Source organism: Propionivibrio sp. (assembly GCF_041441355.1).
Classification (GTDB): domain Bacteria; phylum Pseudomonadota; class Gammaproteobacteria; order Burkholderiales; family Rhodocyclaceae; genus Propionivibrio.
Map to the genome: position 1 here is coordinate 6614 of NZ_JASDTF010000014.1, position 57671 is coordinate 64284.

Consider the following 57671-nt stretch of genomic DNA (forward strand, 5'->3'; position numbering starts at 1 on the left):
GGCCGCGACTTCAACCGTGATTCCGGGCGTGAGGCCGACCGCGGCTTCAAGCGCGAGCAGGACGGTGAACGCCGCCCCTGGCGCGGTGCCGACGAGGCGCCGCGTGCCCGGGGCGAACGTCCGGCGCGGCCCGAGTTCGGTGGCGAGCGTCGCCCGCGCGAAGGTTTCGGTGAACGCAGCGGCGGCCGCGACTTCAACCGCGATTCCGGGCGTGAGGCCGACCGCGGCTTCAAGCGCGCGCAGGACGGCGAACGCCGGCCCTGGCGCGGTGCCGACGAGGCGCCGCGTGCCCGGGGCGAACGTCCGGCACGGCCCGAGTTCGGCGGCGAGCGCCGGCCGCGCGAAGGTTTTGGCGATCGCAGCGAGGGCCGGGACTTCAACCGGAATTCCGAGCGTGACGGTGGCCGGAGCTTCAACCGCGAACGCGACGGCTACGCTGCGCCGCGTCCGGCACCGACGCAGCCCAAGCCGTTCAAGGCCCCGCCCACGGGCGGCGAACGTCCGGCGCGGATGCCGCGCGAGAAGGTCGTTCCCGTGCGCCAGGCCCCGCTGGATGCCGGTGTGCGCGTCGCCAAGTTGATGGCCGAGCGCGGCCTGTGCTCGCGGCGCGAGGCCGACGTGTACATCGAGCGCGGCTGGGTCTTCGTCGACGGGCAACGGGTGACCGAGCTCGGGACGCGCGTCCAGCCGTCGGCCAACATCAGCCTGGACAAGCAGGCGCGCGCCTCACAGGCGCGGCAGATGACGGTGCTGCTGCACAAGCCGGTCGGTTTCGTCTCCGGTCAGCCCGAGCCCGGTTTCCGCCCGGCGGTCAGCCTGATCGTGCCGGAGAACCAGTGCTGCACGCCCGACACGCCGCTTTTCCATCCCGCCTGTCTCAAGGGCTTGGCGCCGGCCGGTCGGCTCGACATCGATTCGACCGGCCTGCTGGTCCTGACCCAGGACGGCCGCGTCGCACGCCAGCTGATCGGCGACGATTCGGACGTGGAGAAGGAATACCTGGTGCGCGTTGCCGGTAACCTGATCGAGAACGGCCTGGCGCTGCTCAACCACGGGCTGACGCTCGACGGTGTCGAACTGCGTCCGGCGCAGGTCGAGTGGCTCAACGACGATCAGTTGCGCTTCGTCCTCAAGGAAGGGCGCAAGCGCCAGATCCGCCGCATGTGCGAGCTGGTCGGGTTGCGCGTCGTGGGCTTGAAGCGCGTGCGCATCGGTCAGATCCGTCTGGCCGACTTGCCGCCGGGGCAGTGGCGCTACCTGGGCGAGGACGAAGGCTTCTAGCCGAGAAGCATCGCCCTGGGAGGTCCATTCCATGCGCCCTGCAGCCCTGCTGCAGGGCGCATTTCTATTGGCTTGCGGAAAGCGGTGTTGGGCTTCCGGCGAGGTGCACCACGCGCTGCGGGTAGGGAATCTCGATGCCGTCGGCGCGGAAGGCGGCGAGCACGGCCTGGTGGATCTCGCTCGTCGCGGCTTCGTAGTCAGGCACTTTGACCCAGGGCGCGATGGTGATGCTGATGGCGCTGTCGCCGAGCTGACCGACGCCGACCACGGGCGCCGGCGTTTCGAGCACGCGCGGGTTGGCGCTGAGCAAGGCGTTGATTCGCGCCAAAACGGCGGGCAGGTCGCTGCCGTAGGCGACGCCGACGGAGAGCGAGAGGCGGCGGATCTGGCCGCAGTTGTGCAGGATCTCGCCGACGATCTTGCGGTTGGGGATGATCACCTTGGAACGGTCGGTGTGGCCGAGGGTGGTCGAAAAGAGGTTGATGTCGAGCACCTCGCCTTCTTCCTTGGCGATCGAGATGTAATCGCCGACATGGAAGGGCCGGGTGAAGATGATGGTGAGGCCGGCGGCGACGTTGCCGAGCACGCCTTGCAGGGCCAGCGCGATGCCGGCGCCGGCGACGCCGAGCCCGGCGACCAGCGGCAGCAGTTCGACGCCGAGGTTCTGCATGGCCATGATGGCGAAGAGCCCGAAGACCAGGATCTGGACGACGCGGGTGAGCAGGGCGCGGATCGGCGCTTCGAGGTGCAGGCGCACCAGCAGGCGTTCGACCAGGCCGCCGACCCAGCGCGCCGCGAGGTAGCCGGCAAAGGCGATGAGCAGCGCGACGAAGAGCTTGGGGCCAAAGCGCAGCCCCATGTCGATGGCGGAAGCGCGAATGTGATCGAGGGTCTGCAGCGAGTCTCCCACGGCGGTCTCCTTGGCGGTCGATGTCCGCAGTCTAGCGCATTCGCATGCGTCGGCGCGGCGTTCGCGCAGGCTCAGGGGGGCGGCGCAAGGAAGAGCTCCGGATCGACCATCGCCCCGTTGAGGATCACGCTCCAGTGCAGATGCGGCCCGCTCGCCCGACCGCTGGCGCCCGAGCGCCCGAGCGCCTGGGCGCGGGCGAGGCGTTCGCCGGGGCGGACGTCGATGCGGTCGAGGTGGCAGTACATGCTCAGCAGGCCTTGCCCGTGATCGACGAAAACCGTCTTGCCGTTGAAGAAATAATCGCCCGTGGCCAGCACCGTTCCGGCCGCGGCGCTTTTGACCGGCGTGCCGCGGCCGACGGCGATGTCGAGCCCCACGTGCGGCGCGCGCGGCTCGCCGTTGAACACCCGGCGCAGGCCGAAGCGGCCGCTCAGCCGACCGTCGGCGGGGCGCACGAAATCCAGGTCGGGCGCTTGCCCAGGCACCGCCTGCCAATGCCGCTTGAGCGCCCGGATCTCTTCGATCTCGCGTTCGGCACGCGCCGCGTTGTCGGGCGCGAGCGTCACCATGCCCTGGTTCTTGAGGGTGATGCGTTGCTCGGGGTAGCGCTTGTCGCGCACAGTGAACGCGACCGCCTGCGTTCCCGCAGGCGTAAGCACCTCAAGCCTGTGCTCGCCCGCGGGCAGATCGAGCGGCAGGCCGACGAGCGCCTGCCAGGCGCCGTTGCGGCGGGTGACCAGCACCGATGCGCCGGCAAAGCGCGCTTGCGGTGCCGGGGCGGCGTTGGCCGGGGCGAGCGTGACGTAGGCCACGCCGCCGGGCACCCGCGCTTCGCGCGGTGCCGCCGTTGCTCCGAGGGAAATGCACAACAGCAGGAGGGTGCTGAGGCACATCCGCGTTCCCCGGGCAAGAAAAGCGCGTGGCATCGGCGCGACTCGGCGCGGGCGGGTGGTGGGCGCGCTCATGGCGTTTCCTTCGGCGAGGGGGGCGCCGCTTCGGAAGACTCGGCAGGGGCGGCGCCCGGGTTGGCCGCATCGGTTTTTTTCGCAGCCCGTTGCTGCTTTTGTTCGAGGCGGGCGTTCTTGCCCGGATCGAAGAAGACGAAGCGGCCGTAAAGCTCGCAGCCCTTCATGCCCGGATCGCATGGGCGGTGGGCCAGTTTGCCGCACACCCCGTCGATCTCGTGCGGACATCCCCATCCGCCTGCGCTCATCTTGACCCCTGGCCGCTCACGTAAAAACCGCTATTGTTAACGCCGTAGGGCGTCGGCGACAAGCGTCGACGCCCGTTGCCGTCACTGCCAAAGAATATGTATGGTAGTATTCAAGTGTCGCCGCACGCAGTTTCGCGTGGGGTGATGCCGCCCCGGTTCGTTTCCCCCTGACGACCCCGGGGCGGATTCCTGAACGAGGTATGAGGTCTACGATGCCCGCTGCTTCCGCCCTCCACCTGCACGCCGATGACGACGTGCTGATCGCGCTGCGTCAGCTTCTGCCCGGCGAAACCGTCGCTGCCGGGATTTCCGTCCGCGACCCGATTCCGCCCGGACACAAGCTCGCCGCGCGCCTGATCCGCAAAGGCTCGCCGCTGCGCCGCTACGGCCAGATCATCGGTGTCGCGCTGGCCGACATCGAAGCCGGCCGTCATGTGCACGCGCACAACCTCGGGATGGGCGAATTTGCCCGCGAAGCCGGCGCCTGGACTCCACCCGCAGCCATTGCGCCCGATCCCGCCGCGCCGCGCGCGACCTTTCTCGGTTATCGCCGCGCCAACGGCAAGGTCGGCACGCGCAACTACCTGGCGGTGATCCCGACCGTCAATTGCTCGGCCACCGTGGCGCGCGCCATTGCCGACCATTTCAGCCCCGAGCGGCTGGCGGCCTGGCCGGGCGTCGACGGCGTTCTGGCCTTGCCGCATGCGCTTGGCTGCGGTCTCGACACCGCCGGCGAGGGAATGCAGCTCCTGCGCCGCACGCTGGTTGGTTATGCGCGCCATCCCAATTTCATCGGCGTGCTTTTCGTTGGTCTCGGCTGCGAGCAGAATCAGGTCGCGCCGCTCGTCGAACTGGTCGGCGCGCATGCGCCCGGCATGTTGCGCCACCTGACGATGCAAGGCGAGGGCGGCACCCGCGCGGCGATCGCGCGCGGCATCGCCGAGGTGCGCGAGATGCTGGCCGCGGCCGGGCCTTGCAAGCGCGAGCCGGTCTCGGTCGAGCACCTCATCGTTGGCCTCAACTGCGGCGGTTCCGACGGCTATTCGGGCATCACCGCCAACCCGGCGCTGGGCTTCGCCTCCGACCTGCTGGTCGCGCAGGGCGCGACCACCGTGCTATCCGAAACGCCGGAGATCTACGGCGCCGAACACCTGTTGACGCGCCGCGCGGCAGCGCCCGAAGTCGCCGCCAAGCTCTTGGAACGCATCGAGTGGTGGCGCGAGTACACGCGCAAGAACGGTGGCGAGATGGACAACAACCCCTCGGTCGGCAACAAGGCCGGTGGGCTGACGACGATCCTCGAAAAGTCGCTCGGGGCCGTGGCCAAGGGCGGGACCAGCCCGCTGGCGGCGGTCTACCGGTATGCCGAGGCGATCGAGGCGCGCGGCTTCGTGTTCATGGACACGCCGGGCTACGACCCGGTGTCGGTCACCGGGCAGGCCGCCGGCGGGGCGCAGATCGTGTGCTTCACCACCGGGCGCGGCTCGGCCTTCGGCTGCGCCGGCGTGCCGACGCTCAAGCTGGCGAGCAACAGCGCGCTCTTCGAACGCATGCGCGACGACATGGACGTGAACTGCGGCGACGTACTCGACGGCACCCCGCTGCCCGATGTCGGCCGGCGCATCTTCGACGCCATCGTTCGCCATGCCTCGGGCGAACCGGTGCGCAGCGAGGCGCTCGGTTACGGCCAGCATGAATTCCTCCCCTGGCAGGTCGGCGCGGTGATGTAAATCGGCCCCGAACGGGTGCTGAAAGCAGAACGAAAGCCGAGTAACAGCCAAACGAAAGCCTGCGCCCGTGCGCACGCTTTCGGCTGCGCCGCGCCGAGCGGCGGAGGGAGTAGTATCCGACGGTAGCCATTCGTTCAACATCGCGCCTTGCGGCGAGCGTTTCCGGCCGGCGGGTGCGCCATCGAGGGGGATCGTCATGAATGCACGCAGGGGAATGCCGTACCGCAGGTCGTCCATCGCGCTGAGTCTCGGTTTCGGGCTGGCGTTGGCAGCGGGAAGTGCCGCCGCGCAAGGGAGCCTGACCGTTTATTGCAGTTACCAGATCGACTGGTGTACGGCGATGGTCAATGCCTTCGCCAAGGACACCGGGATCAAGGTGGCGATGACGCAGAAGCCGGCGGGCGAGACGTTCGCCCAGATCAAGGCCGAAGCGGCCAATCCCAAGGGCGACATCTGGTGGACCGGCAGCGGCGACGCGCACGTCCAGGCCGCCGGCGAGAACCTGACCCAGGCCTACCAGTCGCCGCGCCTCGCCGACCTGCACGACTGGGCGCGCAAGCAGGCCGAACAGACCGGCTACAAGACGGTCGGCATCTACGCCGGCCCGCTCGGCTACGGCTACAACGCCGACATGCTGGCGAAGAAGAACGTGCCGCCGCCCAAGTGCTGGAGCGACCTCGTCAAGCCCGAGTACAAGGGCGAGGTGCAGATCGCCAACCCCAACTCCTCGGGCACGGCCTACGTCGCGGTCGCCACCCTGGTCCAGCTGATGGGCGAGGACGAGGCCTTCAAGTACCTCAAGAAGATGCATGCCAACGTCAATCAGTACACCAAGTCCGGCGCCGGCCCGGTGAAGGCCGTCGGCCGCGGCGAGACGGCGGTGGGCGTGGCTTTCCTGCACGACGCGGTGGCGGAAAAGGCGGCCGGCTTCCCGGTGACGCCGGGCACCCCGTGCGAGGGGACCGGCTACGAGATCGGCTCGATGAGCATCATCAAGGGCGCGCGCAACCTCGACAATGCCAAGAAGTTCTACGACTGGGCGCTGACCCCGGCGGCGCAGGAGATCGGCGCGGCGAACAAGGCCTTCCCGATCCCGTCGAACAAGAACGCCAAGATGTCGCCGCTGATGCCCAAACTGTCTGAGGTCAAGCTGATCGACTACGACTTCGCCAAGTACGGTTCGGCCAGCGAGCGCCGCCGCCTGCTCGAGAAGTGGGAGCAGGAGGTTAACGCGCTGCCGCGCTGAGCGTTCGGCGATCCGCCTCGCTGCGAAAACTGCATCCAGCACCGCGGATACGAAGCCCACGAAGAAAGCGGGAAGCCTTGCGTTTTGAGGCTTCCTCTTCGTTCTCCTCTCGTGTCCTTCGTGTTTGACGGTCGTTCCCGAGCCCCTCGTTTCTTCCGAAAGTCCGTTCGTCATGCGCGACCCCGTCGTCAAACCGAGCCTCTGCTGGATCGCCCTCGGCCTCTTCGCTTACGCCCTGTTGCCCTGGTACGCCTTGCAGGACGGGCTGCTCGCCGGTGCATGGCTGCAGGGGCTCGTCAGTGGCCCGGCCGCGGCCTCGGCCTTGTTCCAGACGGGGCTGCACGGCAAGCCCTGGCTGGGCGTGCCCGGCGTCCTGCTCGTCGGCATCGGCCTCGGGCTGCTGCTCTTGCGCGAGCGCCGGCAACTCGCCGGACTGCTGCTCGTCGGCGGTTCGGCTGGGCTGCTGTGGCTGGCGGCGCAGGGCTTGGCGATCGGCATTGGCGGCTGGCAGTTTGAATGGCTCAAAGCGCTCGCCGGAACCGACGGGCCGGTGCAGTACGGCATCGGCCTGGGCGCGGTGCCGGTGCTCGCCGCCTTCCTCTTCCTGTTCACCAACGGCATCGCCGCGCGCGGCCTGCTCAAGGGCGACCGTTTCGTCGCCGGGGCGCTGGGCCTGTGCTGCGCGCTGGTGCTGACCTTCACCTTCTTCCCGGTCGGCAAGATCCTGCTCAGCGCCTTCCACGGGCCGGACGGTTACGGGTTTGGCGCCGTCGCCGCGCGCCTCTTCTCGCCCCGCGTCTGGAGCCTCGCCTGCCTGGCCGGCGGCGGGCGCTGCGGCGTGGCCTGGAACACCCTCCTGCTGGCGACGCTGACCGCGAGCGGATGCACGCTGCTGGGGCTGGCCTTCGCCCTGATCGTGACGCGCACCGATTTTGCCGCCAAGAAATTCCTGCGCGTGCTCACCGTGCTGCCGATCATCACCCCGCCTTTCGTCATCGGCCTCGGCCTGATCCTGCTGTTCGGCCGCGCCGGGGTGGTCAACCAGTTTCTCGAATACGCCTTCGGCATTCCGCAGACGCGCTGGATCTACGGCCTGCAGGGCGTGCTGCTGGCGCAAATCTTCGCGTTTACGCCGATCGCCTTCCTGGTCCTGATCGGCGTCGTCCAGGGCATCAGCCCCTCGCTCGAGGAGGCGGCGCAGACGCTGCGCGCCGACCGCTGGCAGACCTTTCGCACCATCAGCTGGCCCTTGATGCTGCCGGGCCTCGCCAACGCCTGGCTGGTGGCCTTCATCGAATCGGTCGCCGACTTCGGCAATCCCATAGTCCTGGGCGGCAACTTCGGCGTGCTGTCGACCGAAATCTTCTTCTCCATCGTCGGTGCGCAGCTCGACCAGGGCAAGGCGGCGACGCTGGCGCTGATCCTGCTCGTCTTCGCGCTCGGCGCCTTCACCCTGCAGCGGCGGCTGGTCGGGCGCAAGGTGTTCACCACCCTGAGCGGCAAGGGCGACAGCGGCCTGCCGGTGCCGCTGCCGACGACGCTGCGCCGGGTCTGCTACGGCGTGGCGCTGCCCTGGGCCGGGCTGACGGTGATCATCTACCTGATGGCGGTCGCCGGCGGTTTCGTCGAGACCTGGGGGCTCAACTACACGCCGACGCTCAAGCACTACGTCAAGACTTTCGGCATCGAGCAGGGCGCGCACGGCCTCGTGTGGACCGGGACGGCGTGGGCCTCGTTCTTCACCACGGTCAAGCTGGCGAGCCTGGCCGCGCCGCTCACCGCCGCGCTGGGCCTCGTCACCGCCTACCTCATCGTGCGCCAGCAGTTCGTCGGGCGGTCGGCCTTCGAGTTCGCGACCATGCTGTCCTTCGCCGTGCCCGGGACGGTGATCGGCGTTGCCTACATCCTGGCCTTCAACGTGCCGCCGATCGAAATCACCGGCACCTGGATCATCCTCGTGGTGTGCTTCATGTTCCGCAACATGCCGGTCGGCGTGCGCGCCGGCATGGCGGCGATGGCGCAGATCGACAAGTCGCTCGACGAAGCCTCGACGACGCTTGGCGGGCGCGGCTTTTCCACCCTGCGCTATGTCATCCTGCCGCTGCTCAAGCCGGCCATCGTCGGCGCGCTGGTCTATAGCTTCGTGCGCGCGGTGACGACGCTCTCGGCGGTGGTCTTCCTCATCTCGGCGGAATACGAGATGGCGACGACCTTCATCATCAACCGCGTGGTGACCGGCGACTACGGCGTGGCGATCGCCTATTGCTCGGTGCTGATCGCGCTGTGCATCGCGGTGATCGGGCTGATCCGCGCCCTGATCGGCGAGCGCAGCCTGGCGCGGCGCCTGGCGCCTCAGGCGGGGTGAGCGGGGGACGGCAGGGGCCGGAATGGTCGGCGCCGACGATCGCGGAGAACACGAAGAGCGCACGAAGAACGCACGAAGAACGCACGAAGAACGGCGGCGTTGAGGCGGGGACGCACTCGGGCGCGCCGGTGCGGGGCATTTCGTCCTTGCCCCTCGCCGGAAGCGCCATTCCATGCGCCCTGCAGCCGGCCTGCCGGGCCGGCGGGATGCGGCTTCCGGGATGTTGCCCGGGGGTGCTGAAACTCAGCGGATTTCGAAACGCGCGCTGCCGCGCCGGTCGCCCTTGTAAGGGCGGCCGAAGAACAGGTGGCCGGGCCGGTCGAGCGTGACCGAGGCCTTCTTCACGGTGTAGGGCGAGCCCTGCACCGGAACGATGGTGGTGCCGTTGGTGCTCAGGTCGGTGAGCACGAAACTCTGTCCGTCGAAGACGATGCGGCAGTGGTGGCGCGAGCTGTGGACGTCGTCGACCACGAGCCCGCTCTTCGGGTCGCGGCCGATGCTCAGGTGCGGCGCTTCGGCGTCGACGATGAGGTTGCGTTCGCCGTAGTGCAGGCTCAGCGCCGCCGGCCGGCGCGCGGCCGGATCGTCGACCCGCGAATCGGGGAAGGCCGCGCTGGCGTTGCGGCCGCGCCAGTCGATGCCCTGCGCGAGGCCGTTGGCGCCGGCGTTCTGCAGCTGCGCCATGGCGTCCGCCGGCAAGGGGCGCAGCAGGCCCTGGAGGTCTTTGTTCAACGCGCCGGCGAGACAGGGCGCGACGACGATGCCGTCGTCGAGCACGGCCAGGCGCGTGGCTTCGACCGGCGGCTGAGATTGCCCATCCTGTCCGTCCTGGGCGCGTTGGCGGAGGCGCTGGCATTCGATTCCGATGCGCAGCACCATCTTCAGTTGGGCGACCTGCGGCAATTGCGCGCAGCGCAGCTGCATCTCGCAGGCGCTCTGCAAGGCGGCGTCGGCGTCGTCGAAGAGGATGCGCATGCCCTCGGCGAAGCGCAGCTGGATGCGTCCGCCGAAGGTGGCGGCGGCGCGTTCGGTGCGGTTGAGCCGACGTTCGAGCGGGTGCCCGGCCGTGGCGTCGTCGAACGCTTCCGAGTGGTCGCCGAGGCGGACGACTTCGGCATGCAGGATGTAGGTCTGGCGAACGCTTCTCATGGCCGGTCTGGGAGGGTGAATGCGTTGGGCATCGTGGCTCGGCACAGCGCTAAGCTCATCGTAGACGCAGATTGAGCGCCGCGATGAGGATTTGTTCCGGAAAAACTTATTTTATCGCCTTTGCGTCGATATGACATCGGCCTTGCCAGGTGGCCCGGGCGGCGAGGCGCGCCTCGAGCAGCGGCGGAAACGCGGCTAGGCGCAGGCCCCAGTCCGGCGACAGGCGCAGGCGCGGCGGCACTTCGCTGCCCAGGCGCTGGATTTTGACCTGCGGCGGCAGCAGCTCGAGGACGTCGATGACTGCGTCGAGGTAGGGCTCGGGCGCGAGCAAGGGCACGCTCGCTGGGTCGGCGCGGTACTGGTTGGCGAGGCGGGTGCCGCGCACGATCTGCAGCTGGTGAAACTTGAGCGCGTCGATGGGCAGCTGCGCCAGCGCCCGCGCGCCGGCCAACAGCGAGGCCTGCGTTTCGCCCGGCAGGCCGAGCAACAGGTGGCCGGTGATGAACAGCCCACGCCGGGCGGCGCGCCGGATGGCGTCCGCGGTGCAGGCGAAGTCGTGGCCGCGGTTGCAGGCTTCGAGGACGCCGTCGTCGCAGGATTCGATGCCGATCTCCAGTTCGACGAGGCGGGTCTTGGCCAGCTCGGCCAAGTAATCGAGTGTTTCCTCAGGCAGGCAGTCGGGGCGGGTGCCGATGACCAGGCCGGTGATGTCGGGGTGTTCGAGCGCGATGGCGTAGATCGCCTTGAGCCGGTCGAGCTCGTCGTAGGTGTTCGAATAGCTCTGGAAGTAGGCGAGGAAGCCGCGACAGTCGGGGTAGCGGCGGCGCGCGAAGGCGATGCCGGTGTCGATCTGCTGGCGGATGTCAGCCTGTTCGCGCAGGTAACTGGGGGTGAAACCTTCGTTGTTGCAGAAGGTGCAGCCGCCGATGCCGCGCGTGCCGTCGCGGTTGGGGCAGGTGAAAGCGGCGTCGATGGAAACCTTTTGCAGGCGTCCGCCGTGCGCCTGTTTCACCCAGTCGTTGTAGGCGTGGTAGCGGCGGCCGGAGAAAAGCTCAGAAAAAGGGGCGGGCGGGGCGGTGTCGGGCATGGGCGGGATGAGGCTTGCGGGCGGGTGGGGCGGAGGGCGGCGGCGCCATCTTAGCGGTTCGCCGCCAGCTTGCGAGGGCTTGGTTTATTCCAAAAACGGATAATCAAATAAATAAATAGACTTTGGTGTTCTATGGGCCGCGCGTATAGTCGGCTCATCGTCACTTCCTCAGTCAGGAGCTTTTCATGTCCCCGACCCTGCGTTCCCTGCTTTTCGCCACCGCCGCCGCCTGGGCCGTGCCCGTTTCGACCGCGCTGGCCGCGAACAGCCTGCTCAACGTTTCCTACGACGTTTCGCGCGATTTCTACAAGGACTACAACCCGATCTTCCAGAAGCACTGGAAGGCCAAGAGCGGCGAGACGCTCGAACTCAAGCAGTCGCATGCCGGTTCGAGCAAGCAGGTGCGTGCCGTCGCCGACGGGCTGGAAGCCGACGTGGTGACCATGAACCAGGCCTCCGACGTCGATTATCTGGCCGAGAAGGGCCTTGTGGCCAAGGATTACGCCAAGAAGTTCCCGACCAACGCCTCGCCCTACACGTCGACGATGGTGTTCATCGTGCGCAAGGGCAACCCCAAGGCGCTGCGCGACTGGTCCGACCTGACGCAGGCGGGCGTGCAGGTGATCCTGCCGCACCCCAAGAACACCGGCAACGGCCGCTATTCCTACCTCGCGGCCTGGGGCTACGCGCTCAAGCAGCCGGGCGGCAACGACAAGACGGCGCAGGAGTTCGTCGGCAAGCTGCTCAAGAATGCACCGCTCTTTGCCGCCGGCGGCCGCGACGCGACGACGACCTTCATGCAGCGTCGCCTGGGCGACGTGCTGGTGACCTTCGAGTCCGAGGCCGAGCTGATCGCCAAGGAATTCGGCAAGGGCGACTTCGAGGTCGTCTATCCCTCGCTCTCGGTGCTTGCCGAGTTCCCGGTGGCGGTGGTCGAGAAGGTGGTCGACAAGAAGAACAGCCGCACTCAGGCCAAGGCCTACCTTGACTACCTGTGGTCGAAGGAAGGGCAGGAGGTCGCGGCGCAGAACTACTTGCGTCCGCGCGATGCCGAACTGCTCAAGAAGTACGGCGCGCAGTTCCCGACGATCAAGACCTTCACCGTCGATGACGTGTTCGGTGGCTGGTCTAAGGCGGTGCCGACCCACTTCAAGGACGGCGGCAGCTTCGACCAGATCTACCAGAGCAAGTGAACAGGGTCTAAAACGAATTAACCACGGCGAAAGCCCGGCCGCAGTTGTGGGCAGGACTTTTCGCCGTGTTCTTGCTGCTCGCCGTGGTTAACAAAGAACTCATATGAAACAACGCGTCCTCCCCGGTTTCGGCCTCTCGCTCGGCACGACGCTGGTCTACCTCTCGCTGCTCGTCCTGCTGCCGCTTTCGGCGCTGGCCTTCAAGGCCTCGACGCTCAGCGTCGAGCAGTTCTGGAGCATCGCCACCGGCGAACGGGCGCTCGCCGCCTACCGTGTGACCTTCGGCGCCTCGCTCCTGGCGGCGCTGATCAACGCCGTCTTCGGCCTCATCGTCGCCTGGGTGCTGGTGCGCTACCCCTTCCCCGGCAAGCGCTTCGTCGATTCGCTGGTGGATCTGCCCTTCGCCCTGCCCACCGCCGTCGCCGGCATCACCCTGGCCACGCTCTACGCCGGCAACGGCTGGATCGGCCGCCACCTCGAACCGCACGGCCTGAAAGTCGCCTTCACCCCGCTCGGCATCGTCGTCGCGCTGACCTTCATCGGCCTGCCCTTCGTGGTGCGCACGCTGCAGCCGGTGATCGAGGACATCGAGCCGGAGATCGAGGAAGCCGCCGCCTCGCTTGGCGCTTCGCGCTGGCAGACCTTCCGCCGCGTGCTCTTTCCGGCCATCTTCCCGGCGCTGCTCACCGGCTTCACGCTCGCCTTCTCGCGCGCCATCGGCGAGTACGGCTCGGTGATCTTCATCGCCGGCAACATGCCGCTGGTGTCCGAGATCACGCCCTTGCTGATCATCTCCAAGCTCGAGCAGTACGACATCGTCGGCGCCACCGCGCTGGCCATGGTCATGCTCGTCATTTCCTTCGTCCTGCTGCTGGCGGTCAATGGCCTGCAGTGGTGGGCGGCCAACCGTCATCACGGCAAGGACAGGGTGAGTCTATGAGCGGCCGCACTTCCCGCATGGCCACGGCCGAACCGCGCTGGCTGCGCTACGCGCTGACCGCGCTCGGCCTGGGTTTTCTCTTCTTCTTCCTTGCGTTGCCGCTGGTGGCGGTCTTTGTCGAGGCGTTCTCGGGCGGCTTTTCGGCCTACACCGCGGCGCTTGCCGACGGCGAGACGCGTTCCGCGATCGTCCTGACCCTGGTCATCGCCCTGATTGCGCTGCCGTTCAACGTCGCCGTCGGCGTCGCCGCGGCGTGGGCGATCGCCAAGTTCGACTTTCGCGGCAAGAGCCTGCTGATCACCCTGATTGACCTGCCTTTCGCCGTCTCGCCGGTGGTCGTCGGCCTCGTCTTCCTGCTGCTCTTCGGCGCGCAGGGGCTGTTCGGGCCGTGGCTCGCGGCGCACGACATCAAGATCGTCTTCGCCCTGCCGGCGATGATCCTGGTCACCCTCTTCGTCACCTTCCCCTTCGTCGCGCGCGAGCTGATCCCGCTGATGCAGACCCAGGGCAAGGACGAGGAGGAAGCGGCGATCTCGCTCGGCGCCTCGGGCTGGCAGATGTTCTTCCGCGTCACCCTGCCCAACATCAAGTGGGGCCTGCTCTACGGCGTGATCCTCGCCAACGCCCGGGCGATGGGCGAGTTCGGCGCGGTGTCGGTGGTTTCCGGGCACATCCGCGGTGAAACCAACACCCTGCCGCTGCACGTCGAGATCCTTTACAACGAATACAACGCGGTCGGCGCCTTCGCGTCGGCCTCGGTCCTCGCGCTGCTGGCGCTCGTCACTCTGGTCGCCAAGACCGTCGTCGAATGGCGCATGCGCCGTGAGACGGCGATGCTCGACGCCGCGCTGGCGCCGGAGGGTGGCCAGGCCACGCGTCCGTCATGAACCCGCATCCTTGCACTCTTTCCGCCTGAGCCCACACCATGAGCATTGAAATTTGCGGCGTCGGCAAGCGCTTCGGCAACTTCGTCGCGCTCGACCACATCGACCTCAACATCCCGACCGGCGAACTCGTCGCCCTGCTCGGTCCCTCGGGCTGCGGCAAGACCACGCTCTTGCGCATCATCGCCGGCATGGAGTCGGCCGATTCCGGGCACGTCAAATTCGCCGGCGAGGAGGCGACCCACCTGCACGCGCGCGAGCGCCAGGTCGGCTTCGTCTTCCAGCATTACGCGCTCTTCCGCCACATGACGGTGTTTGAGAACGTCGCCTTCGGCCTGCGCGTGAAGCCGCGCGACGAGCGGCCCAGCGAAGCCGAGATTCGCCGCCGGGTGCATGAACTGCTGGGCCTCGTGCAACTCGACTGGCTGGCCGACCGCTACCCCTCGCAGCTTTCGGGCGGGCAGCGGCAGCGCATCGCGCTCGCCCGCGCGCTGGCCGTCGAACCCAAGGTGCTGCTGCTCGACGAACCCTTCGGCGCGCTCGACACCAAGGTGCGCAAGGAACTGCGCCGCTGGCTGCGCCGCCTGCACGACGAAATGCACATCTCCAGCGTCTTCGTCACCCACGACCAGGAAGAAGCGCTCGAAGTCGCCGACCGCGTGGTGGTGATGAACCAGGGCAAGATCGAGCAGATCGGCACCCCGGACGAGGTGTACTCCAACCCGGCCTCGCCCTTCGTGTACCAGTTCCTCGGCAACGTGAACGTCTTCCACAGCCGGGTGCATGGGCAGTGGGCCGAGGTCGGGCGCGGCGAGGCGGCCGGCAACGGTGCCGCAACGCCGGCCTCCGACGGTGGTGCGCTGGCCTTCGTCCGCCCGCACGACATTGACATCGAGCGTACGCCGGTCGCCACCGGCCTCGAAGCGCGGGTGCAGAGCGTGCATGCGATCGGCCCGCTGGTGCGCGTCGAACTTGCGCACGGGAGCGAACTCGTCGAGGTCGAGCTGACCCGCGAGCGCGCCAATGCCCTGGCCCTCGAACGGCAGCAGACGGTGTGGCTCAAGCCGCGCCAGGTCAAAGTCTTCGCCGCTTCGGGGCTGGAAGAGGGCGGTTCGGGAATCTGACGATCTGACACACCGCGCGCCAACTGGGGCGCGGCCCAGGGGCGGCCTGGAGGGCGCATCCAGATGCGCTTTCCCGCGTGCCCCGGCCCGCAGGGCGCTTTTGGATGCGGCCTGCAGGGCCGGTTCAAAGGATGTTGAGCCCTCCAGGGCGGGCGCAAGCTGACGTCGCCGTGTGTTTCGGAGGAAAGCGAGATTGACGTCAAGCGGCGCTCGCTCCTACGATGCTGCGTTTCTTCTCTATCCCCCGATCCCCGTTCCCGCGATGAGCCGAGTTTGCCCCAACTGCCGACACCTTCGTCCCGCCGATACGATCGCCCCGGAGTGGCAGTGTCCGGCGTGCGGCAAGGCCTACAACAAGGGTGAAGGCGCGCCCGTCGATGCCAGTTACGGCCGGTCGGGCGACGTGGGGCCCGCAGGCCGGCCGGCCTCACGACGTTCGCCGCTGCTGCGCCTGCTGCTCGTTGGCGCCTTGCTCGGCGGCGCCCTTCATTACTGGCCGGAAGGCGGTCTCGACGCCTTCCGCAGCGCCAAGGTTCAGGCGGCGCCCCGCGAACAGCCGAAAGTGATCATGTATGCCACGCAGTGGTGCGGTTATTGTGCGGCAGCACGTGAATTCTTTGCGGCCAACGGCGTGCGCTACGACGAGCGCGACATCGAGCAATCGAGTGTCTATGCCGACGAGCATCGCCGTCTCGGCGGCAGCGGCGTACCCTTGATCCTGGTCGGCGACGACCGCATCAACGGTTACAACGAGGGGACGCTGCGCAGCCTGCTCAGACACTGGCTGAAAGGCTAGCCCTCGCCTCGTGTGGCCGCCGTCGGCACCCCCGCGTCGGGCCAGCCGGTCGTGCCGTGGGAACCGCCTGCGTTCGCGGTGGTCTTTGTTCCGATGCCCGAGGCTGCACGCCGGGCTTGTTTTTTGCCGCGGGCGCCGGTAAGTTCGCGGCCGCGCGTGACGCTGTCCGTCCGCCCCGGGTTTTGTGGGCCGACGGATTTACCCTGCCAGGAGACCTTTATGAAGAAAACGCCCGAACAAATTCTTGCCGACTGGATGCGGGGAATCAACAACGGCGACCTCGACGCCCTGATCGCGCTTTATGACGATGCCGCGGTGCTCATCCCGACCTTCTCCAACCGCCTGCTGAGCACGCCGGCGGCGCGGCAGGAGTATTTTTCCCGCCTTGCCGCGCGCGAGGACCTGAGCATCGCGCTGCACGAGAAGACACTGCTCAGCCAGGAGCTGGGTGGCAGCGTGCACGCTTTGCACGGCATCTATTGCTGGCGTTTTGCCGTCGACGGCGAACTCTTGAGCTTCGAGGCGCGCTTTAGCTACATCCTCGACCTGGCGCGCGAAAAGCCCATCGTCCATCACCACTCCTCGCAGATTCCGCGCATGCTCTGAGCGTGTTCTGGTGGCGCGCGGCCCTCGTGCCGAGGCGTGAGTGTCCGCCGTATCCGCCGTATTCGCCGACCCTTGCAGAAACGGACCCGATGGGTCCGTTTCTCGTTGACGCCAGGAAAAGCCGTCCTCAGTCCGAAACCGGTTGCAGGATCCAGGCCGCAATGCGGTCGACGACCTCGTCCTCCTGGCCGATGTAGCCGTGGTGGTGGAAGGCGCCGCAAGGCTCGCCCTGCGGCGTGCCGCCGCCTTCGATGAACACGAGGCGGCGCGGCGTGGGCGGTACGAGCTGGCGGCCGAGGGCGCGTGCTTCGTGCGGTCGGCACGCCCAGCACGCGTCGTTGGCGTGGTGTACGACGAGGGTCGGAACGCGCAGGGACTCGATTTTTTGCGTGGGGACGGCGCCATCGACCTTGTAGGCGACGATCGAGGACGTGAGCACCAGTCCGGCGACCAGCGCCTCGCGGTCGGCGAGCGCGGCGGCGGTGGCCGAGATCGTGCCCATGCTGGTGCCGACGAGCCAGATCGGCGCACGGCTTCTTTCGTGCACGGCGCGCAGGACGGCGCGGTTATCGGCGGCGTGCTCGGCGCTGATGCGCACCCGGCCCTGCGCCAGATCGAGGCCGTCCGAGGGGCGGCCGACCATCACCACGTTGAACGGGTGCGCGGCCCAGCGCTTGCCGCTGCGGATCAGGAAATTGCCGCTGCCCGGCCAGCCGTCGGCGCCGATTTGTCCAAAACCGCCGCCGCCGCCCGAGAAGAGCACCACCGTGGCGCGCGCGTCGGCGCGCCAGACGGCGTAGATCGGAACCTCGACGCCCGGCCGCGTGTCGATGCGTCGCAGGTTGCCGGCCGCCGGGGTGTCCTGGGCCTGCGTGCTCGACAGCGACAGGGCGAGAACGCCGGCCAGCAGCAAGCGTCGGCCCAGGGCGCGGAAGCCGCGCGCGCGCCGTTCAGTCATCGGCCAGCAGGTCGAGCGCTTTTTCGGGCGGGCGGGCGATGACGGCGCGCTCGCCGCGCACGACGATCGGGCGCTCGATCAGGATGGGATGGGCGATGAGCGCCTCCAGCCATTCGTCTTCGCTCAGCGTGCGTCCGGCGTAGTGTTCCTTGAAGACACTTTCGCCGCGCCGCACGAGGTCGGCGGCGGCGATCCCGAGCTTGCCGAGCAGTTCGCGCAGGGTCTCGCGGCTGGGCGGCGTTTCGAGGTAATTGACGATGCGAGCCTCGGCGCCGTGCTCGGCGATGAGCTGGCAGGCGGCGCGGCTCTTCGAGCAGCGGGCGTTGTGATAGACGACGAGCGTCGGGGCTTGGGACATGGCATCTCCTGAGGACGGGTGAGGCTCAGCGCCAGACGCTGAGCGGTGGGTCGTTGACCACGGCGGCGAGGATGTCGCTGCGCGAGATGAAGCCGAGCAGGCGGCCGCCTTCGGTGGTGATCGGAACGCCGTCGACGTCGCGCGCGAGCATCACCCGCACGATCTGGCGCAGCTCGGTGTCCGGCGAGGCGGCGACGACCGGCGAGGTCATCACGTCGCGCACTTGTTTGTGCAGCACGTCGCGTACGCCGGCTTCGTCGACGTTGAAGGCGGTGAGCAGGTTCCGTTCACTGACGATGCCGACCAGCGCCTCCGAGGCGTCGAGCACCGGCGCCTGGTGAATGCGCTGTCCGGCCAGGGTGCGCCAGGCGTGCGCCACCGGGTCGTCGGCATGCACCGCGATGACCTCGCTCTGCATGATCTGGTGGGCGTAGAAGATCGGCCCGCGCTCCAGGCTTTCGGGCAGCATTTCGCGGTAGGCGTGGACGGCGCCCTGCGCTGCGGGCGCTGCCGCTTGCGCCGCAGCATGGCCGCCTGCCGGCAGCGTGAATTCCTCGCCGACGCGGCGGGCCGCGGCGATCGGGCGCTGGCGCGTAACGGGCGGCAGGCGCCCGAGGTTTTCGAGCGTGCCCTGGAAGACCGGGCCGCTGATGCCGTAGAGCGAGAACATGGGCGGTGCGCCGAGGCGAACGAGGGTGAAGGATGCTTCATCCTACCGCGAAGCCGTTGCGGCAGCGAGTGCCAGCGCGGCCTCGTGGCGGGAGGGGGCCGGGCCCTTGCGGCCCGGGGCTGGACTTCGCGCCGGCCCTCGCGTAGGATCGCGCCCCCCACCGTCGTACCCCGTTTTTCCCCCATGCCTCACATCCCCTTCGCCCGCGCCTGCGGCATCGACTTCGGCACGTCCAATTCCACGGCCGGTTGCCTGCGCGAGGGCCGCGCCGTCCTGTTCCCGCTCGAAGACGGCCGGCCGACCCTGCCTTCGGTCGTCTTCTTCAACGCCGAGGACGGGCGCACCCGCTTCGGGCGCGAGGGGCTGGACGAATACCTTGCCGGCTACGAGGGCCGGCTGATGCGCGCCCTGAAGAGCCTGCTCGGCAGCCGCCTGATCGAGGGGCAGACCGAGGTGAACGGACGGGTGCTGCATTTTCGCGAGCTGCTGGCCCAGTTCATCGCCGACTTGAAGCGGCGCGTCGAGACGCAGGCCGAGCGGCCGTTCGAGCAGGTGGTGCTCGGGCGCCCGGTGCATTTCGTCGACGACGATGCCGCCGCCGACCGGCTGGCCGAGGAAACGCTGGCGAGTATCGCGCGCGACGTCGGTTTTCGCGAGGTGAGCTTCCAGTTCGAGCCGATCGCTGCGGCCTTCGACTACGAGACGCGGATCACGCGCGAGGAACTGGTGCTGGTGGTCGACATCGGCGGCGGTACCTCGGACTTCTCGCTCGTCCGCCTCTCGCCCGAGCGGGCGCGAAAAAGCGAGCGCCAGCACGACATCCTGGCCAACGGCGGCGTGCATGTCGGCGGTACCGATTTCGACCGACTGTTCAGCCTCGCCAGCGTGATGCCTTTGCTCGGCTATCGCGGCCAGCTCCATTCCGGGCGTGAAATGCCGTCGAGCATTTTCTTCAACCTCGCGACCTGGCACACGATCAACTCCGCCTATACGCGGCAATCGCTGACCGAGCAGCGCCGGTTGGCCAACGACGCCGCCTGCGCGCAGCGCGCGGCGCGCCTCATGACCCTGCTCGAAACGCGCGCCGGGCACTGGCTGGCCAACGAGGTCGAGCAGGCGAAGATCGCCCTCTCGGCGCAGGCGGCGGTCAAGCTGGGACTCGATCGCCTGGAAGCCGGGCTCGAAGTCGAGCTTGAGCGCGCAGCCTTCGACGAGGCGAGTGCGAGCCTCATCGCGCGCATCGAAACGACCGTCACCGGTGTGCTCGACGCCGCGGGCGTGCGCCCGGCGGCAGTCGATACGGTGTTCTTCACCGGCGGCTCGAGCGGCATTCCCCGTCTGCGCGCGCGCATCGCCGAGTTGCTGCCGCAAGCGCGGGCGGTGGAAGGCGACCTCTTCGGCAGCATCGGCGCCGGCCTCGCGGTCGAAGCCGCGCGCCGCTACGCCTGAGTTTCGGCGCCGTCCGCCTCCGGCGCCTCGGGCGGCGGGTAGCGCAGTTCGACGACGCGGTTGCGGCCGCCCTGCTTGGCCGCGTAGAGCGCCTTGTCGGCCCGTTCCAGCAGGGGCTCGATGTCGTCGACGGCCTGCGCGGCGACGCTGACCACCCCGATGCTGACGGTGACCGTCAGCGACTGTTCGCCGGCGTCGTTCGTGACGGTGACCGGCGTGCGCTCGCTTTCCCGGCGGATTTCCTCGGTCACGCGCCGGGCGCTGACCTCATCGGCCTGCGGCAGGAGCAGGCAGAACTCTTCACCGCCGATGCGCGCCAGCATGTCCGATGTGCGGATGCGCGACGACCAGCGGTGCGCCATTTCGCGCAGGACCTCGTCGCCGGCGGCGTGGCCGTAGGTGTCGTTGACCGCCTTGAAGTGGTCGATGTCGAGCATGGCAACGGCCAGCACCTGCCGGTTCTGGCGCGTGCTGGCCAGGGCCTGGGCGGAAAAATGCTCGAAGGCGCGACGGTTGGGCAGGAGCGTGAGCGGGTCGGTGTTGGCTTCGTTGTCGAGGCTCTGGTTGATGCGGGTCAGTTCTTCGCGCAGGGCGCGCTCGCGGTCGAGGCGTTCGGAGAGCTGGATGGCTTCGGTGATGTCGCTGTAGAAGGCGACGTAGCGGGTGATGTTCCCCCAGGCGTCGAAGTACGGAACGATGGTGGTGCTGACCCAGAAAATCCGGCCGTCCTTGTTCAGGTTGCGGAAGGTGCCCTTCCAGATCTGGCCCGAGGAGAGAATCTCCCACAGTGCGCTAAAGAACTCCGGGTTGTGGAGGTTGGAATTGAAGATGCCGTATTTTTGCCCGACGAGTTCCTCCAGGCGGTAGCCCGACGCCTCCAGGAACGCGGCGTTGGCGGCGACGATCCGGCCTTCCGGGTCCGATTCGCTCACCATCAGGTGGGCGCCGATGGCCGTGGCCTGGTTGATCAGTTCGGCGACCGAGTCCTCGTAGCGCAGGTAGCTGCGGTAGAAGGCGATGCACAAGGCCAGGGCCAGCAGGGAGGCGCCGATGGCCACGGCCCGGAAACGCAACAGGTCGCCGGCCAGTTGCTCTGCCGCTTGCTCGCGGTCGCCGATCACCGCGACGATCAGCGGATGCGCCGTGCTGGTGCGATAGACGGCAAGCCGCCGGGGCGGGGCGGTGGATTCAACGCGGCCGTTGTCGTTGATGTCGGCGTGCTTGGCGATTTCGCTCGTCAGCGGGTCGTTCGTGTCGATCATCGCCGGCAGGGCGGAGACGAGGTTGGCCTTATAGTCGAGCAGCCGCACTTCGTGCGGCTCGCTGCCGAGGACGCGCAACCAGAAATTTCCGAAGAAGTTGGGGTTGATCACCGCGATCCATTGGAAGACCTGTTCGCCGAAGTGGACGTCGATCGCCTCCAGCCACAGCGAAACGCCTTCGGGCGCTTGCGTGTGGCCGACGTCCGCCAGGGTGCGGAAAGGCAGGAGTTGGCCGAAACGCGGCTCGCCGCTGCGCGCGTTCAGGGTGCGCGGCGGCAGGTATTGCGCGGCGATCTGGTGGCCGATGTTCGGCTGCCACGAACTGGCGACGACCTTGCCGTCCGGGTCGAGCAGCGAAATGCTGCGCATCAGGGGGTCGTCGAAAATGATCTCGTCGAGCAGGGCCGGCGTCAGGCGCTCTTGTTGCAGGGCTTCGGGCGTGGTCAGGGAAGCGAGAACCCGGAGGCGTCCGGAGACGGTGTCGAGCGCGTTCGAGACGTGCTCGTTGAGAATCAGTGCCAGGGCCTCGAGGCGGTCCCGGAACGCGTCCTCGGCCTTGCGTTCGAGCACGCTGACGCTGTTGAGGTAGGTCGCCCAGACGAGGGCCTGCAAGGCGACGACGAAAAACACGAACAGCCAGCGCAGGCGCCGCGGCGAAAGACGATGCTCGACCAGCCGCCCCAGGGTGCCATGGGTTTCAGGCGAGAGGGCGGGGCGCCCACGGGGACGGGACGGGGGCGGCAGGACAGGCGGGGGCAGGGGGGCGGACAAAGGCTCTCCTTGGTGTCATATGGCTCAGTCTAGGTGCACGCGCACGCGTTCTCCAGTCGCTCGCGGCTCGGACGGGCTCGAGTCCGCGGCCCGCACCGGGCAGCGCTTACTCGCTGACGACGATCGGCGTCAGCTGATGTCTTTGGGCCGCGCTGCGCAAGCGCCCGTCGGCCTTGATCCGGGTGACGAACTGGTTGACCCGGGCGAGCCAGGGCGCGTCGCCCTGGGCGACGGCGTACGCGTAGTCCGTGAGCTGTACCGTCTGGGTGGGTTCGATGCGCCGGGCCCAGTCGGTGCTGGCGAGCATGCGCTGGCTGTAGGGGTAGTCGGTGATGAACGCGTCGGCACGACCCGAGGAGACCTCGCGTTCGCGTTCGCCGGGGCGCTCGGTGACGATCAACCGGGCGTGGGCGAGCGTGCGCCGCATCAAGGACTCCATGTAGGTGTCCTTCTGCACTGCGATCGAGCGGCCGGGCCGGTCGATGTCGGCCCAGGTTTTGAGCGTGGCGTTGTCGCGCGTGGTGATGGCGTAAATGTCGCTGCGCAGGTAAGGCAGAGAGAAGGCCAACTGCTGCTTGCGTTCGGGCGTGACCCCGATGCCCATCATGCCGATCTGGCACTTGCCGGCGATGAGGTCGTCGATCAGCGTGTTGAAGGACGTTTCGATATGGACGAGGCGTACGCCGAGGTCTTTGGCCAGCGCCAGCGAAAGGTCGATGTCGATGCCCTGGAGGGTGCCCGTACGCGGATTGCGATAGCTGATGCCGTAGTAATCCGGCCAGATGCAGACCTTGAGTTCGCCGCTGGCCTTGACGTCGTCGAGTACGCCGGCCTGCGCCGGCAGGGTGGCGAACAGGCTGAAGGCGAATGCAAGAAGTCGGGAGTACATGATGGTGCCAATGTTGCCAATGTTGCCGTGTGTGCTCAAACGCATGCGACGTCGGTTGTTCCGGCGAAATAAAACCCTGCCGTTGTCACGAGTATGCGTGAATCACCAGAGCGGCTCAAGCGGGCAACGGCCCGGCGGGCGCCACCACCGGGGCCTGCGGCGTCCTTGCAACAGGCGGCGCGGCTTATTCGGCGCGCAATGCTTCGACCGGGTCGAGGCGCGCGGCGCGTCGGGCGGGCAGGACGCCTGCGACGAGGCCGATGACGATGGCAATCACTTCGGCGAGGATGACGAAAGTGAGCGGCGTATGCACCGGCAGGGCCGGGACGAGCAGGCGCACCAGTTGCGCGAGGCCGACGCCGAGGACGAGGCCGGCCAGGCCGCCGAGCGCCGAGAGTGCCACCGCCTCGCCGAGGAAGAGGCCGAGGATGGTGCGGCGCGGCGCGCCGAGGGCGACCATCAGGCCGATTTCGCTGGTGCGTTCGCTGACCGCGATGGTCATGATGGTGACGATGCCGACACCGCCGACGAGCAGCGAGATGCTGCCCAGCGCGCCGACCGCCATGGTCAGCACGCCGAGGATGTTGGACAGGGTGCGCAGCATGTCTTCCTGGGTGGTGACGGTGAAGTCCTCGCGTCCGTGGCGGGCGATCAGCAGCGACTTGATCGAGCGGCTCACCTCGGCCGCCGGAACGCCCTCGGCGTAGGCCACGTCGAGGGTCATCAACCCTTCCTTGTTGTACAGCTCGAAGGCGCGCGCGGTCGGGATGTAGGCCGAGTCGTCGAGGTCGATGCCGAGGAACTGCCCCTTGGCCTCGAGCACGCCGACGATGCGGAACTGCATGTGCCCGATGGTGAGGCGCGCGCCGAGCGGGTTTTCGCTGCCGAACAGTTCCTGCTTGAGCTTGGCGCCGAGCACCGCGAAAGGGCGGGCGTTTTCGATTTCGTCGGCCGGCAGAAACTGGCCGCTGGCCAGGCGCATGCTGTAGACGCGCAGCATCTCGGGCGTGGTGCCGTTGATCGTGGTGCGGCGCAGGCGGCCATTGGCCTTGGCTTCGGTGTTGCCCCACACCAGCGCCGAGATGCCCGTGACATTGGGCAGGCGGCGCACCGCCTGCGCGTCGGCCAGGGTGAGCGGGCGCACCGAACTCGGGATGCCCGCCGGGGCAGGGCCGGAGGTCTTGGTCTTGCCGGGGGTGACCGCGATCAGGTTGGTGCCGAACTGGGTGAATTCGGCGAGCACGAAGCGATGTACGCCTTCGCCGATCGAGGTCAGCAGGATCACCGCGGCGATACCGACGGCGATGCCGAGCAGGGTCAGCGCACTGCGCTGGCGGTGCGCGGTGACGGCGCGCAGGGCGAGATGGAGCGAGTCGATCGGGCGGATCATGGCGTCAGCGCTTGGCCAGTGCCTGCACCGGGTCGAGGCGGGCGGCCTGGCGGGCGGGCTGGACGCCGAACAGGATGCCGGTGACGAGCGCCGTGCCGAGCCCGGCAAGCACCGCCCAGGCCGGTGGCCAGGCCGGGAAGGCCGGGTAGAGCTGGCGGATCAGTGCTGCGCCGGCGTGCCCGAGCAGGAAGCCGAGCACGGCGCCGGCGAGCGAGAGCAGCACCGCTTCGACCAGGAAGGCGTTGCGGATCGTCGCCGCGTCGGCGCCGAGCGCTTTGAGCAGCCCGATTTCGGCGGTGCGTTGGGCGACCGAGACGAGCATCACGTTCATCACCAGGATGCCGGCCACGGCGAGGCTGATCGCGGCGATGCCGGCGACGGCCAGGGTCAGCGCAGCGAGCAGCTTGTCGAAGGTGGCGAGCACCGCGTCCTGGGTGATCACCGTCACGTCGGCCTCGCCCTCGTGGCGCAGCTTGATGATTTCGGTGACCTGCGCTTTCGCCGGCTCGATCGCCTCGCGGCTGTTGGCCTCGACGAGGATGCGGAACAGGGTGTTGCTGTTGAACATGGCCTGCGCCAGCGCCACCGGGACGATCACCAGCTCGTCGGTGTTCATGCCCAAGCCTTGACCGGTCGAGGCCATCACCCCGGCGATGCGGAAGCGGCGGTCGCCGACGCGCACCAGCTGGCCGAGCGGGTTCTCGGCGCCGAAGAGTTCATCGCGGACCTTGGCGCCGATCACCGCCACCGGCGCGCCGCGCCGCCAGTCGCCTTCGGGCAGGAAGCGGCCTTGCGCCAGTTGCAGCCGGCGCACTTCGATGAATTCGGCCGTCGTCCCGGCCACCATCACCTCGCGCAGGCGGCCGCGGGCGCTGATCTCGGAGGTGCCGACGGTGAGCGGTGCGACGCGGCGCACGGCGCTGGCGCGCAGCAGCGCTTGCGCGTCGTCGACGGTCAGGTCGCGCGGGGTCGTAGTCACCGCGTTGCCGGGGTTGAAGCCGCCGGTCTGCGAGCGGCCGGGCAGGACGATGACGAGGTTGCTGCCAAGCGAGGAAAATTCCTGCAGCACGTAGCGCCGCGCGCCGTCGCCGAGCGCGGTGAGCACCACCACGGCGCCGACGCCGATGGCCATCGCCAGCATCAGCAGCACGGTACGCAGCGGGTTTCCGGTTGCGGCGTCGCGGGCGAAGCGGACGAGGTCAGCGGGGCGCATGGCGGACGCAGACCGGCCTTGAGCATGACGGGTGCGGTGGGCGCGGTGAAAAACGGGCGCCAGCGACACACGTCCCGGGCGCGTGGTTCGGGCTTGTTTTTTCGGCGTGAGCGCCGTGGTTCATGGTTGCGCGCCCGGTTTGGCACCCGTATCCACGCGCAATTCGCCGTCTTCCATGTGCAATTGGCGCCGGGCGCGGGCGCCGAGGGCGGTATCGTGGGTGACGACGATCAGCGTCACCCCGCGCGCGTTGAGTTCTTCGAGAAGCCGCATCACGTCTTCGCCGGTGGCGCGGTCGAGGTTGCCGGTCGGCTCGTCGGCGAGCAGGATCGCCGGCTGCATGACCGTCGCGCGTGCGATGGCGACGCGCTGGCGCTGGCCGCCCGAGAGCTGGTGCGGACGGTGGTCGGCCCGGTTGGCGAGGCCGTAATCGGCGAGCGCGCGTTCGACGCGGCGGGCGCGCTCGGCCGGGGCGATGCCGGCCAGGGTCATCGGCAGGGCGATGTTCTCGGCGGCAGTGAGGCGCGGCACGAGGTGAAAGCTCTGGAAGACAAAGCCGATGCGCTCGCTGCGCACGCGCGCCTGTTCATCCGGGCTGAGCGTGGTGACGTCGCGCCCTTCGAGCGTGTAGGTGCCGGCGTCGGGCCGGTCGAGCAGGCCGAGCAGGTTGAGCAGGGTCGATTTTCCGGAGCCGGAGGGCCCCATGACGGCGACGTACTCGCCGTCGCGGATGACGAGGTCGAGGCCGCGCAGGGCGTGCACCTCGCTGTCGCCGAGGCGGAAGGTGCGTGCGATGCCGCAAAGCTCGACGAGCGGGGCGCCCATCATGGGGCCGTGCCGCGCGCCGCGCTCTTGTCGTCGCTGCTGTAGCGCGCGCCGGCTTTGACGCCGACGCGTTCGAGCGAGGTGACGACGCGTTCCCCTGCGGCGAGGCCCTCGCTCACCTCGGTGTATTCCCAGTTGCTGAGCCCGGTCTTGAGGCGCCGTTCGGCGAGCGTTCCGTCGGGGCTGGCGACCAAGACCCGTGCGCCTTCCAGCAGGGCGGCGGTGGGCACGCGGACGACGTCCTCGCGGCGGTCGAGGACGACCTCGACGTCGGCGCTGTAGCCGACGAGCAGCTTGCCCGGCGCTTTCGGATCGTCGAAGGTGGCTTCGATATCGACCGTGCGGGCCTGCTTCTCGACGGCCGTCACGTAGGGGGCGACGCGCTTGACCTTGCCCGCGAAGTGCCGGCCCGGCAAGGCGTCGAGCGAAATGCGGACGTTCTGGCCGGCGCTGATCTTGGGCGCGTCGACCTCATCCATCGGCGCCTTCACGTACAGGCAGCTGTCGTCGATCAGGTCGATCGCCGGCGGCGTCGGCACGCCGGGCGGTGAGGGGGTCGAGTATTCGCCGACTTCGCCGACGATCTTGGCCACCGTGCCGTCGAAGGGCGCGTGCAGCACGGTCCGCGCCAGCTCGACCTGGGTGGCGTCGACTTTGGCCAGCGTCTGCGCCACGTCGGCTTGTGCCGCCGCGCAGGCCGCGCGCCGGGCTTCGGCTTCGGTGCGCGCCGATTCCTCGCGCGAAGTCGAGACGAAGCCGCGCTCGCGCAGCGATCCCTGGCGCGCGGCCTCGCGCTCGGCGTTGGCGGCCTGGGCGCAGGCTTCGGTGACGCGTTGCCGGGCGGACAGCACCTGGGTCTTGGCCAGGGCGTTCTGGGCACGCTGGTCGTCGTTCCAGAGCTTCATCAGGAGCTGCCCCTTCTTGACCTGGTCGCCTTCCTTTACGGCCAGAACCTCGATCCGGCCGCCGACGATCGTCGACAGCTTGGTGCGCAGGCAGGCCTCGACCGTTCCGGCACGGGTGTTGGCGATGCTGGCCTCGACGGTGCCGCGCTCGATGGTCTTGAGCGTCACGGCGACGGGCTGCGGTCGTCCGATCCACCAGAACGCCAGGACGGAGAGGCCGACAACGGGGGCTGCGATCAGCAGGCGACGGGAGAGGCGGGTCATGGCGGCAAAGGCAGGAGAGGCCGACGCAGGCGGAAATGACATGCTCGTGCAAAACGTCGGATCAGGCAAGCGCAGGGTGCGCCTTGTCCTGTCTCATGGATTGCATGTAGATCGCTCAAAAAGCACTGTGTTTTTTCGCTGTTTTGCGCCGGCGAAGGCAATGACAAAAGCATTGAAAATCGAGTTTTTTGGGTATATAACTTTGGTTAGTACGCCTTAAGTTAATAGCCTGAATTGCTTAGTAATTTAATTCTAGAACTAAAGTTATATATACGCCAACTATATGAATTTGTTGAAAAAATAAGTGTGCTTTGGTCTTGTTTTAGATCGCTGTGACAGGCGGCTTTTTGCAATACAAAACGTTTGTCGGGCTAATTAAAAAAACGATTGACCCCCGGATAAAAAGGGGTAACATTGGGTGCGTGGTTTTGTATTTTTCGAGGCCGAAAGGCCTCTTTGATAAGAGAGAGGAGAGGTAGTCATGATGCGTCCGAAAATGAAGCTTTGTGCCGCCGCGGTCGCCTTGGGCGTGCTGTCCATGGGTGCGAGCGCACAGGAAAAGCTCTACGTTTATACGTCGATGAAGGACTCGATCACCAACGAGCTGAAGAAGGGCTTCGCCAAGAAGCACCCGGAAGTGAAGCTGGACTTCCAGGTCGCCGGTGCCGGCAAGCTGATGGCCAAGCTCGCGGCCGAGCGTGAGTCGGGCAAGATTCTCGCCGACATCCTCTGGACCAGCGAAGTGCCGGACTTCTATCAGCTCAAGTCGCGCGGCCAACTGCTGCCCTACATGCCGGCTGAAATCAAGTCGCTGATCCAGCCGCTGGCCGACTACGACGGTTCGTTCACCGCCGTCCGTCTGGGCACCCTGGGCGTGGTGTACAACACCAAGAAGATCAAGGAAGCGCCGAAGAGCTGGGACGACCTGAAGAAGCCCGAGTACAAGGGCGCCTACGGCATCGCCAACCCCGCCCTCTCCGGCACCGCCTACATGAGCGTCGCGCTGCTCGCGCAGACCTTCGGCTGGGAGTACTTCGAAGCCCTGCGCGCCAACGGCGCCAAGATGGGCAAGGGCTCGGGTCAGGTGGTTGACGATACCGCTTCGGGCGACCTCGTGGCCGCGCTGGGCGTCGACTACATCGTCCTCGACAAGATCGACAAGGGCGCCACCCTGGGCTTCGCCTTCCCGAAAGAAATGCTCGTTCTGCCGAGCCCGATCGCGATCATGAAGGGCACCCCGAACGAAGTCGCCGCCAAGAAGTTCGTCGACTACGTGCTCTCCAAGGACGGTCAGCAGGTTATCGCCGATGAAGGCACGATCCCGGTCCGCACCGACGTCAAGAGCCCCGAGCGCTTCAAGCTCCCGGCTGCCGACGAAGCCATGAAGCGCGCGATCAAGATCGACTACTCGAAGGTCATGAACGAGAAGGAACCGACCGTCAAGAAGTTCACCGACATCATGCAGAAGAAATAATCGACAAAAAATGGCTAACGTTCAAATCAAAGGCGTCACCAAGCGCTACGAAGAGAAGACCGTGTTGTCTTCCTTCGACCTGGAGCTGAAGGACGGTGAATGTTTCACCTTGCTCGGGCCCTCGGGCTGCGGCAAGACCGTCCTGATGCGTTTGATCGCCGGCTTCGAGAAGGCCGATGCCGGCGTAATTTCTATCGACGGAACCGTGGTCACCAACCCCGCGGACGGCACGATGATCTCGCCCGACAAGCGGGCGCTCGGCATGGTCTTCCAAGACTACGCCGTGTGGCCGCACATGACGGTGTTCGACAACATTGCTTATCCGCTCAAGCTTGCCGGCGTCGAAGCCGGTGAACTCAAGACGCGGACGATGCGGGCGGTCGAACTCGTCGGTCTGAAGGGCATGGATCAGCGCTTCCCGTCGATGCTCTCCGGCGGTCAGCAGCAGCGTGTGGCCTTGGCCCGCGCCCTGATCTCCGAACCGCAACTGCTGCTGCTCGACGAACCGCTGAACAACCTCGACGCCAACCTGCGCGAGGAAATGCGTTTCGAGATCAAGGCGCTGCAGCAGAAGCTCGGGGTGACGATTTTCTACGTCACGCACGACCAGGAAATTGCCCTGGCGATCGCCGACCGCGTCGCCGTCATGGACGACAAGGGCCAGCTGCGCCAGATCGGCACGCCGGAAGAAATCTACGAGAAGCCGGCCGACGATTACGTCTTCCGCTTCCTCGGCGTCGCCAACTACCTGCCGGTGCGGCGCAAGGGCGACAAGCTCTACGCCGGGACGGCCGACTCGAAGGTCGAGTGGGTCGGTGAGGCACCGAGCAAGACGGGTGCGGTGGTGACCGGCGGTTTCCGCCCGGGCGACCTCGTGCTCGCGCGCGACGGTGCCGGGATGGAAGCCACGATCAAGCGCGTCAGCTTCCTGGGCGCCCAGTTCGACTTCCTGATCGACATCGGCGGCACCATGGTGCGTGCGGCATTGCCGAGCCACGTGTGCGTGGATCAGGGCCTGCTCTTCGAGGACGGCGACAAGTGCGTCGTCAATCTCGCGGCGGTGACCTGGTTCGATGGCGAGATCGTCGTTGAGAGCAAGGTGAACAAATGAGCATCAAGACTGAATCGCGCATTGGCGCACCGGAAGTACTGTTCGGCCTCGCGACGGCCATCCTGTTGATCGTCGTGGGCGTGCCCATGGCGCTCATCTTCTTCAACGCCTTCTGGGTCGACGGCGCGCTCAACGTCGCCGACGTGATGAAGGTGCTGAAGAGCCCCGAGACCTTCCAGGCGCTCGGCAACTCCCTCGTCCTCGCGGGCGGCGTGACGGTCACCGGCACTCTGGTCGGCACCTTCTTCGCCTGGCTGGTCACCCGGACCGACCTGCCGTTCAAGAAGACGATGAAGCTGATGTTCCTCGTGCCCTTCATGCTGCCCGCCTTCATCGGTGCGCTGGCCTGGAAGATGTTGCTGTCGCCGCGCGCCGGCTACGTCAACCGCTTCTGGATGGACACGCTGGGCTTCGAGTCGCCGCTCTTCGACATCTATAGCTACGCCGGCATCATCCTGATCGAGACGATGTACCTGTTCCCCTTCGTCTTCATCCAGGTGAGCGGCGCGCTGGAGCGGATGGACCCGACGCTGGAAGAATCGGCGCGGATCTCCGGGGCCGACCTCTTCACCATCACGCGCAAGATCACGATCCCGCTGATCATGCCGTCGATCGTCTCGGGCGCCCTGCTGATCTGCCTGTACTCGATGGCGCACTTCGGTACGGTGGCCGTTCTCGGTATGGAAGTCGGTATCTACAACATCCCGACCCTGATCTACGAGAAGATCCACCAGAGTGCCGGTAGCTGGAACTCGATCCGAACGGCCACCGTTCTGTCGATGGTGCTGGTGACCACTGCGGCGATCATCCTCTGGATCCAGAACCGCGTGCTCTCCAAGGGCAAGTACCAGATCATCGCCGGTAAGAGCTTCCGTCCGACGGAACTCCGTCTGGGCGTGTTCCGTACCCCGATGCTGATCTTCTGCTGCGTCTATATCTTCGTCACCATCATCGTTCCGACCGCCACGATCTTCGGTGTCGGCGCGCTCAAGACCTACGGTCTGCCGCTGTCGCTCGAGAACATGACGCTGCACAACTTCGAGTACATCCTGTTCGAGTGGGAACTCACCCGCGACTCGATCTGGAACAGTATCTCGTTGGGTCTGGCTTCGGCGCTGGTCACCATGTTCTGCGGCGTGATCATCTCCTACGTCATCGTCAAGATGAAGGTGCGCGGCAAGGGCTTCCTCGAGTTCCTCGGCATGCTGCCCTTCTCGGTGCCGGGTTCGGTGATCGCCCTGGGCGTCATCCTGGCGTGGAGCGGCAAGCTCGGGATCAACATCTACAACACGGTGTGGATCATCCTGGTCGCCTACATCGCCCGCTACATGGCCTTCTCGCTGAAAGCCAACTCGGCGGCGCTGGAGCAGGTGCATGACTCGCTGGTCGAAGCGGCCCGTGCCTCGGGGGCCTCGATGGGTCAAGCCTTGCGCGACATCGTGGTGCCGCTGGTTCGTCCCGGCATGGTGGCTGCGTTCTTCCTGATCTTCCTGCCGGCCCTGCGCGAACTGACGGTTTCGGTGCTGCTCTACGGCCCGAACACGCGGACCCTCGGCGTGGCGATCTACACGCTCAACGAAGACGGCGAAACGGTCTACTCGGCTGCCCTCGCGGCCATCGCCCTGATCATCATCGTGGTCGGTGAAAGCCTGGTCAAGCGCCTGGTTACCGGCAAGACGGCCAAGTAAGGAGTTAGAGAAAAATGGCTTATATCGACCTGAACCAGGTTACCAAGCGCTTCGGCAAAGTCATTGCCGTCGATAGCCTGAACCTGCAGATCAACAAGGGCGAATGCGTGGCCATGCTCGGCCCGTCGGGCTGCGGCAAGACGACCACGCTGCGCATGGTTGCCGGTTTCGAAGACCTCGACGAGGGCGAAATCCGCTCCGGCGATACGCTCCTCTCCTCGTCGCGGCAGAAGTATTACCTGCCGCCCGAGCATCGCAACTTCGGCATGGTGTTCCAGGCCTTCGCGGTTTGGCCGCACATGTCGGTGTTCGAGAACGTGGCCTTCCCGTTGCGCATCCGTAACGTGCCCAAGGACGAGATCATCGCCCGCACGACGGAAGCTCTGAAGCACACCAACCTCCTGTCGGTGGCCGAAGGCAGCCCGGACGACCTGTCCGGCGGCGGTAAGCAGCGCGTCGCGCTGGCCCGCGCCCTGGCCATCCGTCCGGACGTGATGCTGCTCGACGAGCCGCTCTCGAGTCTTGACCCGCACCTGCGGGAAGAGATGCGTTTCGAGATCAAGGACCTGCAGCGCCGCTTCGGCTTCTCGATCCTCTACGTGACGCACGACCAGTCGGAAGCCATGGCGCTCTCCGATCGCATCCTGGTCATGAAGCACGGCGTCGTGCAGCAGATCGGCACGCCGCTCGAGGTCTACGGCAACCCCGCCAACCGCTTCGTGTTCGAGTTCATCGGCCTCTCCTGCTTCCTCAAGGCCAAGGTGACCGCGACCACGATGACCATCGGCGGCGAGACCTACGGCTTCCCGCACGGCATCGCCCCGGCGGCCGAGATCCTCAAGGCCGGCGAAGGCTTCCTCGCCGCTCGGCCGTCGGAAATCGAGTTTACCGGCGACAAGGGCGTCAAGGCCGTCGTGGCCCGCAAGTCCTACCTCGGCGAAATCATCGACTACCGCGTCATGGTGGGCGATGCCGAGGTCCGGGTGCAGAAGACCCGCCGCGATCCGAGCTACTCGGTCGGCGACACCTGCTTCCTGGAGTTCCCCCACCCGCACTGGTACCCGGTCGAATAAAACCGGCGCCCCGGCCGGCGCAAGACGCCGGCCGGGCGGGTGGCGGAACGCCACAAAGTCCCGTTTTTCCCGCGTACTGCCTTCGGGCAGTTCGTTCCGGAACGTTCAATCCCCTGACGTTCCGGAATTTTTTTTGGGCGTTCGCTTCGGCTTCAGTAGTGACTGACCACGATGCGCCCTTCCTGGATCAGGCGCTCGAGCAATTGTTGCGTCGACTCCACGGCCGGATATTGCGCAGGCAGATTGCTGCCGGCGTCGGCCAGCGTCACGAGCAAGCCCATCGCGCCGCCGCCGTCGCGGTCGACCCACAACTGCAGATCGTCCTTGAACGTTTGCGCGTTGGTCTTGCGAACGAGTTCAATGAATCCGCCGGCAACCAAGTTGCTGGCATCGGTCTTTGCATTGCCGGTGGCTTTGAAATTGGCTTCGAAGAGCTGCGAGAGGTCGAGGCGGTCGTTGTCGGTCTCAAGCGGTGCCGTAAAGGTGAAGTCGGTGATGATGTCCCCCGATGAGCCGCCAAGCCCTGCCGCCGCACCGCCCGGAACTTCCTTGCGGTAGAGGAAGGTGTCGGAGCCGCGCCCGCCGGTCAGCAGGTCGGCGCCAAGACCGCCGGCGATCAGATCGTTGGCTGAGGTGCCCAGGATTTGGTCGGCCCCCGCACCGCCGAGGAAGCTGACTCCGCGCGCCTTTTCTGTACTGGAGAGGGCCGCACCATCCAGGACATCGGCGCCGTCCGTGCCGAGAATCCAGGTGTTGTGCCGGAACGAGCGCCCGGCGTCGTCCACCAGTCCGCCGGTGTAGCTGAGCTTGAGTGGCGCGACTTGCGGGCCGGACAGGGTGAGCGCGACGCCTTGGCGAAGGTCGATGGACGTCGCCGACAGGGCAAAAATCGACGGTCCGCCATAACTGGTGAGCGCGAAATCGCCAGCCTGGACGCTGCCATTCAGCGCATGATCGAAAGCGATGTGCAGCTGATTGAGCGCCGGAATGCTGCGAAAACCGACGGCTTCCGGCGGGCGGTCGCCGCCGCGCGCATAAAGCGTGTAGGTGTTCGCCCCCTCCGTATAGGTGTAGCGGTGATCGTACCAGGCGTTGTTGAAGTGGAAGATTCCCTCGCTTGCGAAAGGCGAAGCGAACCCCGTGGTCCGGAGGACGTCCTGGCGGCCGAGGAGGATTTCGACGACGCCGGTCTCGGACAGTTGGCGGACGTCCTGCGCGCTGATGGTCAGCACCTGGCGCAGGTTTTCGAGCCCGCCTTCCTGGACGAGGTTGATCTTTTCGAAGCCGAGCAGGCGGTGGAATCCGGCGTCATTGACCCGGGCATTGGCTTCGGCCGTACCGTAGAGCCCGCGGGCATTGCTGATGAAATCGGAAAAATCGATCTCGCTCCGCCCGCGGTACTGGGTGCCGAAAGCGAGCGTGTCGGTGCCGAGTCCGCCGTCGAGCAGACGGAAAGCGAGATCTTTGATGGTGACGACGTCATTGCCGCTGCCGGTGGTGACGTAATCGGCGCCCGCGGTGACGACGAAGTCGTCGCTCAGGATGTCGTTGAGCTTGAGGATCTGGTCGATGATGGCGCCGGGGACGTTGCTGGTGGCCAGGTCGTAGTCGGTCTTGCTGCGATCGGCATGGCGCTCGGCGACGGCCCCGGTGCTTTGGTATTTGGCGGCGAGGTAGGCTCCGATTTCCTGTTGGTAAGCCCAGTTGGTGCTGACCGAGACGCTGATCTGGTCGCCGAGGACACCGGCGCCCCCGCCGCCGATTTGGAAACGGCGTTGTTCGGCATCCGGGGCGAATGCCTGGAGGTAATCCATGGCCGCCAAGGGGTTGTTGGCTGTCGGGATGTAGTTGCTTAGGGTGACCGTCTGGTTGAGCCGCATCTGGTTGTAGAAGCTCATGCCGTAGCCTTTGGCCGCCTCGGTAACCATCTGCCACGCCCCGAGGGAAATGACGTTGGTCATCGAGGTGTCCCACCAGGAACCGGTATAGGGCGAATCGACCGAGCGGACGGTGCTGCTCAGTCCCTGGAAGGTGTATTGAAGGTACGGGGATTTCAGGAGCTGGGTGTAGGGTGCGACGGTAACCGGCGCCCCCCCGTTCTGCGGGGTATAGGTGATCGGGGTGGCGTTGGCGGTGAAGCGGAAGGTCGGGTGGCGCATGACGACCTGGCTGCCTTCGACCACCGGCATGAACATCATGAAATCGGTGTACCCGGCCGTCGGCATCGTCGCGTCGTTGGCGTGGCGGGCCATCGTCGGTGCCTGGTAGAGGTATTTTCCGCCGACTGCGGTTTCGAGGAATTTCGAACCGGCGTCGAGCATCAGGTAGGCGTGCCCGTTGTTCGGGTCGATTTTTACAACCGTCCGCCCGGCCGGGTTGGCATTGGCCACCGAAATTCCGCCGGCACTGGCCGTCCATTGGGTGACGACGCTTCCTTCGGGGACCGTGAGGCTGTCGGGGTCGAACCAATAGACTTTTCCGGCATACGCCGCCTCCTGCGACCAGTGCGACTGATCGGCCGCCACATAGACGCTGCGCAGGAAGGAGGTGGTCGTGGTGTCGCCGCGGGTCAACGAACTCGTCAACTGGCGTTCGCCGTCGGCGCCCCAGGCGTTCCCGGCGACGTTAAAGCTGACTTCGTTTTGATTGTCGGCAGTGACCGTGGTGCTCGCGATTTCGCGGCCGTCGATGAAGAGTTTGACCACGTCGCCCGCCTTGGCCTTGGCGAGCGAGATGCTGACCGGGGTGGCGGAACTCGTGCTCTCGATGACGTTATTGCCGCTGACATTGGCAATCTGCGGACGCTCGGCGGCGGAAATCAAGGTCTCTGGCACGGTGACCGAAACTTCGTTGGCGACCGTGTTGCTGTTGCCGGCGAGGTCGAACACTTTGCCCGGCGTCAGGGTGAGGCGCTCGTTCGGGGCCAGGGTGGCGCCCGCCCCGAGGCGGATTTGCCAGAGCTGGCTGTACCCGTTCTCGCTACCGATCGGGGTAACGACGGGGTTGAGGCCGCAGCTGGCCGGCAAGGCCGAGAAGTTGAACTGGACGGCTTCGGAAAAGCGGATTTCGATGACGTCGCCGGCATCGAGCTGACCATTGGCGTTGCGGTCGCTCTGGAGACGGATGCTCTCGATGGTGTCGACGACGGTGTCGAGGCGGATTTGCTTGGGGGCGGAGTAGACCGAACTCAATTGTCCGTCGGCGGTGACGATCTGGGCCGTCAGCTGCTTGAGTCCGTCGTCCATCCCGTCCCACGCCGTGGTCGGAAGGCTGACCAACTGGTTGGTGGTGATCGTGCTCGAATGGATTGCGATCTGCGGGTGGAGGTGGCTGATCGAGCCGGGGACGTAGGCGATTCCCTGGATCTTGCTGACGTCGATCTCGGGCGGGAAAGCGCCGTAGAACTGGATCGGATAATTGCTCAGCACCTGGTTGCCGGTGGCCGTCAAAGTGATGTCGCGCGAGGCCAGTCCGCTGCCGGACTTGAAGGTGACGCGTACGACTGCCGTCATCGTCTCGCCGGCCTGGAGTTTGAAGCCCGTCCCCCAGCCGCTGGAATTGCCGAACTGGTTTTCCCAGGTCGGGGTGAGGTTGAGAAACAGCGAGCTGATGCCCATGCTCACCGGGTCGCTGACGGCTTTGCCGTCGACAAAAAGCGTGATCTTCCGTCCCGCTGCGGCCAGCGCATCCGACAGGCTTTGCGTAAATTCGATCTTGTTGGGATCGCTGCGACTGTAGCTCAGGGATTGCCCTGTCCCGGCGATGGGTGCGTTGTTCTTGTCGAGCAGGGTGGTCGTCAGGGTGTCGTTGCCGTCCAGCGCGGCGTTTGGGACGACGATGCTGGTGTCGTAGCCAGCCACGATGCGCGGCGCATCCGTGCCAGAAATCACGGGCTTTATCGCGGTGTCGAGCGTGATGCCGCCATAGCTTTCCCAGAAGAAATCGCTGGTCGTCGAGGACGGGCGTTGTACCGTGGCGGTATAGGTCAGCTTGCTGACGCCGGCCGCGGTTTCTGCTGTGCCCGGGGCCGAGACGAGCGTGACCTGTTCCCAGCGATTGATGTCGGTGAAGTAGGCATAGACCTGGGCGGTCGCCGTCTTACCGCTCGCCAGGTGGACGAGATTCGGGAAGTCCAGGGTCAGGTTGAAGGTCGATTGCGGCGAGGCGCCCCCTGTGCTGCTGTGGGCGAGCTGTGAGTTGGGTTGGGTGAGGCCCCAGAGGTTGCTGTCGACGTAACTGATCTGGGCGACGTTGTTCAGGTCGGCGACTTCCCGGCTCGTGAACCGGAAGGTGTTCGAGGCGCTGGCGGCCGAGGCGGCATCGCCCGTACTGTGGAGGGTCAGGAGTTGGCTGCTGCCATCGAGAAAGGTGACGCGGACGCGCGCCGAGATTGACGTGCCCGGCGGCAGTTTGACGGCTTTGGTGAGCGTCAGGTCGAGCGCAAGCGTGTTGACTTTGGGCAGCACGCGGTCGATGACCTGGCCGTCGAGGGCGATTTCGAGCAGGCCGCCCTGGGCCGCATTCAGCTGGTCGGGCGTACTCGTGTTGCTGAAGTACAGCCGCGTCACGCCCTGGCCTTCGTCCGCGTTGATCCGGTTGTCCTCCATGATGTCGAGCGGCGGCGTCGGCAGGCCGGGCGAGACGCGGTTGGGCACCAGCAAGGCGAGGTCCTGGCTGGCCGGGTTGCCGCCGGCGTCAACGACGCTCGCTTTGCGGAGCGTGATCCGGTCGTTGGCCGTAAGGTTGCAGTCCGAGTCGAGATACAGGCGGAATTGGGTGGCGTAGAACTGGCCGTTGATTGAAACGCTGTCGACGGCTTCGATCCGTGCGTCGGTGCCGAAGGTTTTGCCCGGCGGCAGGACGAAGTTGCTCAGGCGCCGCAGCTCGAGCACCGCCACCGGCTCGGCGAAGGCAATCAGCAAACCGTCGTTGTTGGCGCCGTCGCCGTTGCCGTCAAAGCGCGCGAGCGGCTGGGTCGCGTGCAGTGTCGGCGGTCGGCGGTCGATGTAGAACTCTTGGTGCGCGGGACCGGAAACGGCACCTTCGCTGTCGGTTTGCTTGGCGCGGATCAGGACATTGCCCTGCCCGGAGGGCGAGATCGCGGCGAAGTCGCTGGCACTCAAGGTGAGCGACCAACTGCCGTTGGCCCCGACGGTGACGCCGCCGCGGCTCAGGCGCGGATTGCTTTCGTACTCACCATTCGCGGTCTTGACGAAAAACTCCAGGCTGACGGTCGCGCCGGCCTCGCCCAGTCCGGCGTAGGTTGTGGCCCCCGCATTGGCCTCATGTGCGCCCACGACGTTGTCGGGCGTCATCAGCAGCAAGGTGGGCGGGGGAACCGAGAGATGCAACTGGAAGCCGCCGCTGGCGGCTTCGGAGGTGTTGAGCGCGGCGTCGGTTTGGGTGACGCGATAGCTGACCGGGCCATCGCCGAGATCCTGCATGTCGCGTGGCGAAAGGGTGACCTTGAAGCTGCCGTCGGCCTGCGCGGTCGAAGGCAGCAGCAAGGAAGTCCCGAGCACTCCGGTCAGGACGACCGCAATGCTGGCGCCCGCTTCGGCGCCCGCGCCGTAAAAATCGACCGGTGCGTTCGACTGCGCCTTGGTGATTCCGGCGGCCGCGCCACGGCTGACATCGATGCTCGGGACGAGGACGATGGTGTCGAGGCGGGTCTCGATGACGTTCGAGTTCTCGGAAACGTTGCCACCCTGGTCCTCGATGCGGGCCTGGAGGCGGACGCTGAGGTTGGGGGCTTCGCCCGGGGCTTGCAAGGCCACGTCGGCCGGAACGCGGAGCACCAGCAACCCGCTGGCAATTTCGGCCGCGGTCAGGGTGTGGACATGGTCGCGGGCGAAGCCGGAGATGACGATGCGATCGCCGGCGACGGCCTGCGTGTCGGCGAGGGAAATGCGCAGCTCGACCCGCTCGCTTCCCGCATCGCGCAGGTTGATCCAGCCGTCATCGGTGCACGGGGCTGCGATCAAGGCCGGGCGCCCGGGCCGTGTCCGGTCCATGTAGTACTGCTGGATCTGCGTCGGGCTGACGTTGCCGGCGAGGTCCGTTTGTTTGACCTCGATCGAAAACGCGCCGTCGCCGATCCGCTGCAGGGCGTTGAGCAGTTCGTTGCGGTCGATCGTCCAGCTGCCGTTGGCGCCGCTGCTGGCGGCGAGGTCGATGAAGGTGTCGCCCTGGCGCAGACGCGCCGTCAACGTTGCCCCGGCCTCGAGCAATTGGCCGGTGATCGGGGCGATGAGGTCGGTATCCCATTCCTGCTTGTTGATCCGGTCGTCGGCCATCCAGCTGTCGAGACGCGGAGGCAGCGGGCTTAGGGTGTCGACATCGAACGCATGCGCGGGTGAAAGCGGCGAGGCGTTGCCGGAAGCATCGCGGAGTTGGAGGCTGATCTCGGCGCGTCCGGAAACATTGCCGATGTCGTCCAGACCCAGGCTGAACGTGGCCTGGCCGTTGGCGACTTCCAGTGCCGTCAACACCCGGCTGCGCGTGACCGATACGCCGCCGGCGCGCCAGATGACGATGAGGGTGTCGCCGCCGCGGACGTCGCACGCGTTCAAGCTGACCTGGACATCGATGCCCTGGCGCGCCTCTTCGCGGTTGATGATGCTGCCGCCGGGCGTGTCGGGCGCGCTTTCGGCCACGCCGAGGAGTTGCGGCGTTCCGGGTTGCTGGGTGTCGACCAGCACGGGCACCGGCGGGAGGGTCAGGCTGGTGCTGGCGGCGGCGTTGCCGGCCCGGTCTTCGAGGGCGGCGCCGTTGAGGGCGAGCGAGTTGGCGACGAGGCCGACCTCTTCGGTGTTGTCGCCGGCGACGACGGTATAAACGAAAACGAGCTTGTCGGCTCCCGCGGAGGCTGAGGCCGCCGCGTCGTAAATCGCGGTGCGCGTGCCCCCTGCGCCAAAATCCAAGGTCAGCGAGGGCGGGTTGCGCGGGTCGAGATTCACGAGGGTCAGCGCTTCCGAGGCCTGGACCGTGAGCAGAATCCGATCGCCGGCGCGCGCGTTGCCATGGTCGCCGCTGGCAGTCACGCTGGCATTGACCAGCGAAGGGGTCAGCGTGTCGATGATGAAGCTGTTGTCTACGCTTCCCGTGGCGAACGGAACGGTGACGGATTCGTCGTGTTGCGGCGAGATCTGGACGGCCTGAACCTGAATTCGCCCTTGTCCCAGTTGGGCCAGTTCGCTCGGCGACAGCGCGGCGCTCCAGCGTCCGCTGCCCGCGGCGACATCGACGAGGTGGGTGAAACTGGCCCCGTCGGCGTTGATGAAGGTCAGCCGGATGCGGTAGCCGGGGCTGAGACCATGACCTTGGCCCTCGACGGTGAACGCGCCGTTCGCAGCATTGAGTGCTGCGAGGTCGGCGGCGTTGAAGCACAGGTCGCGCCCCGATTCGATGCCGCTGACGGCGAGAATCGAGGGCGCCGGAACCGCCTCGGCGGTGTAGAAGAAGGAATGTGTGGTCGGGGGCGAGGCATTTCCGGCCGGATCGGTCTGAACCACTTCGATCCCGATCGCCTCGTTGCCCCCACCGAGCTGTCGAAGCTCCTCCGGGGTGAGCACGCAGGCCCAGCGCCCGCCGCTGACGGTGGCGCTCTTGCGCAGCGTCTGCCCGGCGTGCTGGAGGACGAGGCTCACCCGCGCCCCGTCTTCGCCGCGGCCGCTCAGAACGACCTCGCTCTGGCCCTCGCTGAAGCTGACCCGGTTGTCCGCGGTGACCGGGTCGATGAGCACGCCAGCCGGCGGTTCCAGGTCGATTTCGAACTGGCGCGCGCACGGCGCCGAGGGGTTTCCGCCCGGATCGCCGGCGTGTTCGCTGCGATCGTATTGGGTCGCCACGAGGCGCGTCGTTCCATTGCCGAGCAGGCGCGCTTCGTCCTGGCCGAGGGGCAGGGTCCAGCGTCCGTCGGCATCGACTTCCAGCGCGGGTGAGGTCCAGCGGACAGGGTTGCCCTGCGCGTCGCGTGCGCTGCCTTCCAAAACGACGATGACGCTGTGGCCGGGAATGCCGTTGCCGGTGATCTGCCAGCCGGCCTGGGCTTGCGCCGCGTTAACGTAATTGTCGGTTTCGACCGGCGCGACGTCGGGGCTGCGCGGGGCGGCGTCGACCGGGCCGCTCCAGACGTGATAGCGGGGCCCCGCGTTTCCGGCCCGGTCGGTGAGGTGCGCTTCAACGCGCAGGTAGTCGTGATCGCCTTCCTGGGTGATGAGGGCGCTGCTGACGTTGAAGCGGACCACGCCACGCTCGATGTCGGCCTGCTGGACGAGGACGGAAAGGGTCTGCTTCCCCCAGTGCAGCGTCAGGGTGTCGCCGTTTTGTGCGTCGGCCCCCAGGGCCACGCAAACGCTGACATTCTCTGCGGCTTCGGTGACCGCGCCGTTCATGCGGATGAGCCCGCCGGCGAGTTTGCCGCGCGCGTTTTCTTCCGCCGCGATCAGCAGGCGGTCGGCCGGAGGCGCTTCCGGCGCGACGGTGTCGACCAGGAAGTGGCTGCTCGCCGGCGGCGAAGCGGCGCCGGCGTTGTCGGTGAAGATGGCCTTGGCTTCGATGCGCCCTTCGCCGAGGCGGTGCAGCTCGGTCGCCGACAGAGGGGCGAGCCATGAGCCGCCAGTCACCGGCAGGCGGTCGAGGATCAGGGTGGTGCCGTTGCTGCCCGTCAGTTCGAGGCGGACGCTGCCGTTGCCGATGGCCGTGCCGCGCAGTCCGCCACCACCGCTGGTGAGGTTCTCGAATTCGCGGGCATTGAGGTAGCCGTCGTCGGCCAGGAGGTCGAACTGCGGGGGCGGGGGCGGCGCGGCGACCAGGGTCTGCGGGGCGATGATGACGGGGGCCGACGCATTGCCGGCCCGGTCGATGAACTGGACGCTGAGGTCGTGGAGCCCGCTGCCCGCCGCGACGATGGTGCCGCTGGGCACGTCCAGGCTGATGACGCGCGCGCTGCCGTCAGCCAGGTGGGCGGCCGTGATGGCCTTGACGATTTCCTGGCTGCCCCAGCGAAAGACCAGCTTGTCGCCGGCCTGGGCGTCGGCCGGCAAGGGAATGGCGACGATGACCCCGTCGCTGGCTTCCGCCACCGTGATGCCGTCGCGCAGATCGCTTTGCGTGGCATTGAATGCCGTGGCCCGGCTCAGGTCGCTGGCCAGCGGTGCGGCCGGGGGGCGGGTGTCGATGACGAACTGTCCCTGGGTTTCGAGTGACAACGGAGCATCGGCGGCGGTGTGCGGTTTCTGGACGATGCTGACGGCGACCTCGCCCTCGCCGAGGGCTGCGACCTCTCCGGGCGTCAGCGTGAGCTGCCACTTGCGATCCGCGCCGACCCTGACGCTCTGGGTGATGCGTTGTCCGGAGCGCCCCTGCAGGGTGACGTCCACCACGTGCCCGGCTTCGCCGCCGCCGGAAACGACGAGGTCGTTTTGGGCTTCGGCGCGATTGACGAAACCGTCGCTGCCGACGCGCCCCAGGCTGGCGGAGGGCACCCCGCGTTCGATGCGGAATTCATGCGAGGTCAAGGGCGTCGCCTGCTGGTGGGCGTTCACCGCCCAGGCGTGCAAGCTCACATCGCCGGCTCCGAGCGTTGTTTGTACGTCGCTGGCCGCGAGGACGTACTGCCAGCGTCCGTTGGCGCCAATGTCGACGCTGCCTTCGAGCGTGCCGTTCGGACTTTCGAAGCGCAGGTTCAGGCGGGTGCCGGCCGGTCCTTGGCCGCTGACCGTGACGCCCAGCGCTTGTTCGCTCGGGGTCAGAAGATCGTCGCCGCTCAGGGGATCGATGCGCACGCGTTCGGAGAGCGGGGTTGCCCGGATGTCGAGGCTGTGGACCGCCGCCGGCGAGAGGTTGCCGGCGGGATCGGTCTGTCTGAGTTCGAGGGTGACCGTGCCGTCGCCCAATTGCGTCAGCACCGCGGGCGTCAGCAGCAGCGTCCAGTTGCCGTGTTCGTTGGCGGTGGTTGTCAGGCGCAGGGGCGTTTGTCCGTTGGCCAGCAGGACGGTGACCTGCGCGCCCGGCTCGGCGTGGCCGTTCAGCGGGACGCCGAGGGCCAGTTCGCTGGCGTTGATCACCCCGTCCTCGGCCACCGGGGAGAGGGCGGGGGCTTGCGCCTGGCGGTCGATCTGCAGCGTGTGCTGGACGCTCGTCGAGGTGTTTCCGGCGCGGTCCGTCTGTTTGAGCTCGACGTGTACGACCCCGTCGCGCAGTTGGGCGATCTGGTCGGGGAGCAGTGTGTCTTCCCAGAGCCCCTGCGCATTGACCGTGACGCTGCGCGGGCCGACATGGCCGCCGGTCCCGGTGTAGCTCAGCACCACCTGTGCGCCCGGGTCGCCGCTGCCGCGGAAAACGACCGGGTGGGCCGCTTCCTCGGCATTGATGCGGTTGTCGTCGGCGATGGCGAAGAGGGCGGGGGGCGCCGCAAAGGTGTCGAAGACGACGCCGGGCAGGCTGGACCCCTCGGTGTAGGGCAGGGAGGTGTTGCCGGCACGGTCGGTCTGGACGAGCAGGATTTCGATGTTGCCGTCGCCGACGGCGCCCCACTGCACGACGCCGAGCGTGGCTTTCCAGTGGCCGTTGGCGTCGGCGACGATGTCTTCGATGAGCGGGCCGTTGATGCCGGTCGAGACGTTGCGCAGTTGCAGGGTGATGCGCGCGTGCGGATCGGCGCGTCCCGACAGAAGGACGCCGGCATCGCGCTCGGGCGCGCCGATGCGGCCGTCACTGCCGATCACCGTCTGGTCGAGGCTGGGCGCGGCCGGGGGATCGATGTCGATGACCAGGCGGTGCGCGTCTCCGGGCGCCGGGGGCAGCCCATTGACGAGCGCCGTACCGACGACGCGGAGCGTGTAACTGCCCGGGTCGAGGCTGAGTTGAGCGACGTAGTTGCCGAATTCGTCGCAGACGACTTCGGCCAGGATTTCGCCCGGCTGGAGGCGGCCGTCGAGATCGGCGTCGTCGAACAGGATGACCCGCTCGCCGGGGGCGGCGCGCCCGCTGACGCGCAGCAAGCGCTCGTTGTCGCGGCTGCTCTGGGCGCAAAAACGGCTGTGGTAGACGTTGCCGTCGAGTTCGTGGCTGCCGTAATGCGCCGGGTCGAGCGTCAGGCTCGGCGGCCGGCCGGCGAGCCGTGCGTCGATGGCGTCGAGCACGGTGAACGTCTCTCCGGCATTGCCTGCGCTGTCGTAATGGGTCGCCGTGACGGTGACGAATTCCTGATGCGCCCGGTTTTCGGCGATGAGGTCGCCTGCGACGGTGACCAGGGCATAGCCCCGCGCCAGATCGTCGGCGGTGAGGGTGTGGGTGACGCTTCGGGTTCCCCAGGCCAGCCGCAACGTCTCGCCCGGGCGCGAGTCCTGGCCGAGGGCGACGGCGAGCTGAAGGTCTTGCGCGACCGTCTGGCCGTCCCGATCGACGAAGACCTCCTGCCATTCCAGCGCACCGGGCCCGCCGCCGTTGCGCCAGGCGCGATCGGGGTGCGTGTTGTAGGCGGCGGCGAGGGCGAGGCTGCCTGCACTGGGCGCGACGGGCAGGGTGTCGATCGAGAAATCGAGACTTTGCCAGGGGGAGCGGTTTCCGGCGGCATCGGTTTGCCGGATTTCGACGCGGATCGCGCCTTCCCCGAGGCGGGCGATTTCCGCCGCGCTGAGCGCGACACTCCAGCGCTCGGCGTGCGCCGGGACGTTGCCGGTCTTGCTCAGGATCGCCTGGGTGCCGACGTAAAAGACGAGCTCCAGTTCGGCGCCGGCTTCGCCTTTGCCGCTGAGCGCAGCGCCGCCCGTCGCCGCTTCGGCGGCGTTGAACACGTTGTCCTGCGTGGCCGCCAGCTGCTCGGGCGCCGCCGCGCTACGATCGACGCGGATCAGTTGCGCGAGGCTCGGCGCACTGGTCTGTCCGTAACTGTCTTCGACAAAGGCGCGCAACAGATGGGCGCCTTCGCCGAGGTCGACGTCGAACGCGAAGCGGCCGTCGGCCCCCGTCCGGCGGCTGCCCAGGTGTTCGCCGGGATCCATGACCCCGTTGCCGTCCTTGTCGAGGAAGAGATGCACGTTGAGGTCTGGCTGCGCCGTGCCGAGCACGGTCAGGCCTTGCGCCTGGGCGGTGACGTGATCGTTGTCGAAACGTCCGCTGTCGTCGCTGCTGTCGAGCGTCAGCCCCTGGGGCGCGTTCAGGGTGCCGGTGCGGATCAAGAAAGTGCGCGTGCCGCTGCCGGCGACGCTGGTGTTTCCCGCTTGATCCGTCTGCGTCGCACTGACGCTGATCTCGCCGTTGCCGAACAGCTGCAGCGTGGCCTGCGGCAACCAGGCGCTCCAGCGGCCGTCGGCGCCGACCAGCAGGTTGGCGAGCGCACTGTCCTCGATCGATCCGGCCTTGAAGACTAGGCTGACGCGTGCGCCCGGCTCGCCCCAGCCACGGATTTCCACGCCCGTCGATTCGATTTCGCCGGCGGTGACGATGTCGTTGCCGGCGATGGGGTCGATGCCGGCGGCGCCGACCTCGCTGTCGAGGGTGATGGGCAGCGCGTTTACCAGGCCTTGCGTGGCGCCCTGGCTGCCGCTGGCCGGGTCGTACGGGACGCCGACGATATGATGCAGGCCTTGCTCGGGCAGCGTGATCGTCGCGCGGAAACTGCCGTCCGGCGCGATCGCGACTTCGCTGAGCCAGGTGTCGTCGGGGTCGATGGTGCCGTCGCGGTCGCGGTCGATATAGAGCCGGGCCAGCATTCCGGCCGGGCCGCGCCCCTCGACGTTCAGCGTCGAGAGGCGGGTGAGGCCGTCGTTTGCGCTGCTGCCCGTGTCCTGTCCGTCCTCGAGGCGCAGCGCGCTGATTTCGGGCAACGGTTCGGTGCGGAGGTAGACCGGGCGCGTGGTCGAGGCCGAAACGTTTCCGGCGACATCGGTCTGGGATACCTGGACGTTGATTTCGCCGTTGAAACCGCTGCCGAAGGCAAAGCGCAGCGAGCGGCTGGGGTCCGCGTCCGGGCCGATGTTGGCGGGGACGTCGATGCGCCAGATGCCGTTGCTCTGAACCTGGGTTTCGAACACGATCTCGGTTGTGCCCTGCGACAGGCGCAGCGTGATTTTGGCGCCCGGTTCGCCGGTGCCCGAGAAGGGCACGCTGGCGGCCTGCAGCTCGTCGAAGCTGAGGCGATCGTCCTCGCCGACTGCGCCAAGGCCGGGGGCGACCGCCAGCGTGTCGACTTCGAAACGACCCGCGGCGACCTGCGGCGAGCGGTTGCCAACCTCGTCCTCACTGGCGAAAAGATAAGTGTGGCGGCCGTCGTCCAGGGGGCCGGGGGCGAAGACGAAGCGACCGCTGTTCGGGTCGGTGGTCAGCGTGGTGAGGTATTCGCTCTCCTGGGCCAAGCCGTCGAGGTTGGTGTCGCGATAGACGCGAACCGTGCACCCTTTGGGGGCGAGTCCTTCGAGGGTGGGCGTCGCGTCCGAGGTGATGTTGTCGCGCCCGGCGCTGTCGGAGTCGGCGGTCAGCCGCAGTTCGCTCGGCGCTGCCGGCGGATTCTGGCGCAAGGCGATTTCTTGCGGCGGGGCCCCGGTCGAATTGCCCGCCGGGTCGAAGCTGCGGGCCTCGATTTCCAGCCGGCCGTCGGCCATGCCGGCGAGGGCCGGGGTGAGAAGCACGGTCCACTGCCCGTGCGCGTTGGCCTGCGTGTCGACCCAGGCGGTCCGGCCGTTGATGTCCGTCAGCTGGATGCGGACCCGGGCTCCGGGTTCGGCTTCGCCCTGCAGGACGGGCGGGGCGAGGGCGATTTCGGCGGCCGTCAGCAAGCCATCGGTGAGGGCTCCGGAGAGCGAAACCCGTGGCGCGGCGGGGGGCGTCGTGTCGATCTCCAGCGCGAGTTCGCCGATATGGCTGAGCGGCTGCCCCTGCGGCGATACCACGGTGGCGCTGACGCTGAGCGCGCCTTCGCCGAGCGCGCGGATGTCGTCGGCCGAGAGCTTGAGCTGCCAGCGCCCGTCCTGGACCGAGAGGGTGCGCACCCGCGTGCCTTGGCTGCCGTTCAGGCGGATCTCGAGGGCGAATCCCGGGGCGCTGTGGCCGACCAGGGTAAAGCCGTCCTGGGCCAGGTGCAGGCCGTTGATCCAGCGTTCGCCGCCTGCGCTCGCGAGGGTGGGCGGGTCGAGCGGGGCCAGCGCGGGGGCGTCGCCCCGGTGGGCAGGCTCATGCGCTTCGAGATTTGTGGGCGCGGTCTCGAGCGTCGGGCCGGGGCGGACGTCGACGCTGCCCGACAGCGCCGGGCTGAGCTGCGGGTGGGGGGCAAAGAGGGTGGCGATGCGGTCGATGTCGGCCAGATTGGGCGTCAGGTGCGCTTCGATCAGTTGCCCCGAACTGCTCGTGTCTGCAGCCGTCTGCGCGTCGTCATCTGCGTGGTTCGGCTGTTCCGGGGCCGGGAAATCGCTGCGCTCGAGCGGCCGCGTCTGGTCAGGCGTTCCGGTGGCAACCACCGCGGTGTTGCCCGTCGCGAAGTAGCCCTCGACGACGACGGCGATGGTGCCGTCATCGCCCTCGCCGACCAGGAGAAGCAGCAGGTCGTTGCCGCGGCGTTGGGCGTGACGAAGCGCGCTGCCGAGGTGGAGCGTTTCGTCGGCCGAGAGGCGGACGGTCTCGCCGTGACGCAGGCTGAGCGAACGCGTCGGCTGGGTATTCGAGAGCCATTGAACGAGGACGGGCATGGCTTTACACCTTGTGTGGGGCGGTGGCGGTCGTTGGGGCGGGGGCGCGTTCGTGGCGCACGAGCTCGCGGGTAGGGCCGTCGGCGAGGACGCGCCCGGCATCGAGGGCGATTACCCGTTCGGTCAGCCCAAGGAGGCGGGCGCTGTGCGTGACCAAGATCAAGGTGGTGTCCTTGAGGGTCGAAAGGCGGTCGACCAGGCATTTTTCGGCGTCGGGGTCGAGCCCATTGCCGGGTTCGTCGAGGATCACGATCTTTGCCGGGAGAGCGAGGGCGCGTGCCAGCGCGACCTTTTGGCGCTGTCCGCCGGAGAGGTTGGCGCCGTATTCCTCGATCCGCCGATCCAGACTCAGGCTGCCACGCGCCAAATCTTCGTCCAGGCCCGAGAGATGGAGGCCGCGCCGGAGCGCGGCGATGCGTTCGTCGGCGCTCGCCCACGGGGCGATGCCGAGCAGGATGTTCTCTTCGAGCGAGCCGGCGACCAGCACCGCTTCCTGCGGCTTGAACGCCAGCCAGTCGGCGCGCGCGGCGGTGGGGTGGGCCGACAGCGCGGCGTCATCAATGCGGACTTCACCTTTACCCGGAAGCATGGCGCCAGCGAGCAGGCGGGCGAGGGTCGATTTCCCCGATCCGGGGCGACCGATCAGGGCCACGCGTTCGCCCGCGACGATGCGCAGATCGATGCCGCGCAGCGCGTGCTCGTCGCCGTAGGCGTGTTCGAGGCGGTGGGCGCTGACGTCGCCGCGGAGCGCGGACGCGCTCCGCTCAACGACTTGTGCCGAGGCCGGCTGCGAAGCGGTTGGATTCTCGAGGAAGGGGGCGAGGGCCCGCAGTGCGTCGCCGAGCTCGTCCCAGCGGCCGAGGGTGTGCAGGGTGCCGGCGACCATGCCCAGTGTCCGTCCGGAGAGCATTGAGGCAGCGATCAGGGCGCCGACGCTCAGGTGCTGCGCGAAGACGAGGTAGGCGCCGAAGACGAGCAGGGTCACGTAGCTGCCGGCATGCACGATCTGGAGCAGGTACTGCTGCCGGTTGCTTTCGCTGCGCCACCAGGCCGAGCAGCGCGACTGATGACGCGACTGGGCCATGAAGCGCTGAAACAGGCGTTCGCCGGCGTAGCTGGTGCGCAGTGCATCGAGCGAGGCCAGTGCGTCGGTGAGCAGGGCGTGTTTGTCGGCCTGGGCTTCGACGTTGTGGCGTGCGGCCTGGCGCAGGCGCTGTTTCAGCCAGGCGCCGACCGCGATGAAGATGAGCGTCCAGAGGACGACGACGATGAGCAAGGGCCAGGCGATCAGCGCGATGGCCAGGCCCATGAGGACGATGAACGGCACGTCGGCCAGGGCGACGAGGTAATGCGAGGAGAAGAAGTCGCGGGCTCCGGCAAGGTCGCGGTAGTGCGTCTGGAAGCGTGCCACCAGCCCGGGTTGCGAGCCGGCGGAAGCGTTGGGGCGGAGCAGGGCCGCGAAGAGCTGCCGATCGATGCGTTCGTCGAGAATTTGCGCCAGGCGCTCGACCTGGCGGGCGCGCAGGTTGCGGACGGCGAGTTCGGCGGAAAGGCACAGCAGGGCGCCGATGGCCAGGGTCCAGAGGGTCTCGAACACCCCGTTGAACACCACCTTGTCGTATACCAGCATGGCGAAGAGCGGGAGGACCAGCATTCCGAGGTTGATCAGCAGGCTGGCGATAGCCAGGCCGGCGAGACGGCCGCGCAGCAGCCCTGCCGCTGCGCGCCAGTAGCCGGAGGCGACGGCGTGTGGCGAGTGTCCCGGGGCGTGAGTGACGGCGAACAGGTAGCCCGGCGTTCCGGCGTCGGGGAAGTCCGTGGCGGCGGCTTGAGGGGCGGGGTGCAGCTGTTGCCAGCCGCGCAGGGCGCAGCGTTGCCAGAGGGTCCAGCTGCGCGCGTCGCGCCCGAGCCAGAAGCAGTCCCAGGGCTGGTCGGCGACGGAATCACCGGCGCTCCGTCGCCAGTCGGGGCGGTCTTCGGAGACCGTGTACCCGGCACCGCGCAGGGTGTCGTTGGCGTTGATCAGGGCCTGCGGGCGCCGTTCGGGGGCGTCGACGGCTGCGATCAGTTCGCTCAGCGCGCGGCTCAGCCCGGCGGGCGTCTTGACGCCCTGGGCGCTGAGCTGCGCGCCCAGGCAGTCGGCGAGGGCAGGGGCGGTCTGGCTCATGGGGCGAACTGGATGTTGAGTTTTGCGATGACGCTCTGGTTGCCGGGGGCGTCGGCGGCTCGGTCGTAGAACGTCACTTGGTTGAGCCCGATGTGAGCGAATTGGCTCGTTGGATCGCTGGCGTCGATGAAAAAGTCGTCCTGCCCGGTTTTCAGGATCAGCGTCAACGTGTTTGAACTGTTGTCGTCGACCAAGCCCTGGAGTCCGGCGACGGTGATCTTGACCGAGGAGGCGGTATTGTCGCGGCTCAGGTCCAGCGTCTCGATCGAGCCGAAACCGGCGAAGTCCCTCAGATCGATCCCGCTCCCGCCTTGCGCGGCATGCAGCTCGAGGGTGTCGTTGCCGGCGCCGCCGCTGACGACCAGCCCGGTCTTGCCGGTGTTGAACTGGCCCTGCCCGAGGATGAAACGGTCGGCGCCGTCGCCGCCGTAGGCCTGGTCGCCGTTCAGCGTGGCGTCGGCGTTTCCGGTGAGCAGGTCGAGGATGTCGTTGCCGCTGTTGGGCCCGCTGCTGCTGCCCAGCACGTCGCTCCCGCTGCCGGCGATCAGGGTGTCGTCGCCCTGCCCGCCGTCGAGGCGGTCGTCGCCGGCGTCGCCTTGAAGACGGTCGTCGCCGCTGCCACCAAGCAGGCTGTCGTTGCCGGCATTGCCTTGGAGCGTCGTGGCCCGGCTGGCATCCCCGGTCAGGGTGTCGTTGCCACTGCCGCCGAGCAGCGTCTGGATGTTGTACAGCCGGTCGCCCTGGGCGCCGCCGCCGGTATTGACGTTGCTTTGCAGATTGACGTCGAGGGCCGCCGTTTCGGCGCTGTAGTCGGCGACGTTGAGGCCGCCGCCGCCGTCGAAAATGTCGGCGCCGCTGCTGCCCTTGAAGGTGTCGTTGCTGGCGTTGCCGATGAAGACTTCGGCGCTGTCGCGGCCGATGAAGGTGGTCGCGCCCTGGGCGCCGATGACGCCGGTGATGTCGGCGTCGAAGCGGTCCCCCGCGGCCTCGCCGGTCCCCGCGCTGCCGTTGGAAAAGTCGACGACCAGCGCCGTATCGAGGGTGTCGTAAGCCGCGTAGTCGCCGGCTTGCGCGGCTGCCGCGCGCAGCGGGTCATAGGCAGCGTTTGTGGCGCCGCCACCGCTGAAACGGTCGGCGCCTGCCGCGCCGTAAAGACGGTCGTCGCCGCTGCCGCCGTCGAGCACATCGTCGCCGCTGCCGCCCGCGAGCCGGTCGTTGCCCGCGCCGCCGGCCAGCGTGTCATCGCCTGCGCCGCCGTCGAGGATGTCGTCCTCCGCGCCGCCGTCGAGGGTGTCGTTGCCCGCCTGCCCCAACAACATGTCGGCGCCGCCGCCGCCATTGAGGCGGTCGCTGCCCAGGCCGCCGGTCAGTTGATTGGCACTGCTGTTACCGTCGATCCGGCCGCCGTTGCCGCTCGCCGCACTCTGCGCCGAGAGGTCGCGCAGGGCCACGTTCTCGATGCCCGTGAAGCTGTCGGTCTGGACGAGGCTGCCGCTGCCGGGGGTGAGCACGCGGGCCGTTCCGCTCCCGTCGTCGTTCATCGTGATGCTCAGTTCGAAGGCGTCCGCGAAGTGTTCGTAGCTGAGCGTGTCGCTGTCCTGGCCGCCGTCAAGGACGTCGTCGCCGCCGCGGCTGGCGTAGAGACGGTCGTCGCCGGCGCCGCCGGCGATGCGGTTGCTGCCGGAATCGCCGCGCAAGCTGTCGGCATAACGCGAGCCGGTGAGATTTTCGATGTCGACGTAACGGTCGCCGCTGGCCCAGCCGGCGCTGCCGAGCGCGTCCAGCGCGGCGCTGACGCTCGCTTCGGCGCGCTCGTAACTGACCGTGTCCGTGCCGGCGCCGCCCTGCATCTCATGCGCGTCGGCGCCGGCGATGAAGATGTCGCCGCTGCTGCTGGCGGTGGCGCGGATGATTTCAATGCCCTCAAAGGTGTCTCCTCTGGCGTCTCCGCTTCCGCTGCCGTCGACCAGGTCGATGATCAGGTTGTCCTGTTCGGCGTAGATCGCGCTATCGTTGCCGGCGCCGCCGATGAGACGGTCGCCGCCGGCCCCGCCGCTGAGGGTGTCGTTGCCGTCGCCGCCAGCGAGAACGTTGTCCTGCGCGTCGCCGGTGAGGCGATCGTTGAAGGCCGAACCGACGAGGTTCTGGATGTTGACGTAGAGGTCGCCGGCGGCGTATTCGCCCCGGTTGTCGCCCGGCGCAGCCAGCGACGCGACGACGCCCGCGGAGGTGTCCCCGTCGATTGTCGTCCGGCTGGCATCGGCGTAGCTGGCAGTGTTCCTGCCCGCACCCGGGGAGGGCGTCGTGTCGCTTTGGCTCAGGCCGCCGATCAGATAGTCGGCCCCTTGTCCGCCCAGCAGCGTGTCGTCGCCAGCGCCGCCCAGCAGGATGTCGTCGCCGGCGCGGCCCGCGAGTTCGTCGTCGCCGGCGCCACCCTCCAGACGGTTGATCTGGGCGCTGCCACGCAATACGTCGTTGCCGTTCGAGCCGACGAGGTTTTCGATGCTGCTGAGGGTGTCGCGGTCCTGGTCGGCGACGGTCTGGGCACCCGCCAGGGTGAGATCGACGATGACGTTGCCCGCGGCATAAGCGTAGCTCGCGGTGTCTTGGGCGCCGGTGCCGCCGTCGAGCAGGTCGTTGCCCGTGCCGCCGGAGAGGAGGTCGTTGCCGGCGCCGCCAAGCAGCGTGTCGTGATCCGCACCGCCTTCGAGTTCGTCAGCATCGTCGCCGCCATCGAGCCGGTCGTCGCCGCGTCCTCCCGCGAGGGTGTCGCGCGCTTCACCGCCGGTCAGCGCGTTGGCGGCGTCGTTACCGGTAATCGTGTTCGACGCACTGGCCGAGCCGATGACGTTTTCGACCCCGACGAAACTGTCACCGACGATCAGCGAGTCGCTGCCGGCGGCGGGAACGACGCTGCCGGACTGCAGGTCGAGCGTGAAGCCGAGGGTGTCCGCGGCATAGTCCACCGTGTCGATGCCCTCGCCCCCGTCGACGCGGGTCGCGGTTTGCGCCGCGACGATGATGTCGTCGTATCGGCTGGCGATCACGGTTTCGATCGAGTCGAAGGCGTCGCCGCGGGCGATGCCCGTGCCGCGGCCGCTGTTGGCGTCGGCCGCGGTGAGCGTGAGGTCGATGGTGAGGCCGCTGTCGGCGTCGAGGTAGATGGCGGTGTCGGTGCCGGTGCCGCCGTTGAGCATGTCGGCCCCTTGGCCGCCGTTCAACTCGTCGTCACCGGATTCGCCCTGCAGCAGGTCGTTGCCGTCCAGGCCGCGCAAACGGTCGTTGCCGTCGTCGCCGAGCAGGGTGTTGGCGCGTTCGTTGCCTTCGAGTTCGTCGCCCTTTTTGCCTCCGGTCAGCGATTCGATGCCGATGAAGCGCTGGGCCGCGATTTTCGTCGTGCCGGATGCGTCGTAAATGTGTCCGCCGGCGGTCAGGCTGACCTTGAGCACATTTTCGCTGCCGGCGTAGCTGACGCGGTCAAAGCCGGTATCGTTCTCGCCGTCGCCGCCGTAAAAAGTCTGGAGCGCGCCGAGCGAGGCGATGTTGGCCAGGGTGTCGTCGCCGTCGCCGCCGTAGATGACGTCGCTGCCTCCTGCGCCCTTGAGGTCGTCGTTGCCGGCGCCGCCGGCGATGATGTTGTCGCCCGAGTCGCCTTCCAGCGCGTCGTCGTGCGCCGAGCCCGTCAGGTTCTCGATGTTGACGTAGCTGTCGGCCGCGGCATCGCCGGCGCTGCCGCCGGAAAGCAGACTGGCCGACACCGAGGCGTCGGCGTCGGCGTAGGTCGCCGTGTCGTTGTCCGCGCCGCCATCGAGAAGGTCGCCGCCGCCGCCCTGTCCGCCGTCGAGGAGGTCGTTGCCGGCATTGCCACGCAGTTCGTTGGCCAGGCCGTCGCCGACGAGAATGTCGCCATGCTTCGAGCCGGTAATGTTCTCGACCCCGTCGAAGCGGTCGCCGACCGCCGCCCCGGCGCTCAATCCCTGGCGGTCGGCCTGCAGGTAGACCGCGACCGCATTGCTGGCCCGCCCGTAATCCACCGTGTCGCTGCCGGTCCCGCCGTGATAGGTGTCGCCGCCGCCGTGGCCGGTGAGCGTGTCGTTGCCCTTGCCGCCATTGAGCAGATTCGCCCCGCTGTTGCCCTCGAGGCTGTCGCCGAAATCGGAGCCGATCAGGTTTTCGATGCTGACGTAGGTATCGCCGAGCGCGTCCTCGGTGTTGCCGTTCGGGGTGCTGAGGCTGGCCCGCACCGCGGCGGTGGCGCTGGCGTAGGAGGCGGTGTCGCTGCCCTCGCCGCCGTGGAGCGCGTCGCCACCCCGGCCGCCGATCAGCATGTCATTGCCGGCTTCGCCTTCAAGGCGGTTGGCGCCGTCGTCGCCCACCAGCGTGTCCGCATGGCGGGTGCCGCGCAGGTTTTCCACGAGGACGAAACTGTCTCCCTGGGCCTCGCCGTTGTTGAGTGCAGCGTCCTTGCTGTCGAGGCTGGCGAAAACGGCGGCGTCGCTGTCGAGGTAGCTTGCGGTATCGTCGCCCGCGCCACCGCGCAGGACGTCCTTCCCCCGCCCGCCTTCAAGTTCGTCGTCGCCGTCGTCGCCTTCGAGCACGTCGTCGCCGTCGGCCCCGAGCAGGCGGTCGCCACCGGCGCCACCACGCAGAAGGTTGCCGCCGGCATCGCCTTCGAGCGTGTCGTTGCCGGCGCTACCGGTCACGTTTTCGATGCTCAGCAGCAGGTCGCCGGCCGCGTCTCCGGTGTTGCGCGTGGCATCGGCGAGCGAGACCGTCAGACCGGCGGTTCCGGCGCGACTGTAGCTGGCGGTGTCGCTGCCTGAGCCGCCGTCCAGCGTGTCGGCGCCGGCCATGCCTTGCAGGGTGTCGTCGCCGGCACCGCCGCGCAACAGGTTTGCCCCCTCGTCGCCGACAAGGAGGTCGCGGTGTGCCGAGCCGATGAGGTGTTCGACGCGGACCAGGTAATCGCCGGCCGCTTCGCCGCCGGCGTTGAGGTGCTGGTCCCCGGTCGCCAGGTGGACGGTGACGCCTTCGCCAGCGGCATTGCCGGCAGCTTCGGCGTAGCTGGCGATGTCCTCGCCGGCGCCGCCATCGAGCACATCGCTGCCTTCGCCGCCGACGAGCAGGTCGTTGCCCTCTTCGCCGTAGGCCGAGTCGTTGCCTTTGCCGCCCTCAAGCTGGTCGGCGCCGGTTCCGCCGCGCAGTTGGTCGGCGCCATCGCCGGCGAGCAGGATGTCGGCCCCGCGTCCGCCGCGCAGGACGTCGTTGCCGCCGAGCCCGCGCAGGATGTCGTCGCCGTTGCCGGCGTCGATGGTGTCGTCCTGGCCGTCGCGCCCGCTGATGTCATAGCTCATCCCGCGCGCCGGGAGTTTGACGATGAGCAGACCGTTGGCGTCGCTTTCGGTCAGTGCTGCGGCGCTGCGCACATCCTCGTGGCTGAGCGTGAGCGAAGAGGCGGCGATCAGCTTGCCTTGCGCGTCCAGGTATTTGAATACGATCTGGAAGCGGGTTCCGGCGACGACATCGGCGTCGGCGCTGACGGTCCACTCGAGCGCTGCCCGCGTCGCCGTCTTGTCGCTGGCGTCGATGAGCACGCCTTGGCGCAGGTCCTGGCCCGCAATCCGGAAGCCGGGCGGCAAGGCGGCCGCCGGGTCGGCCAGCGAAAGCTGGATTTTGGCTAGGCTGCCGGCGGGGGCGAAGACCAGGTCAGCGCGAACCTTGGCGCTGTCGGCGCTGCCGGTGTCCCAGTTCTGGGCGGCTTCGCCGCCGGTGAGCCGAACCTTGAGCCGGCCGTCGGGCAGCATCTGCTGCAGCGTGGCCGCCGCGAAGTTGTCGTTGGGCGTGGCCTGGCTGCCGTCCCAGCGCTCGATGTTGCTCAGCTTGGCTTCGGCGCTGGCCTGCAGGCGCGGGCGCGGCAGTTCGTTGCTGATCAGCGGCGGCTGGCTGGGATTCGTGTTTTGGCCCGGGGGCGGGGTGGCGGGCGCGCTGGCCTCGTCGGCGCGCGCGCGGGCCGGCGGGGAGAGAAAGTCGAGGGGCTGTGGGTCGGCCGTCTTGAAGGCGGTAAACGGTGTGCGCAAGGCCTCCTCTTCGCCCTCCTGAACGGCCTTCTGAGGCTGCGCGGCGCGCACGGCCTCGTCGAGCTGCGCCTGCAGTTCGGCCACCTGGGTCTCCAAGTGCTGGACCTGCGCTTCGGCGCCGGCGCCCGAATCGAGGTCGTTGCCGCTCTCGGGATCGGGCGGTTGCGGTTTGAGCGTCGTCGCTTGCATGCGGAAGCTGCCGCCTTCGACCGGGCTCAATTCGCCGACGCGCTTGAACAACTCGCCGGCGCTCAACTCGCCGGTGCTGAAAGCGATCTTGAGGTCGGCCTGGGTGACCGCGAGCAGCGCGCCCTCGGGGATGAGGATGCGCAGTCCATCGTGCGTGACGACGATGAGGTCGACGTCGATGACCTCCACGGAGGCGATGTCGGCGGCCGCGAAGGGGAGCGCAAACGCGGGGCGGCCGTCCGCCCCCGTTCGGATTTCGGCCAGCTCGATCCGCGCGCTTTCGGCTTCGCGTTCAGGTTTGGACGGGGCGGTGGTCGGTGGGGGGGGCATGGGGCCTCCGACGGAAAGTGACGGTTACGGACCTCAGGCGCGCGAGGTTTGGAGTTCGTTGAGGGCGCGCATCAGTTGCTCAGCGACCTGGTTCTGGCGCAGGTCCGATTCCTGGAACAGCAGTTCGAGGCGGTTGACGAGCTGGATGTTGGTGACGTTGCCGTCCTGCAGGCTGCGCGACATCACCGAGACGGTGTTGCCGAGCGTATGCAGGGTCGCGTTTTGCGCGCTTTGCGCGTCTTCGATGACGCGCGCGAGTCGAGTCGCGGCCTCGGCCTGTTCGCGCAGGCTTGATTGCTGCTGCCGTTGGGTCTGGTCGACGAAGGACTTGAGACCGCTCAGGTTGCTTTCGGACAGGGCACCCAAGGTGTCGTTGAGCTGTCCGATCTGTTGCGCGACGAGGCGCGTTCCGGCCTGTTCGTGCGCGCTGTTTTCGGCCAGCCGCTCGAGGCTGGTCGTCATCTCGCGCATCAGGTCGTCGATGCTGCGCCGTTGGGCGCCAGCAAGTTCCTTGAGCCCGCTCTGGGTGGCGTTGGCGACTTGATCCGCTTCCCGGCGCTGCAAGGCGGCCATGTCCTTGAAGTTGCTCTGGATCAGCTCGATGAACTGGTCGGAGCCGCGGCGCTGGACGCCGGCGATGTCGCCCAGGCCGGTGCGCAGGCCTTCGCTGGTTTCCTTGAGCGTCGTGCTCAGGGACACGAGCTGTTCGGACATCCGGTCCTGGATCAGGCGCGACTGCGAAAGCGACTCGGTGAGACGCTGGCTGACCTGGGCCTGGGTTTGGTTGCCCTGAACGACCAACTGCTGCAGCGTTTCGTTTTGCGCCTGCTGGTTCACCAGCAGTGCGTGGATCTTGCTCTCCACCTGTTCTGCGGTTGCCCAGCGCTGGGCCAGCGTGCCCATGGCACTGGCGGTTTCGCGCAGGGTCTTGAGCGTGGCCTCTTCGTTTTGTTGGCTGTTCTGCAGGGCGTTCAGAATCTGTTCCTGGCTGAGTTCGCGCAGTTCGATGCGGGCGCTGAGTTGCAGCATGCTATTGACGAGATCGCGCACCCGGCGCTCGGATTGCTCGAGCGCGGTGGCCAGGCCGCGCAGAATCGGCGATTGCTCGGCCAGCGCGCCGAGGGCCTCGCCGATTTCACGGATGCCTTCGGCATTGTCCCCTTCGTCGCCGAAGTCGGTCAGGAAGGTCGTCCGGGTGTCGAGCAGGGAGACGAGTTCGCCGGTGCAGTTGCGCACGGCGACGAGGAGGACGCCCATGATCAGCGAGCCGAGCACGCCGAACAGCGAGGCGCTGAAGGCGACGCCCATGGCCTGCATCGGCGCCGTCAGGCGCTCGACCAGCATGCGGATCGCTTCGCTCGGGTCGCTGCCGCCGGTGGCGAGCGAAAAGGCGCCGA

At 67.5% G+C, this 57671-nt stretch carries 33 protein-coding genes (1 of these 33 cut by a window edge); 15 read left to right on the forward strand and 18 right to left on the reverse strand.

Annotated elements, in window-relative coordinates:
• The coding region (locus QMB55_RS04260) for a pseudouridine synthase (protein WP_497587430.1) at nucleotides 1–1281 on the forward strand (1281 nt) is incomplete at its 5' end.
• 64 nt (nucleotides 1282–1345) lie between these two features.
• Here QMB55_RS04260 and QMB55_RS04265 read toward each other — a convergent pair.
• The 3 genes from QMB55_RS04265 to QMB55_RS04275 all read right to left on the reverse strand — a co-directional run bounded on the left by QMB55_RS04265 (nucleotide 1346) and on the right by QMB55_RS04275 (nucleotide 3404).
• The gene (locus tag QMB55_RS04265; protein WP_497587431.1) at nucleotides 1346–2191 is read right to left on the reverse strand and encodes a mechanosensitive ion channel family protein; all 846 of its coding nucleotides are present in this window, start codon (nucleotides 2189–2191) and stop codon (nucleotides 1346–1348) included.
• A 71-nt stretch (nucleotides 2192–2262) separates the two neighbouring features.
• On the reverse strand, nucleotides 2263–3156 hold the full coding sequence (locus tag QMB55_RS04270) for a peptidoglycan DD-metalloendopeptidase family protein (protein WP_497587432.1): 894 nt from the start codon (nucleotides 3154–3156) through the stop codon (nucleotides 2263–2265).
• Nucleotides 3153–3404: a hypothetical protein gene (locus QMB55_RS04275; RefSeq protein WP_497587433.1), complete on the reverse strand. Its 252-nt coding sequence runs from the start codon at nucleotides 3402–3404 to the stop codon at nucleotides 3153–3155. Before QMB55_RS04275 ends, QMB55_RS04270 begins: the two co-directional genes overlap by 4 nt.
• 212 nt (nucleotides 3405–3616) lie before the next feature.
• Between QMB55_RS04275 and QMB55_RS04280 the strand changes: the two genes are divergently transcribed.
• The 3 genes from QMB55_RS04280 to QMB55_RS04290 all read left to right on the forward strand — a co-directional run bounded on the left by QMB55_RS04280 (nucleotide 3617) and on the right by QMB55_RS04290 (nucleotide 8745).
• Nucleotides 3617–5134 carry a UxaA family hydrolase gene (locus QMB55_RS04280; protein WP_497587434.1) on the forward strand — a complete coding sequence of 506 codons (1518 nt, stop codon included), beginning with the start codon at nucleotides 3617–3619 and terminating at the stop codon, nucleotides 5132–5134.
• 214 nt (nucleotides 5135–5348) lie between these two features.
• On the forward strand, nucleotides 5349–6380 hold the full coding sequence (locus QMB55_RS04285; protein ID WP_497587435.1) for an ABC transporter substrate-binding protein: 1032 nt from the start codon (nucleotides 5349–5351) through the stop codon (nucleotides 6378–6380).
• Nucleotides 6381–6552: 172 nt separating this feature from the next.
• Nucleotides 6553–8745 (forward strand): ABC transporter permease, encoded by a 2193-nt coding sequence (locus QMB55_RS04290; RefSeq protein ID WP_497587436.1) that lies wholly within the window; start codon nucleotides 6553–6555, stop codon nucleotides 8743–8745.
• 243 nt (nucleotides 8746–8988) lie between these two features.
• Here the strand turns inward: QMB55_RS04290 and QMB55_RS04295 are convergent, their stop codons facing one another.
• Both QMB55_RS04295 and mnmL read right to left on the reverse strand, forming a co-directional pair.
• Entirely contained in the window at nucleotides 8989–9894 is a 906-nt protein-coding gene (locus QMB55_RS04295; RefSeq protein ID WP_497587437.1) for an FHA domain-containing protein, read from the reverse strand.
• A 106-nt stretch (nucleotides 9895–10000) separates the two neighbouring features.
• Nucleotides 10001–10981, reverse strand: a complete 981-nt coding sequence (mnmL, locus tag QMB55_RS04300) for a tRNA modification radical SAM protein MnmL/YtqA (protein ID WP_497587438.1) — start codon at nucleotides 10979–10981, stop codon at nucleotides 10001–10003.
• 185 nt (nucleotides 10982–11166) lie between these two features.
• Between mnmL and QMB55_RS04305 the strand changes: the two genes are divergently transcribed.
• The 6 genes from QMB55_RS04305 (at nucleotide 11167) to QMB55_RS04330 (ending at nucleotide 16524) form a co-directional block, all read left to right on the forward strand.
• Nucleotides 11167–12174: a sulfate ABC transporter substrate-binding protein gene (locus QMB55_RS04305; protein ID WP_497587439.1), complete on the forward strand. Its 1008-nt coding sequence runs from the start codon at nucleotides 11167–11169 to the stop codon at nucleotides 12172–12174.
• A gap of 103 nt (nucleotides 12175–12277) precedes the next feature.
• A complete protein-coding gene (gene cysT / locus QMB55_RS04310) occupies nucleotides 12278–13114 on the forward strand; it encodes a sulfate ABC transporter permease subunit CysT (RefSeq protein WP_497587440.1) in 837 nt (278 codons plus the stop codon).
• On the forward strand, nucleotides 13111–14001 hold the full coding sequence (cysW, locus tag QMB55_RS04315; RefSeq protein WP_497587441.1) for a sulfate ABC transporter permease subunit CysW: 891 nt from the start codon (nucleotides 13111–13113) through the stop codon (nucleotides 13999–14001). Before cysT ends, cysW begins: the two co-directional genes overlap by 4 nt.
• Nucleotides 14002–14039: 38 nt before the next feature.
• Nucleotides 14040–15122, forward strand: a complete 1083-nt coding sequence (locus QMB55_RS04320; RefSeq protein WP_497587442.1) for a sulfate/molybdate ABC transporter ATP-binding protein — start codon at nucleotides 14040–14042, stop codon at nucleotides 15120–15122.
• A gap of 262 nt (nucleotides 15123–15384) precedes the next feature.
• Entirely contained in the window at nucleotides 15385–15918 is a 534-nt protein-coding gene (locus QMB55_RS04325; RefSeq protein ID WP_497587443.1) for a glutaredoxin family protein, read from the forward strand.
• A gap of 219 nt (nucleotides 15919–16137) precedes the next feature.
• Complete coding sequence (locus QMB55_RS04330; RefSeq protein ID WP_497587444.1) at nucleotides 16138–16524, forward strand: nuclear transport factor 2 family protein; 387 nt, start codon at nucleotides 16138–16140, stop codon at nucleotides 16522–16524.
• Nucleotides 16525–16651: 127 nt separating this feature from the next.
• Here the strand turns inward: QMB55_RS04330 and QMB55_RS04335 are convergent, their stop codons facing one another.
• From QMB55_RS04335 to QMB55_RS04345, 3 genes are read right to left on the reverse strand one after another with little or no spacing between them, the layout of a single operon-like run.
• The gene (locus QMB55_RS04335; RefSeq protein WP_497587445.1) at nucleotides 16652–17482 is read right to left on the reverse strand and encodes an alpha/beta hydrolase; all 831 of its coding nucleotides are present in this window, start codon (nucleotides 17480–17482) and stop codon (nucleotides 16652–16654) included.
• Nucleotides 17475–17840: an arsenate reductase (glutaredoxin) gene (gene arsC, locus QMB55_RS04340; protein ID WP_497587446.1), complete on the reverse strand. Its 366-nt coding sequence runs from the start codon at nucleotides 17838–17840 to the stop codon at nucleotides 17475–17477. Before arsC ends, QMB55_RS04335 begins: the two co-directional genes overlap by 8 nt.
• A 25-nt stretch (nucleotides 17841–17865) precedes the next feature.
• Nucleotides 17866–18510, reverse strand: a complete 645-nt coding sequence (locus QMB55_RS04345) for a CBS domain-containing protein (protein ID WP_497587447.1) — start codon at nucleotides 18508–18510, stop codon at nucleotides 17866–17868.
• 183 nt (nucleotides 18511–18693) lie between these two features.
• Between QMB55_RS04345 and QMB55_RS04350 the strand changes: the two genes are divergently transcribed.
• On the forward strand, nucleotides 18694–19959 hold the full coding sequence (locus QMB55_RS04350) for an Hsp70 family protein (protein WP_497587448.1): 1266 nt from the start codon (nucleotides 18694–18696) through the stop codon (nucleotides 19957–19959).
• Here QMB55_RS04350 and QMB55_RS04355 read toward each other — a convergent pair.
• The 6 genes from QMB55_RS04355 to QMB55_RS04380 form a co-directional block, all read right to left on the reverse strand.
• Nucleotides 19950–21992, reverse strand: coding sequence for a sensor domain-containing diguanylate cyclase (locus tag QMB55_RS04355; RefSeq protein WP_497587449.1), 2043 nt, complete (start codon nucleotides 21990–21992; stop codon nucleotides 19950–19952). The two genes, QMB55_RS04350 and QMB55_RS04355, sit on opposite strands and share 10 nt — an antisense overlap.
• Before the next feature lie 106 nt (nucleotides 21993–22098).
• The gene (locus tag QMB55_RS04360) at nucleotides 22099–22926 is read right to left on the reverse strand and encodes an ABC transporter substrate-binding protein (RefSeq protein WP_497587450.1); all 828 of its coding nucleotides are present in this window, start codon (nucleotides 22924–22926) and stop codon (nucleotides 22099–22101) included.
• Nucleotides 22927–23065: 139 nt separating this feature from the next.
• Nucleotides 23066–24271, reverse strand: coding sequence for an ABC transporter permease (locus tag QMB55_RS04365; RefSeq protein ID WP_497587451.1), 1206 nt, complete (start codon nucleotides 24269–24271; stop codon nucleotides 23066–23068).
• Between the two features lie 4 nt (nucleotides 24272–24275).
• Complete coding sequence (locus tag QMB55_RS04370; RefSeq protein ID WP_497587452.1) at nucleotides 24276–25484, reverse strand: ABC transporter permease; 1209 nt, start codon at nucleotides 25482–25484, stop codon at nucleotides 24276–24278.
• Nucleotides 25485–25604: 120 nt separating this feature from the next.
• Complete coding sequence (locus tag QMB55_RS04375; RefSeq protein WP_497587453.1) at nucleotides 25605–26312, reverse strand: ABC transporter ATP-binding protein; 708 nt, start codon at nucleotides 26310–26312, stop codon at nucleotides 25605–25607.
• Entirely contained in the window at nucleotides 26309–27520 is a 1212-nt protein-coding gene (locus tag QMB55_RS04380; RefSeq protein ID WP_497587454.1) for an efflux RND transporter periplasmic adaptor subunit, read from the reverse strand. The genes QMB55_RS04375 and QMB55_RS04380 overlap by 4 nt, the downstream gene beginning before the upstream one ends.
• A 439-nt stretch (nucleotides 27521–27959) precedes the next feature.
• Between QMB55_RS04380 and QMB55_RS04385 the strand changes: the two genes are divergently transcribed.
• Genes QMB55_RS04385 through QMB55_RS04400 form a run of 4 tightly spaced genes read left to right on the forward strand, consistent with a single transcriptional unit; the run spans nucleotide 27960 to nucleotide 32824 of the window.
• On the forward strand, nucleotides 27960–28952 hold the full coding sequence (locus tag QMB55_RS04385; RefSeq protein WP_497587455.1) for an ABC transporter substrate-binding protein: 993 nt from the start codon (nucleotides 27960–27962) through the stop codon (nucleotides 28950–28952).
• 10 nt (nucleotides 28953–28962) lie between these two features.
• The gene (locus QMB55_RS04390; RefSeq protein WP_497587456.1) at nucleotides 28963–30063 is read left to right on the forward strand and encodes an ABC transporter ATP-binding protein; all 1101 of its coding nucleotides are present in this window, start codon (nucleotides 28963–28965) and stop codon (nucleotides 30061–30063) included.
• Nucleotides 30060–31751, forward strand: coding sequence for an ABC transporter permease (locus QMB55_RS04395; protein WP_497587457.1), 1692 nt, complete (start codon nucleotides 30060–30062; stop codon nucleotides 31749–31751). Before QMB55_RS04390 ends, QMB55_RS04395 begins: the two co-directional genes overlap by 4 nt.
• A gap of 14 nt (nucleotides 31752–31765) precedes the next feature.
• Nucleotides 31766–32824: an ABC transporter ATP-binding protein gene (locus QMB55_RS04400; RefSeq protein WP_497587458.1), complete on the forward strand. Its 1059-nt coding sequence runs from the start codon at nucleotides 31766–31768 to the stop codon at nucleotides 32822–32824.
• A 152-nt stretch (nucleotides 32825–32976) separates the two neighbouring features.
• Here QMB55_RS04400 and QMB55_RS04405 read toward each other — a convergent pair whose 3' ends face one another.
• The 4 genes in view from QMB55_RS04405 to QMB55_RS04420 are tightly spaced (at most 33 nt apart) and all read right to left on the reverse strand, a layout consistent with a single transcriptional unit that may run on beyond the window.
• On the reverse strand, nucleotides 32977–47511 hold the full coding sequence (locus QMB55_RS04405; protein WP_497587459.1) for an Ig-like domain-containing protein: 14535 nt from the start codon (nucleotides 47509–47511) through the stop codon (nucleotides 32977–32979).
• 4 nt (nucleotides 47512–47515) lie between these two features.
• On the reverse strand, nucleotides 47516–49678 hold the full coding sequence (locus tag QMB55_RS04410) for a peptidase domain-containing ABC transporter (RefSeq protein WP_497587460.1): 2163 nt from the start codon (nucleotides 49676–49678) through the stop codon (nucleotides 47516–47518).
• Nucleotides 49675–56274, reverse strand: coding sequence for a hypothetical protein (locus QMB55_RS04415; RefSeq protein WP_497587461.1), 6600 nt, complete (start codon nucleotides 56272–56274; stop codon nucleotides 49675–49677). Before QMB55_RS04415 ends, QMB55_RS04410 begins: the two co-directional genes overlap by 4 nt.
• Nucleotides 56275–56307: 33 nt before the next feature.
• Nucleotides 56308–57671, reverse strand: partial view of a hypothetical protein gene (locus tag QMB55_RS04420; protein ID WP_497587462.1) — the 3' portion only. It continues 502 nt past the right edge of the window; only the last 1364 of its 1866 coding nucleotides appear in the window; the start codon falls outside the window, past its right edge; it ends in the stop codon at nucleotides 56308–56310.

What these genes read in the sequence shown, in the direction of transcription:
- QMB55_RS04395 (WP_497587457.1), top strand. Translation starts at nt 30,060, where the DNA reads ATGAGCATCAAGACTGAATCGCGCATTGGCGCACCGGAAGTACTGTTC.
- QMB55_RS04305 (WP_497587439.1), top strand. Translation starts at nt 11,167, where the DNA reads ATGTCCCCGACCCTGCGTTCCCTGCTTTTCGCCACCGCCGCCGCCTGG.
- QMB55_RS04375 (WP_497587453.1), bottom strand. Translation starts at nt 26,312, where the DNA reads ATGATGGGCGCCCCGCTCGTCGAGCTTTGCGGCATCGCACGCACCTTC.
- cysT (WP_497587440.1), top strand. Translation starts at nt 12,278, where the DNA reads ATGAAACAACGCGTCCTCCCCGGTTTCGGCCTCTCGCTCGGCACGACG.
- QMB55_RS04360 (WP_497587450.1), bottom strand. Translation starts at nt 22,926, where the DNA reads ATGCGTTTGAGCACACACGGCAACATTGGCAACATTGGCACCATCATG.
- QMB55_RS04390 (WP_497587456.1), top strand. Translation starts at nt 28,963, where the DNA reads ATGGCTAACGTTCAAATCAAAGGCGTCACCAAGCGCTACGAAGAGAAG.
- QMB55_RS04345 (WP_497587447.1), bottom strand. Translation starts at nt 18,510, where the DNA reads ATGTTCTCGCTCTACGGCATCAGCGGCCCGGTCTTCCAGGGCACGCTC.
- QMB55_RS04415 (WP_497587461.1), bottom strand. Translation starts at nt 56,274, where the DNA reads ATGCCCCCCCCACCGACCACCGCCCCGTCCAAACCTGAACGCGAAGCC.
- QMB55_RS04380 (WP_497587454.1), bottom strand. Translation starts at nt 27,520, where the DNA reads ATGTCATTTCCGCCTGCGTCGGCCTCTCCTGCCTTTGCCGCCATGACC.
- QMB55_RS04280 (WP_497587434.1), top strand. Translation starts at nt 3,617, where the DNA reads ATGCCCGCTGCTTCCGCCCTCCACCTGCACGCCGATGACGACGTGCTG.
- QMB55_RS04270 (WP_497587432.1), bottom strand. Translation starts at nt 3,156, where the DNA reads ATGAGCGCGCCCACCACCCGCCCGCGCCGAGTCGCGCCGATGCCACGC.
- QMB55_RS04275 (WP_497587433.1), bottom strand. Translation starts at nt 3,404, where the DNA reads ATGAGCGCAGGCGGATGGGGATGTCCGCACGAGATCGACGGGGTGTGC.
- QMB55_RS04350 (WP_497587448.1), top strand. Translation starts at nt 18,694, where the DNA reads ATGCCTCACATCCCCTTCGCCCGCGCCTGCGGCATCGACTTCGGCACG.
- QMB55_RS04325 (WP_497587443.1), top strand. Translation starts at nt 15,385, where the DNA reads ATGAGCCGAGTTTGCCCCAACTGCCGACACCTTCGTCCCGCCGATACG.
- QMB55_RS04385 (WP_497587455.1), top strand. Translation starts at nt 27,960, where the DNA reads ATGATGCGTCCGAAAATGAAGCTTTGTGCCGCCGCGGTCGCCTTGGGC.
- QMB55_RS04400 (WP_497587458.1), top strand. Translation starts at nt 31,766, where the DNA reads ATGGCTTATATCGACCTGAACCAGGTTACCAAGCGCTTCGGCAAAGTC.
- QMB55_RS04370 (WP_497587452.1), bottom strand. Translation starts at nt 25,484, where the DNA reads ATGCGCCCCGCTGACCTCGTCCGCTTCGCCCGCGACGCCGCAACCGGA.
- arsC (WP_497587446.1), bottom strand. Translation starts at nt 17,840, where the DNA reads ATGTCCCAAGCCCCGACGCTCGTCGTCTATCACAACGCCCGCTGCTCG.
- QMB55_RS04320 (WP_497587442.1), top strand. Translation starts at nt 14,040, where the DNA reads ATGAGCATTGAAATTTGCGGCGTCGGCAAGCGCTTCGGCAACTTCGTC.
- QMB55_RS04405 (WP_497587459.1), bottom strand. Translation starts at nt 47,511, where the DNA reads ATGCCCGTCCTCGTTCAATGGCTCTCGAATACCCAGCCGACGCGTTCG.
- QMB55_RS04365 (WP_497587451.1), bottom strand. Translation starts at nt 24,271, where the DNA reads ATGATCCGCCCGATCGACTCGCTCCATCTCGCCCTGCGCGCCGTCACC.
- QMB55_RS04285 (WP_497587435.1), top strand. Translation starts at nt 5,349, where the DNA reads ATGCCGTACCGCAGGTCGTCCATCGCGCTGAGTCTCGGTTTCGGGCTG.
- cysW (WP_497587441.1), top strand. Translation starts at nt 13,111, where the DNA reads ATGAGCGGCCGCACTTCCCGCATGGCCACGGCCGAACCGCGCTGGCTG.
- QMB55_RS04410 (WP_497587460.1), bottom strand. Translation starts at nt 49,678, where the DNA reads ATGAGCCAGACCGCCCCTGCCCTCGCCGACTGCCTGGGCGCGCAGCTC.
- QMB55_RS04335 (WP_497587445.1), bottom strand. Translation starts at nt 17,482, where the DNA reads ATGACTGAACGGCGCGCGCGCGGCTTCCGCGCCCTGGGCCGACGCTTG.
- QMB55_RS04295 (WP_497587437.1), bottom strand. Translation starts at nt 9,894, where the DNA reads ATGAGAAGCGTTCGCCAGACCTACATCCTGCATGCCGAAGTCGTCCGC.
- mnmL (WP_497587438.1), bottom strand. Translation starts at nt 10,981, where the DNA reads ATGCCCGACACCGCCCCGCCCGCCCCTTTTTCTGAGCTTTTCTCCGGC.
- QMB55_RS04290 (WP_497587436.1), top strand. Translation starts at nt 6,553, where the DNA reads ATGCGCGACCCCGTCGTCAAACCGAGCCTCTGCTGGATCGCCCTCGGC.
- QMB55_RS04330 (WP_497587444.1), top strand. Translation starts at nt 16,138, where the DNA reads ATGAAGAAAACGCCCGAACAAATTCTTGCCGACTGGATGCGGGGAATC.